Genomic DNA, 56680 nt, shown 5'->3' with positions numbered 1-56680 from the left:
CGCGGTCAAGGTCGTCCACCCCCACTTCGCCCTCGACGAGCAGTTCCGCGCGAGATTCCGGCGCGAGGTGGACGCCGCGCGGCGCCTCGGCGCGCAGTGGACGGCCCCGGTCCTGGACGCCGACCCGGACGCGGCCGTGCCGTGGGTGGCCACCGGTTACGTCGCAGGGCCCCCGCTCTCCGACGCGGTCACCCGCCACGGCCCGCTGCCCGAGTACGCGGTACGGACCCTGGGGGCCGGGCTCGGCGAGGCACTGGACGCCGTGCACGCGCACGGCCTCATCCACCGGGACGTCAAGCCGTCCAACGTCCTGCTCGCCCTGGACGGCCCCCGTCTGATCGACTTCGGTATCGCCCGGGCCCTCGGCGCCACCGTCTCCCTCACCTCCACCGGCGTCTCCGTCGGCTCGCCCGGCTACATGGCGCCCGAGCAGATCCGGGGGCTGGACCTCTCCGGCGCTGCCGACGTCTTCTCGCTCGGCGCGGTCCTCGCCTACGCGGCGACCGGCACCGCGCCCTTCCCGGGCGACTCCTCCGCGGTGCTGCTCTACAAGGTGGTCCACGAGGAACCCGAACTCGGCGACCTGGAGGGCGATCTGCGGGAGCTGGTGGCCGGATGCCTCGCCAAGGACCCCGCCGACCGGCCCGCACCCGCCGAACTCGCCCGCAGGCTCGCGCCCGGCGGGGCCGCCGCGCTGGTTGCCCCCGGCTGGCTGCCGGGCCCGCTGGTGCGCGAGGTCAGCCGGTCGGCCGTGGCCCTGCTGGACCTGGAGCCGCAGGACGCGCCCGTGCAGTCGGGCCCGGTGCCGTTCAGCAACGCCTCGCTGGGGGCCGCGCCGCTCGGTGCCTTCGGCCCGCCGCTGCCGGCCCCGCCCGACGGGCTCCCGGGCACCCCGGCGGAGCGGGGGCCCGGAGCCCGGGTCGCCGTCACCATGGACTCCCGCCCCGAGCCCGGCGGCCGCCGGGGGCGCCGGGTCAGCTGCACCGTCGCCCTGGCCGTCGCCGGCGCGCTGGCCGTCGTGACGATCGGCACCGGGATGCTGGGGGACCTGTTCGGGAGCGGCGACGAGGACCGGGGCAACGACACCGCACAGCCCCCCTCCTCCGGCGGGTCGCCGACCCCGCCCGACGCGGCGCAGCCCCAGCCGTCCGCGAGCTCCTCGGCCGCCTCCGCACCCGTCGGCGCGGTACCCGAGGCGTTCGCCGGCACCTGGAAGGGCCCCGCGACCGAGCGCAGCGGCCTGTCGCACGGCACGGTCACTGCCGTCTTCGTCGAGGGGAGGAAGGGCGACGAGGTAGTCCGGCTGTCGTACCGGTTCGACGCGCTCGGAACGACCGTCGTCTGCAAGGCCGTCGGGACGCTCACCTCGGGTACGGCCACCGAACTGAAGATCCGCGAACGCGCCGACCCCGATGCCCGCGGCGGCACCCTGTGCACCGGGGGAGAGGCCGACCTCGTCTTCACCCTCGGCGCCGGCGACACCCTGCTCTACGAGTCGCACGAGGAGGCCGCGGGCACGCCCAAGGGCACACTCACCCGGTCCGACGGCTGACCCCGACAGGGGCTGGCGTAGGCTGGATCGGTCCGTGGATCCGTAGAAAAACCGCCGAAAGGTGACAGCCCGGTGACCGAGAAGGCCGACCTTCAGCCCGTCCTCGACCGCGCCGCCGAAGGCGGGCGGATCACTCCGGAGGAGGCGCTCGACCTCTACAGGTCGGCACCGCTGCACGCGCTGGGGGCCGCCGCCGACGCCGTGCGCCGCCGCCGCTACGCCGGTACGGAGCACATCGCGACGTACATCATCGAGCGGAACATCAACTACACCAACGTCTGCGTCACGGCGTGCAAGTTCTGCGCGTTCTACGCGCCGCCCAAGGACGCTGCCAAGGGCTGGTCCCGCGACCTCGACGACATCCTGCGCCGCTGCGCGGAGACCGTCGAGCTCGGCGGCACCCAGATCATGTTCCAGGGCGGCCACCACCCGGACTACGGCGTCGAGTACTACGAGGAGCACTTCTCCGCGATCAAGAAGGCGTTCCCGCAGCTGGTCATCCACTCGCTCGGCGCCTCCGAGATCGAGCACATGGCCCGCATCTCGGGCGTCTCCGCGGAGGAGGCCGTCCAGCGCATCCACGCCGCCGGTCTCGACTCCTTCGCCGGCGCCGGCGCCGAACTGCTGCCCGCCCGGCCGCGTACGGCGATCGCCCCGCTCAAGGAGTCCGGCGAGCGCTGGCTGGAGATCATGGAGATCGCCCACGGCCTCGGCGTGGAGTCCACCTCCACGATGCTGATGGGCACCGGCGAGACCAACGCCGAGCGCATCGAGCACCTGCGGATGATCCGCGACGTCCAGGACCGCACGGGCGGCTTCCGCGCCTTCATCCCGTACACCTACCAGCCGGAGAACAACAAGCTGAAGGGGCAGACGCAGGCCACCCTCTTCGAGTACCTGCGGATGATCGCCATCGCCCGGCTCTTCCTCGACAACGTCGCCCACATCCAGGGCTCCTGGCTGACCACCGGCAAGGAGGTCGGCCAGCTGTCCCTGCACTACGGCGCGGACGACCTCGGCTCGATCATGCTGGAGGAGAACGTCGTCTCGTCGGCCGGTGCCAAGCACCGCTCGAACCGGCTCGAGATCATCGACCTCATCCGCAAGGCGGGCCGCGTCCCCGCCCAGCGCGCCACGACCTACGAGCACCTGGTCGTCCACGACGACCCGGCGAACGACCCGGTCGACGAGCGCGTCGTCTCGCACATCTCCTCGACCGCGATCGCGGGCGGCACGGCGCACCCGGAGCTGAAGCTCCTCGACGCCCACTGATCACCGCGTGCTGACCGTTCACGCCGCGCCCCTGGTCCTGCCGGTCGGCGCGGCGGCCGTCGCCGAGGGCGCGGTGGCCGTGGACGGCGACCGCATCGTGGCCCTCGGCCCGCTGGACGCGGTCGTGGCCGCGCACCCGGCGGCCCGGGTCCGGCGGTGGCCGGGCGTCCTCACGCCGGGCCTGCGCCAGTGGGACGGCCTCGCCCTGCTGACCCGCTGCTACCACCCCGACCCGCGCGAGGCCGACGAGCTCGGCGAACAGCCCCTGACCGGAGCCGAGTTCGAGCGGCTGGACGGGCAGATGGACGGGCCCCGCCGGGCGGGCAGCGTGCGCCGAGGACTGCAGCGCATGCTGCGCCACGGCACCACCCATGTCGCGGGCGGCTTCACCGACCCCGCCGTACGCACCGCCGTGGGCCGCGCCGGTCTGACCGTGGTCCGGCCGGGCGGGGTCCCGGCCGGCGAACCGGACCTGGACCCCTTCGCACGCGGACTTGACCTGGCCGGCACCGCGCACGGCCCGCTCGCCGTCGGCGGCCGCGCCGACCTGGCGGTCTTCGACGTGCCGGACGAAGCGGCGCTCTGCGCGGCGGGAGCGGCGAGCTGCGTGGCCACGGTCCTCGGCGGACGGCTGGTGCACCGGCGGCGGTGACGCCGCCGGCAACGGCCTCACGGCACGGAGGGCCCGCCCAGGTACCGCCCCTTCGCGTCGTACGGCCAGGCGTTGGAGACGCAGCCCTTCAGCCCCTTGATCTGCTGCATCATCGCGGGCGCGGGCTTCCCCGCGCCGGGGCAGGTCTCGTGCCCGTGGCCCAGCCAGTGGCCGACCTCGTGATTGACGATCAGGGCCCGGTACTCGGAGGCGGACCCGTCGAACGTCGGTGAACCCAGCTGCCAGCGGGCGAGGTTGACCATGACGTTCTTCCCGCCCCGACAGTTCACCTCACCCCTGGTGTTCAGCCCGTACTGCCCGCAGAGCCGGTCGGTGGTGCGCGGTGTCCCTATGCGGATCACCAGCCCGGCGCTGTCGTCGTCGACCTGCCGGAAGGTGCGGCTCCCGCCCTTGCTCCAGCCCCGGGGGTCGGCGAGTATCTCCGCGACGTCCTCGGCGGCCCTGTCCGGGTCCACCCCGATGCCGTCCTCCACCTCGACCCGGTAGCGGCTGCCCGCGCCGCCCGAGGAGGCGCCCTCGTGCGCCACCGTGAACGTGCCGGGACCCGAGACGGGCACGGAGTCCGGGTCCACGGGCTCCTCGGCGTCCGGCGAGGGATCGGCGGATCCGGAGGAGGCCGAGGGAGCGGGGCTCACCGGCACCTCCGGTGAGGCCGGCGCCTCGGGCGGGGCCGTGGCCGTCGGCGAGGCGCTGCGGCCGGGCTCCCGGCCGGCTGCCACCGCGTCGCCGCCGTCCTGCCAGGGCGGGGAGACGTGGAGGAAGGCGGCGACGGCCGCCGCCGCGACCACGGCCCCTGCGAGGACGGCGCGCCGTCTTCGTATCCGTCTTCGGCGGTCCAGGGACCGCTTCCGGGCCTGTGCGCGCGAAGGCCGTGTCCTCGGAGCTGATGTCCCGGCCCCCCGGCGGGCGCCCGCGGCGCTCCGCGGACGACGTGTGTCATCGATGTTCATCTTCTGGTTGCTGTCCGTGGTCTCGGAACGTCCGTCCAGGAAAGGGGGATTCACCCGCCCTGCACGCTGACCTCTCTCTGGAGCACCGGGTGCTCGTCCGCGTACCGCACGACGTCCAGCAGCCCGCTTCCCCTCACCCCGTCGAGGAGCTGCTGAACGGTCACCGGCGCGGAAACCCCTTTCCCCTCGTCCGGTGAGACGTCGATCAGGACCGTGCTGTTCCCGAATTCGAAGTCGATCGATGTGGATGTCGTTTCCAGGGAGTTGACGGCGGACCGCCGGAGCCGCGCCTCGCTGCCCTCGGCGAGCTCCGCCTTCACACAGGTCATCCGCTTCCGCGGGACGTCCCGGCACTCCTCGGGCGCCTTGCCGTCGGCCGGCCGGACCGTGAAGTGCACCGTGAAGACGTTCCCGTCCGCCTCCCCCTGGTAGCGCACGACGGTGGAGTCGACCGGCCGGATCGTGCCGACGGTGTCCGGAAGCGCCTCGTCCAGTGCCACGGCTGCGCGCTGCTGGAAGTTTTCCAGGCGCTGCCTCTCCCCGGCGGGCAGACCGGCGAGGCCGCCCTCCACCTGCTCCCCTGGGGAGGGTTCCACATGGACCGGTGTGCGGTACGGCGCAGGAGCCGCCGCCACTCCCGTGGCGGACGCGGGGCTCGGCCCGGAGTCGCCGCCCGACAGCACGGCCGCGCCGAGCACGCCCAGGGTGACCGCCCCGAAGGCGCTCGCCGTGAGCGCGAGGCGGGTCCTCGCCCGGCGACGCCTGCCCCGGGCGACGGCTTCGGGCACCAGATCGGGAAGCGGGCCCAGACCGTCGGCCGTGCGCTTCATGACGTTTTTGACGAGCAGGGCGTCCTGGTCCGTCACGTGGGCTCCTCAGTTCGGTGTGATGTAGACATGAGCCGGTCCCAGCCGCTCCCGCAGCCGGGCCAGGGAACGCGAGCACTGGCTCTTGACGGTGGACTCGCTGCATCGGAGCAGCTCGGCGACCGACTCCACGCTGAGGTCCTCCCAGTAGCGCAGAACCACCATCGCCCGGGCGCGTGGGGGCAGTTCCGCGAGTGCGGCCAGCAGGGTCACGGTCAGGTCGGGGCCCACGGCGGCCCGGGGCACCTCGATGGGGGTGTGGGCCAGGAGGTCGCGCAGCCGGCGCCGGCGCTCGGCGAGATACGTCCGCGTCAGCACCGTGCGCGCGTAGGCCTCGGGGCGGTCGGCCGCGCTCACCCGCCGCCAGTGCTGGAAGATCTTCGCCAGGGCCGTCTGGGTCAGGTCCCGGGCGCCCTCCCGGTCACCGCAGAGCAGGTACGCCGTGCGGTACAGACGCTGCTGGTTAGCCCGGGCGAAGTCCTCGAAGGAGTCCTCGAAACCGCTCGGGCCGGTGGAGCCCCTGTCGCGCAGGACGGGCATCCGCCCTCCTCTCACATTCTCCGGTGGTCTCACCCCTGTACGAGCGCTGCCGGCCCGGAAAGGTTGAAGCCCCTCCCACGCCGCCGCGAGGGAGCGGGGACGGGGCTGCTTGAATGGGAGGGTGACCCGAGCATCCCTGGACAAGCAGCCGCACGAAGTCGCCTCGATGTTCGACGACGTGGCGGCGAACTACGACCTCACCAACGACGTGCTGTCGCTCGGACAGGCGAGGCTCTGGCGCAAGGAGGTCGCCCGCGCCGTCGACGCCCGGCCTGCCCAGAAGATCCTCGACCTGGCGGCCGGCACGGCCACCTCCTCGCAGCCGTTCGCGCAGGCCGGCGCCTACGTGGTGCCCTGCGACTTCTCCATCGGCATGCTCAGGGTCGGCAAGCAGCGCCACCCGTGGATGCCCTTCACCGCGGGCGACGGCACGAAGCTCCCGTTCAAGGACGAGACCTTCGACGCGGTCACGATCTCCTTCGGCCTGCGCAACATCCAGGACACCGGCGCCGCGCTCGCCGAGCTGTACCGCGTCACCCGTCGAGGCGGCCGCGTGGTGATCTGCGAGTTCTCCCAGCCGACCTGGACGCCCTTCCGGACCGTCTACACCGAGTACCTGATGCGCGCGCTGCCGCCCGTCGCGCGGGCCGTCTCGTCCAACCCCGACGCCTACGTCTACCTCGCCGAGTCGATCCGCGCCTGGCCCGACCAGGCCGGCCTCGCGACCCTGATGCAGAAGGCCGGCTGGTCGAAGGTGGCCTGGCGCAATCTCACCGGGGGAGTGGTGGCCCTGCACCGGGGCGTCCGCGACTGACCGCCCCGGCGGCGGGCCTCCCACGGCCCCGGCCGGCGGCAGGCGGCGGGGGCTCGGAGCTCCGACCGGCCGGCGGGTGCTCGGGGCTCCGGCCGGCCGGCAGGCGGCGGAGGCTCAGAGCTCCAGCCGGAAGCAGTACGCCTCCTGCCCCGACACCGGGCTGACGTACGTCTCGGCCTGCCGCATGCCGAGACGTACGGCGACGGCGACCGAGCGCGCGTTGCGTGCGTTGATCATCGCCACCACCTCCCGCACCCCGCGTTCCCTCACGCGCTCCAGCGTCGCCCGCGCGGCGGCGGTCGCGTACCCGCGCCCCCATGCCGCCCGGCCCAGCCGCCAGCCGATCTCGACCTCGCCCACCGGGCCGAACGACGCGTGGGGCCACGGCTGGGCGCCCGTGAAGCCGAGCACCTCACCCGTGTCGTCGAGGACCGTCCACAGACAGTGGCCGAGCTCGGCGTCGTGGCGGCGCTGGCGGGCGGTCAGCTCCTCGTACACGGAGTACTCCGCGGGGCGGCCGCCGAGGAACTCCATCACCTCCGGGTCGGCGAACACCCGGTGCCAGGCCAGGGCGTCCTCGTCGGTGGGGACACGCAGATGGACGGGCGGAGTCTGGTCAGGCGCGTGCGGCATCGGGGAGCCCTTCGGGAGGTTGATCAGCAGGCACCCATAGACTGCACGCGACCTGTGCCGCGCGGCACGCGAATTCGAGTCTTCGGGAGATCCGACCGTGACCGAGCCCCTCTCCGAACACAGCGCGGACGTGATCGTCGTCGGAGCGGGCCCAGCCGGCTCCACGACCGCGTACTACCTCGCCAAGGCCGGACTCGACGTGCTCCTCCTGGAGAAGACCGCCTTCCCGCGGGAGAAGGTCTGCGGCGACGGTCTCACCCCGCGCGCCACCAAGCAGCTCGTCTCCATGGGCATCGACATCTCCGAAGAGGCCGGCTGGCTGCGCAACAAGGGCCTGCGCATCATCGGAGGCGGCGTCCGTCTCCAGCTGGACTGGCCGGACCTCGCCTCGTACCCGGACTACGGTCTCGTCCGCAAGCGCGACGACTTCGACGAACAGCTGGCCCGCCAGGCCCAGAAGGCGGGCGCGCGGCTCCACGAGCGGTGCAACGTCGGCGAGCCGGTCAAGGACGAGCGCACCGGCCGCATCATCGGCGTCCACGCCAAGCTCGGCGAGGAGAAGACCCCGGTCACCTTCCACGCCCCGCTCGTCGTCGCCGCCGACGGCAACTCCACCCGGCTCTCGCTCAACATGGGCCTGCACCGCCGCGAGGACCGCCCGATGGGCGTCGCGGTCCGTACGTACTTCACCTCGCCGCGCCACGACGACGACTACCTGGAGTCCTGGCTGGAGCTGTGGGACCGCCGCGGCGCCGAGGACCGCCTGCTGCCCGGCTACGGCTGGATCTTCGGCATGGGCGACGGCACGTCCAACGTCGGCCTCGGCATCCTCAACTCCTCCAAGGCCTTCCGCGAGCTCGACTGGCGCGAGGTGCTCAAGGCCTGGTGCGCCTCCATGCCGGAGGACTGGGGCTACACCCCCGAGAACATGACCATGCCCATCCGCGGCGCCGCGCTCCCCATGGCCTTCAACCGCCAGCCGCACTACACCAAGGGCCTGCTGCTCGTCGGCGACGCGGGCGGCCTCGTCAACCCCTTCAACGGCGAGGGCATCGCGTACGCCATGGAGTCGGGCCAGATCGCCGCGGACGTCATCGTCCAGGCGCACGCCCGCGCCACCCCGGCGCAGCGGGAACTGGCGCTCCAGCACTACCCGAAGATCCTCAAGGACACCTACGGCGGCTACTACACGCTGGGCCGCGCCTTCGTGAAGATGATCGGGAACCCGCACGTCATGAAGATCGCGACCCAACGCGGTCTGACCCACCCCCTGCTGATGAAGTTCACGCTGAAGATGCTCGCCAACCTCACCGACCCGACGGGCGGCGACGCGATGGACCGCATCATCAACGGCCTCTCGAAGGTCGCGCCGAAGGCCTGACCGCGATCCCCCGGGGCCCCGTCCCCGGCGCCCCGGCCTGCGATAGGTTCGGGGCCATGGGGGCATCTAGGGCATGGACCAGCCGGGGCTGCCGGTGGCTCGGCGCGGCCGGATCGCTGGGCGTCGCGTCGGGCGGCTGGGCCGTCGGCACACTGCCCGCCCGCGACCCGTGGGGCCTCTGGGTCCCCCACGGGGCCGCCGTCACCGCCGCCGGGTACGCGCTCGCGTACGGCGGACTGACCGCGCTCGTCGTCGCCTGGTGGCTGTACGGGCGGACGGGGGCCTCCGTACGCGGCACCCTCACCACCCTTGCGTGGTGGACCGCGCCGCTCGTGGTGGCACCACCCCTCTACAGCGCCGACGTCTACAGCTACATCGCGCAGGGCGCGATGGTCCTCGAAGGCCACGACGTCTACAGCGTCGGGCCGTCCGTCCTCGACCCCGGCGGGCCGGGCGGCGACGCGGCCGCGAGCGTCGGCGGCCACTGGACCGACACCCCGGCACCGTACGGCCCGTTCTTCCTGATCCTGGCGCGCGCCGTGACCTGGACGACCGGTGGCACGATCGTGCCCGCCGTCCTCGGGATGCGTCTCCTCGCCCTGGGCGCGCTGGTGCTGATCGTGTGGGCCCTGCGGAACCTGGCACGGGAGCACGGCCGCAGTGAGAGCGCCGCCCTGTGGCTGGGCGCGCTGAACCCGCTCCTGCTCATCCACGTCGTCGGAGGGGTCCACAACGACGGTCTGATGACCGGTCTCATGCTGGCGGGCGTGCTGCTCGCACTGCGCGGCAGGTGGATCACCGGCTCGGCGCTCCTCGGCCTCGCCGTGATGGTCAAGTCCCCGGCCGCGGTGGCGCTGCTGTTCGCCGGCGTCGTGGTGGGCCGGGCGTCGGCCGGACCGGCCGTGCGCCGGGTGGCGAAGGGGCTGCTGCCCGGGCTGGTCGCCGGGACCGTCGCGGCCGGGGTGAGCCTCGTCCCCGGCACGGGCTTCGGCTGGCTGGGGACCCAGAGCGTCGCGGGGCGCATCCACACCGCGCTGTCCCTCACCAGCGACCTCGGCCTGGGACTGGGGGAGCTCCTGCGGCTGCTGGCCGGGACGGACCCCGATCCGGTCAAGTCCTCCGTGCAGAACCTGGGCCTGCTGGTCGCGCTGGTCCTCATCGGCCGCCTGGCGTGGCGGGCGGCGACCGGGCGCACCGAACCCCTCCGCGCCCTTGGCCCGGCGCTGCTGGCCCTCGTCGTGCTCTCGCCGATGGTGCAGCCCTGGTACCTGCTGTGGGCGACGGCGGTGATCGCCGCGACCGCGAACGGCGGCCGGGCCCTCGGCGCGGTGACGGTGCTGTCGGCCGCGCTCGTCTACGAGACGCAGCCCTCGGGCTCGACCCCGCCGTACGGCTTCGTCCTGGCCGCTCTCGCCTGCGCGGCGGGCGTGGTGCTCCTGCGCCGGGAGCGGAGCGAGGGCGGACGGGCGCGCGTGCCGGGCCAGCGTCCGCCGGCGGAGGCCGCCGTGGAGGCCGACGCGCCCACGGCACGATGACGGGCCGTCACTCCGGATGGTGGAGGGACGGCCCGTGATCGTGCCGAGGCGTGCGGAGCTTGTGAATCAGAGAACGCGGACGGCGCCCGACGGCGGGTCGTAGTCCAGGGACTTCTGCACGACGCCGGTGCTGGAGTTCTGCGCACCGACGAACTGGCCGCCGCCCACATAGATCCCGACGTGGTACGCGCTGCCCGCGCCACCCCAGTACAGGATGTCGCCGGGCTGGAGGTTGTCGAGCGAGACCTGGGTGCCGGCCGTCGACTGGTCCTGCGAGACGCGCGGCAGGTCGATGCCGACCGAGCCGAAGGCAGCCTGGACCAGACCCGAGCAGTCCCACGAGTTCGGGCCGGTGCCGCCGGAGACGTACGCGTCGCCGACCTGGGACTGCGCGAACGCGATGACGGACGCGGCGGACCCGGTGGCGCTCGAGGACGACGAGGAGGACGAGCCGGAGGATGCGGTGGAGGCGCTGAGCGTGGTGCGCTCGGCCGAGCGGGAAGCGCGCTCGGCGGCCTCGGCCTTCTTCTCGGCCTCCGCCTCCGCCTTCTTCTTGGCCTCGGCCTTGCGGACCGCCTCGGCCTTGGCCTTCTTGGCGGTCTTCGCCGCGGTGGCGGCTGCGGCGTCCTCGTGAGCCTGCGTCTCGAGGTCGAGAGCGACAGCCTGGGTCGCCTGCGCGGACGCGGCGACGGAGGTGGAGAGCCCGGCGGTGATGGTGGGCATCTCGATGGTCTGGGTCACCGGCTCGGCCTGAGCCGGCCCGGCGGCACCCGCGACCGCGATGGTGCTGAGGACGCCACCGGCAACTCCTGCCCGCAGTGCCGTCTTCGAGGCACGCTGGCGGGGCTTCCGGTGGCTGGGTATGTGAGCGGTGTGGGACATGAGTACTAGCGCTATCAGGGCTGTAGGGGTCCCATCAAGAAACGTGTGTTGCGACACAGTTACGTTCGGAATCCGTGAATCCGCTTGTTACGGGCCCTTATTGACGCCCTAACGGGCAAAACGGGCATGCGTGTACACCGCTGTGATCACGGCGTTCTTTCAATACGCCCGAATTGCCCGTCGCTTACCATCCGTTCACACGGTTGGCCAAGCCCGCTTGTCTTGAAGCATGCATGGAGTGGCGCAGGTCACAGCATGACTCTTCCGTGAGAGGCAACCGCGCGGCCGCGCGCCGCGTGGGGAGCGGGGCCGGCGGCGGTGTGGCCCATAGGTGAGTCATGTCCGTTCTCCGGGCCGTCCGCCCCGGGTTCGTCGACGACCCTCCGGCCGCCCGCAGGGGGGCGTCGGTGCCCCTCCGGCCGCCCGGCGGGGTCCGGAGGGGTCCGAGCCGGCCGCCCGCCGGGGTCCGGAGGGGTCCGAACCGGTCGCCCGCCGGGGTCCGGAGCGGGGTCCGGCGGCCGGCTCGCCGGCGACCCTCCCGGGAGGGCGGTGGGTGATCCGCTCGGGAGGGGCTGCCGGTCGTCCGCGGACCGCACCCCGGACGCGATCCGCGCCCTGCCCGGTTCGCATCCGCGAGCCGTGCTCCGGGCCGCCCTCCGGGGCGGGTTCGGAGTCGCTCCCGGGCTGCGCCCGGAACTTCGTGAATGCGTGCGCAATGTCCACATCGGTACCGGAAGCCCCTCGTCCGGGTGGAGGTGCCCTGCGGCGGATTCCTATATCACCCGATCGGTGTCCATCGCCAATTTGCTTGTAGTGGCTGTCCATTGATAGAGCCACGCCCTTCTGACCAGCGGTAACGCCGCAAGATGTCACGTCTCGTAACCGCCCGGCCGCTTCGCGTACGAAGATCACCGCTCATCCGACTTCATGATCGTTCGTCAGGTGGTGGAGATCACAAAGACGTTGCTGTACCCCGTGTCGCAGATCACAGGACGGCAGGCATAGGATGCGGGGCAGTCGGGCTTGTGAACTGCCTCACATGTGCACGATCTTGATGAGGTGGCGAGCCGAATCGCCCGATGCGGTCCAACGGTCAAGGACGACTGGAAGGAGCGAGGAGCGTGAATGCCTACGCGCCCATCCTCGTGCTCGGCGCCCTCGGGGCAGGGTTTGCGATCTTCTCCGTGGTCATGGCCACGCTTATCGGCCCGAAGCGGTACAACCGAGCAAAGCTCGAAGCGTACGAGTGCGGCATCGAACCCACCCCCACTCCAGCCGGAGGCGGCCGTTTCCCCATCAAGTACTACCTGACGGCGATGCTGTTCATCGTCTTCGACATCGAGATCGTCTTCCTCTATCCCTGGGCGGTCACCTTCGACGCCCTGGGGATCTTCGGGCTCGTGGAGATGCTGCTCTTCGTGCTCACCGTCTTCGTCGCCTACGCGTATGTGTGGCGCCGGGGCGGCCTGGAATGGGACTGAGGGGCTGAGGGGCACACCATGGGACTCGAAGAGAAGCTGCCGAGCGGCTTCGTGCTGACCACTGTCGAGCAGGCCGCCGGCTGGGTACGGAAGTCCTCCGTCTTCCCCGCCACCTTCGGCCTCGCCTGCTGCGCCATCGAGATGATGACGACCGGCGCGGGGCGGTACGACCTGGCCCGGTTCGGGATGGAGGTCTTCCGCGGTTCGCCGCGGCAGGCGGACCTGATGATCGTCGCGGGGCGGGTCAGCCAGAAGATGGCGCCCGTCCTGCGGCAGGTCTACGACCAGATGCCGAGCCCCAAGTGGGTCATCTCCATGGGGGTTTGCGCATCATCGGGTGGAATGTTCAATAACTACGCCATTGTTCAGGGTGTTGATCATATTGTCCCGGTCGACATCTATCTGCCGGGATGCCCGCCGCGTCCCGAGATGCTGATCGACGCCATCCTCAAGCTCCACCAGAAGATCCAGGGCACCAAGCTCGGGGTCAACGCGGAGGAGGCCGCCCGCGAGGCGGAGGAGGCGGCCCTCAAGGCACTCCCCCTGATCGAGATGAAGGGGCTGCTGCGGTGAGCGAGGAACAGAACGGCACGGCGGTGCCCACGCCCCGCGACGACTCCGGTGAGGTCATCGGCGTACGCAAGGGGATGTTCGGCGCCAACAACGGCGGAGACACTTCCGGCTACGGCGGACTCGTCCGCACGGTGGCCCTGCCGGGCGCGGCCTCCCGGCCGTACGGCGGCTGGTTCGACGAAGTGGCCGACGAGCTCGAGGGGGCCCTGGAGGAACAGGACCTGCTCCCCGGCGAGGCCATCGGCAAGACGGTCGTCGACCGGGGCGAACTCACCTTCTTCGTCGCCCGCGAGCACCTGGTCCAGGTCGCCCGCACCCTGCGCGACGACCCCGCCCTGCGCTTCGAGCTCTGCACGGGCGTCAGCGGTGTCCACTACCTGGGGGACAAGGGGCGCGAGCTGCACGCGGTCTACCACCTGCGCTCGCTCACCCACGGGCGGCTGATCCGCCTGGAGGTGTCCGCGCCCGACAGCGACCCGCACATCCCGTCGCTCGTCGGCGTCTACCCGGCCAACGACTGGCACGAGCGCGAGACCTACGACTTCTTCGGCCTGGTCTTCGACGGGCACCCCGCCCTGACCCGGATCATGATGCCGGACGACTGGCAGGGCTTCCCGCAGCGCAAGGACTACCCGCTCGGCGGCATCGCCGTCGAGTACAAGGGCGCCCAGATCCCGGCTCCGGACCAGCGGAGGTCGTACAGCTGATGACCACTCCCCACGCAACTCCCCGCGCCACGACCGAGGGGACTGTATATACAGTCACCGGCGGCGACTGGGACGAGGTCGTCGAGTCCGCGGCGAAGTCGGACGACGAACGCATCATCGTCAACATGGGGCCGCAGCACCCGTCCACGCACGGTGTGCTGAGACTGATCCTGGAGATCGACGGCGAGACCGTCACCGAGGCCCGCTGCGGCATCGGCTACCTCCACACCGGCATCGAGAAGAACCTCGAATTCCGGAACTGGACGCAGGGCACCACCTTCGTCACGCGCATGGACTACCTCACCCCGTTCTTCAACGAGGCGGCGTACTGCCTCGGGGTCGAGAAGCTCCTCGGCATCGAGGACCAGATCCCCGACCGGGCCACCGTCCTGCGGGTGCTCCTGATGGAGCTCAACCGGATCTCCTCGCACCTGGTGTGCATCGCCACCGGCGGCATGGAACTCGGTGCCACGACGATCATGATCTACGGCTTCCGCGATCGTGAACTCGTTCTCGACATCTTCGAGCTCATCACCGGTCTGCGGATGAACCACGCGTTCATCCGCCCCGGCGGGCTGGCCCAGGACCTGCCGATGGGCGCCGTCGACCGGCTCCGCGAGTTCGTCAGGACCATGAAGAAGAACCTGCCGGAGTACGACAAGCTCGCGACCGGCAACCCCATCTTCAAGGCACGCATGCAGGACGTCGGCTACCTCGACCTGACCGGCTGCATGGCGCTCGGCGCCACCGGCCCGATCCTCAGGTCCGCCGGACTCCCGCACGACCTGCGCAAGTCCGATCCGTACTGCGGATACGAGACCTACGAGTTCGACGTGCCCACCGCGGACACCTGCGACGCCTACGGCCGCTTCCTCATCCGTCTCGAGGAGATGCGCCAGTCGCTCAGGATCGTCGAGCAGTGCCTGGACCGGCTGGAGCCGGGCCCGGTCATGGTCGCCGACAAGAAGATCGCCTGGCCCGCGCAGCTCGCGCTGGGACCCGACGGACTCGGCAACTCGCTCGACCACATCAAGAAGATCATGGGTACCTCCATGGAGGCCCTGATCCACCACTTCAAGCTGGTGACCGAGGGCTTCCGGGTCCCGGCCGGGCAGGCGTACACCGCCATCGAGTCGCCCAAGGGCGAACTCGGCGTGCACGTCGTCTCGGACGGCGGAACGCGCCCCTTCCGGGTCCACTTCCGCGACCCGTCCTTCACCAACCTGCAGGCCATGGCGGCGATGTGCGAGGGCGGCCAGGTCGCCGACGTCATCGTCGCCGTCGCGTCCATCGACCCCGTGATGGGAGGCGTCGACCGGTGACCGCATCCAACCAAGAAGTCAGCCTGGGGATGCCGCAGCTCCCCGCCCCGCCCTACCCGGCCGACGTGCTGAACCGGCTCGAAGCGGACGCGAAGGAGGTGATCGCCCGCTACCCCGGCAGCCGCTCCGCGCTGCTGCCGCTGCTGCACCTGGTGCAGGCCGAGGAGGGTTTCGTCTCCCGCACGGGCGTGGCCTTCTGCGCGGACCGGCTCGGCCTCACCACCGCCGAGGTCACGGCGGTCTCCACCTTCTACTCGATGTACCGGCGCCGGCCGAGCGGTGACTACCAGGTCGGGGTCTGCACCAACACCCTGTGCGCGGTCATGGGCGGCGACGCCATCTTCGACCAGTTGAAGGAGCACCTGGGCGTCGGCAACGAGGGGACGACGGAGGACGGCAAGGTCACCCTCGAACACATCGAGTGCAACGCTGCCTGCGACTTCGCACCCGTCGTGATGGTCAACTGGGAGTTCTTCGACAACCAGACGCCCGAGAGCGCGACACGACTCGTCGACGACCTGCTCGCCGACCGCACCGTGGAGCCCACCCGGGGCGCGCCGCTCTGCACCTACAAGGAGACGTCCCGGATCCTGGCCGGCTTCCCCGACCCGCGCCCCGGCGCCGTCGAGGCGAGCGGCGGGGCGGGGGCCGCCTCCCTGATCGGGCTGAAGCTCGCCAAGGGGGAGGCCGCGCCGCACGCGCGCGTGGTCGGGCAGCGTGGAGAGGCCCCGAGCGACCAGCCGCAGAAGGGCGCCGAGCACCTCAGCTCCCACGACGCGCCGCAGCAGACATCGGCCTCCGACCCGGACAACCCGGCCGGGCCCGCAGCCGAGGAGGGGGAGTGATGACCGTGGCCACCGAGATCGACAAGAACGGGACCAGCCCGGAGAAGCTCCTTTCCCCGGTCCTCTCCTCCTTCTGGGACGAGCCCGAGTCCTGGACGCTGGACACCTACCACCGCCACGACGGCTACGAGGGGCTGCGCAAGGCCCTGGCGATGGCGCCCGACGACCTCATCGCGTACGTCAAGGACTCCGGTCTGCGCGGACGCGGGGGCGCCGGCTTCCCCACGGGGATGAAATGGCAGTTCATCCCGCAGGGGGACGGCAAGCCGCACTACCTCGTGGTCAACGCCGACGAGTCGGAGCCGGGGACCTGCAAGGACATCCCGCTCCTCTTCGCCAACCCGCACAGCCTCATCGAGGGCATCGTGATCGCCTGTTACGCGATCCGCTCCTCGCACGCCTTCATCTATCTGCGCGGTGAGGTCGTCCCCGTACTGCGGCGGCTGCACGAGGCCGTGCGTGAGGCGTACGCGGCGGGCTATCTGGGGACGGACATCCTCGGTTCGGGGCTCGACCTGGAACTCACGGTGCACGCGGGTGCCGGTGCGTACATCTGCGGAGAGGAAACCGCGCTGCTCGACTCGCTCGAAGGACGGCGCGGCCAGCCACGGCTGCGTCCCCCCTTCCCCGCGGTCGCCGGTCTGTACGCCTGTCCTACTGTCGTGAACAACGTCGAGTCCATCGCCTCGGTTCCCGCGATTCTGCACAGGGGCAAGGACTGGTTCAAGTCGATGGGCAGCGAGAAGTCCCCGGGCTTCACGCTGTACTCGCTCAGCGGGCACGTCACCAGCCCCGGCCAGTACGAGGCGCCGCTCGGCATCACCCTGCGCCAGCTGCTCGACATGAGCGGCGGCATCCGGGAAGGGCACCGCCTGAAGTTCTGGACACCCGGCGGCTCCTCCACCCCGATGTTCACCGACGAACACCTCGACGTCCCCCTGGACTACGAGGGGGTCGGCGCCGCCGGGTCCATGCTCGGCACCAAGGCGCTCCAGTGCTTCGACGAGACCACGTGCGTGGTGCGTGCCGTCACCCGCTGGACCGAGTTCTACGCCCACGAGTCCTGCGGCAAGTGCACGCCGTGCCGCGAGGGCACCTACTGGCTGGTCCAGCTGCTCCGCGACATCGAGGCCGGCAAGGGACAGATGGCCGACCTCGACAAGCTGAACGACATCGCCGACAACATCAACGGCAAGTCGTTCTGCGCCCTCGGCGACGGCGCCGCCTCGCCGATCTTCTCCTCGCTGAAGTACTTCCGTGAGGAGTACGAGCAGCACATCACCGGCAAGGGCTGCCCCTTCGACCCGGCCCGGTCGACCCTCTGGGCCGACGACAAGGACGACAAGAACGCTCACCGGGGGGTGAACGCATGACAGTCACCACGAGTGCGCCCTCCGGGGGCGGCGAGGCGGCCGTTCCGCCCGAGGACCTCGTCACGCTCACGATCGACGGCATCGAGATCAGTGTGCCCAAGGGCACCCTCGTCATCCGCGCCGCCGAGCTCCTGGGCATCGAGATCCCGCGCTTCTGCGACCACCCGCTCCTCGACCCGGCCGGCGCCTGCCGCCAGTGCATCGTCGAGGTCGAGGGCCAGCGCAAGCCGATGGCCTCCTGCACCATCACCTGCACCGACGGCATGGTCGTGAAGTCGCAGATCACCTCGCCGGTCGCGGAGAAGGCCCAGAAGGGGGTGATGGAGCTCCTGCTCATCAACCACCCGCTGGACTGCCCGGTCTGCGACAAGGGCGGCGAGTGCCCCCTGCAGAACCAGGCGATGTCGCACGGCGGCGCCGACTCCCGCTTCGACGGGAAGAAGCGCACCTTCGAGAAGCCCGTCCCCATCTCCACCCAGGTGCTGCTGGACCGTGAGCGGTGCGTGCTCTGCGCGCGGTGCACCCGGTTCTCCAACCAGGTGGCGGGCGACCCGATGATCGAGCTGATCGAGCGCGGTGCGCTCCAGCAGGTCGGTACCGGCGAGGGCGACCCCTTCGAGTCGTACTTCTCCGGCAACACCATCCAGATCTGCCCGGTCGGGGCGCTGACCTCGGCGGCGTACCGCTTCCGCTCCCGGCCCTTCGACCTGGTGTCGACGCCCTCGGTGTGCGAGCACTGCGCCGGCGGCTGCGCCACCCGGACCGACCACCGGCGCGGCAAGGTCATGCGGCGGCTCGCCGCCAACGACCCCGAGGTCAACGAGGAGTGGCTCTGCGACAAGGGCCGCTTCGGCTTCCGCTACGCCCAGCAGCGCGACCGGCTCACCACGCCGCTCGTGCGCAACGCGGACGGCGTGCTGGAGCCGGCGAGCTGGCCCGAGGCGCTGGAAGCCGCGGCGGCCGGCCTCTCGGCGGCGCGCGGCAGGACCGGGGTCCTCACCGGAGGCCGGCTGACCGTCGAGGACGCCTACGCCTACAGCAAGTTCGCGCGGATCGCCCTCGACACCAACGACATCGACTTCCGGGCCCGCGTCCACAGCGGGGAGGAAGCCGACTTCCTCGCCGCGCGGGTGGCCGGGCGCGGACGCGACCTCGACGGCAGCGGCGTCACGTACACCGCGCTGGAGAAGGCACCGGCCGTCCTGCTGGCCGGCTTCGAGTCCGAGGAGGAGGCGCCCGGCGTCTTCCTCCGGCTCCGCAAGGCCCACCGCAAGCACGGGCAGCGGACGTTCGCGCTCGCCTCGCACGCCAGCCGGGGCCTGGAGAAGGCGGGCGGGACGCTCCTGCCTGCCGCGCCCGGGACCGAGACCGAATGGCTGGACGCCCTCGCGGGCGGGGTCGGCCTGGAGGCCGACGGCGCCGCGGCGGCCGAGGCACTGCGCGGCGAAGGCGCCGTGATCGTGGTGGGCGAGCGGCTCGCCGGGGTGCCCGGCGGGCTCACCGCCGCCCTGCGCACCGCCGCCGCGACCGGTGCCGCACTGGTGTGGATCCCGCGCCGGGCCGGCGAACGCGGCGCACTGGAGGCGGGCGCGCTCCCGTCGCTGCTGCCCGGCGGCCGCCCCGCCACGGACCCGCGGGCCAGGGAGGAGGTGGCGTCCGTCTGGGGCGTCGCCGAACTCCCCGCCGCTTTCGGCCGCGACACCGGCCAGATCGTGGAGGCCGCGGCCACCGGCGAACTGGCCGCGCTGCTGGTCGCGGGGGTCGACCCCGAGGACCTGCCCGACCCCGCGGGGGCGCTGCGGGCGCTGGACCAGGTCGGGTTCCTGGTCTCGCTGGAGCTCCGCCCCGGCGCGGTCACCGAACGCGCCGACGTGGTCCTTCCCGTCGCGGCCGTCGCGGAGAAGCCCGGCACCTTCCTCAACTGGGAGGGCAGGGCGCGGATGTTCGAGGCCGCGCTGAAGCCCGAGCAGATGCCGAGGACGCTCTGCCCGACCGACGCGCGGGTGCTGCACATGCTGGCGGACGCGCTCGACGTCCACCTGGCACTGCCCGATCTGCGGGCGGCCCGCCGTGAGCTCGACCGCCTCGGCGGCTGGCAGGGCGGCCACGCCGACGACCCGCGGGCGACGTCCCGCCCGGTGCCCCGGCCCGGCGACGGCGAGGCGGTCCTCGCGGGCCACCGGATGCTGCTCGACCGGGGCAGGCTCCAGGAGGGCGACGAGGCGCTGGCCGGCACCCGGCACGCGGCCGTCGCCCGGCTCTCCCCGGTCACCGCGGCCGAGTCGGGGGTGAAGGACGGCGACCTGCTCGCCGTCACCGGCCCCGCCGGCACCACCGAGCTCCCGCTGGCGGTCACCGAGATGCCGGACCGGGTCGTGTGGGTGCCACTGGACTCCGTCGGCCGGGGCGTCCCCGCCGACACCGGCGCCCAGCCGGGCGGACTGGTCCGGATCGGTCCCGCCGCCCCGGGCTCCCACGTCGTGACAACGGAGGTAGGAGAGTGACCGCCCTCGACCGACTCGCCACGGCACCGCGGGGGACCGTCCTCGCGGCCGAGGACCTCTCGATGTTCGGCACGGACCCCTGGTGGCTCGTCGTCGTCAAGGCGGTGTTCTGCTTCGCGTTCCTGATGGTGACCGTGCTCTTCTCCATCGTGTGGGAGCGCAAGGTCGTCGCCTGGATGCAGCTGCGCATCGGCCCCAACCGGCACGGCCCCTGGGGCATGCTCCAGTCGCTCGCCGACGGCATCAAGCTGATGCTGAAGGAAGACGTCGTCGTCAAGCGCGCCGACAAGGTCGTCTACATCCTGGCCCCGATCGTGGCCGCCGCACCGGCGTTCATGGCGATCGCCGTGATCCCGTTCGGCCCGTCGGGCAACGAGGTTTCGGTCTTCGGCCACCGCACGACGATGCAGCTGACGGACCTGCCGATCGCGATGCTCTACATCCTCGCGGTCGCCTCCGTCGGCATCTACGGCATCGTGCTGGCCGGCTGGTCCTCCGGATCGACGTACCCGCTGCTCGGCGGTCTGCGCTCCTGCGCCCAGATGATCAGCTACGAGATCGCGATGGGCGCCGCGTTCGCCTCGGTGTTCCTCTACTCGGGGTCGATGTCGACCTCGGAGATCGTGGCGGCACAGGAGGACCGCTGGTTCGTCCTGCTGCTGCCGGTCTCCTTCATCATCTACATCATCACGATGGTCGGTGAGACCAACCGGGCCCCGTTCGACATGCCCGAGTCCGAGGGCGACCTGGTCGGCGGCTTCAACACCGAGTACTCCTCGATCAAGTTCGCGATGTTCATGCTCGCCGAGTACGTCAACATGGTCACCGTCTCCGCGGTCTCCGTGACCCTGTTCCTCGGCGGCTGGCGGGCTCCGTACCCGGTCAGCACCTTCTGGGAGGGCGCGAACCACGGCTGGTGGCCGATGCTCTGGTTCGTCGTCAAGGTGCAGCTGCTCCTCTTCTTCTTCATCTGGCTGCGCGGCACCCTGCCCCGTGTCCGCTACGACCAGCTGATGAAGCTCGGCTGGAAGGTCCTGATCCCGGTCTCCGTCGTCTGGCTGATGCTGGTCGCGACCGTCAGGGCGATGAACAACGAGGGATACGACTACTCGAAGATCCTGCTCTACGTGGCCGGGGCCGTCATCGCGGTCCTGCTGATCTCCTTCGTCGCCGACATCTTCCGCGACCGGAGGACCAAGGCCGCAGAGGAGGCGGCCGGACCGGAGCCGGCGTTCGACCCGATGGCCGGCGGATATCCGGTGCCCCCGCTGCCGGGCCAGTCCCTGCCGCCGGTACCGCGCCGCACGCCCCGACGCGAGCGGGAGCTCGTCGTCAGCGGCGGGCCGGACACGCGGAGCGACGACCTGGCGAGTGACGGAAGTGCGAGTGACGGAAGGGAGGCCGACGGTGTCTGAGTCATCGGAACCCTCAGGGGAGAAGTTCCAGAATCCGGTGGCCGGCTTCGGCGTGACCTTCAAGGCCATGTTCAAGAAGCGGCTGACGGAGCAGTACCCGGAGACGCAGAAGGTGACCGCGCCGCGCTTCCACGGGCGCCACCAGCTCAACCGCCATCCGGACGGGCTGGAGAAGTGCGTCGGCTGCGAGCTCTGCGCCTGGGCGTGCCCGGCCGACGCGATCTACGTCGAGGGCGCGGACAACACGGACGAGGAGCGCTACTCCCCGGGCGAGCGCTACGGCCGCGTCTACCAGATCAACTACGCACGCTGCATCCTGTGCGGACTCTGCATCGAGGCGTGCCCCACCCGGGCACTGACCATGACCAACGAGTTCGAGCTCGCCAACACCACCCGCGAGAGCCTCATCTACACCAAGGACGAGCTGCTCGCGGGCCTGGAGGAAGGCATGGTCGACAGCCCGCACGCGATCTTCCCGGGCATGGACGAACAGGACTACTACCGCGGTCTGGTGACCGAGGCGGCTCCCGGCACGGAGCGCCAGATCGCCGTCTCCAAGGGAGAAGCGGACAAGGAGGTGGACGCATGACCGCCACCCTGGCGGCGGCCACCGCCACCTCGACCGGTGAGGCCGTCCAGTTCTGGATCCTCGGCACCGTCGCCGTCGTCGGCGCGCTCTCGACCGTCCTGATGAAGAAGGCGGTGCACAGCGCGCTGTCGCTCGCCGGCACCATGATCGTGCTGGCGGTCTTCTACCTCGCCAACGGCGCCTACTTCCTGGGCATCGTCCAGGTCGTCGTCTACACCGGCGCGATCATGATGCTCTTCCTCTTCGTGGTCATGCTCGTCGGCGTCACGGCGGCGGACTCGCTGAAGGAGACCCTCAAGGGGCAGCGGTGGCTGGCCGCCGCCTGCGGACTGGGCTTCGGCATCCTGCTGATCGCCGGCATCGGGCAGGCGTCCCTCTCCACCTTCAACGGCCTGGGAACGGCGAACGCCCAGCACGGCGGCAACGTCGAGGGCCTCGCCAACCTCATCTTCACCAAGTACGTCTTCGCGTTCGAGATCACCGGCGCCCTGCTGATCACGGCGACCGTCGGGGCGATGCTGCTCACGCACCGCGAGCGCACCGAGCGCGCGAAGACGCAGCGGGAGCTCTCCCAGGAGCGGGTGCGCAGCAGCCACCTCCCGCCGCTGCCCGCCCCCGGCGTCTACGCCCGGCACAACGCCGTGGACATCGCGGGACTCCTGCCGGACGGCACCCCGTCCGAGCTCACCGTCATGCAGACGCTGCGGCAGCGCGGTCAGATCCGCGACGTGTCCAGCGAATCGCTCGCCGACCTCAAGGCGCTGGAACAGCGCTCGGGGGAGCGGCTCGGACGTGACCGCGGGCCGGCCCGTGACCACGCGGAAGAAGAGGAGGAGGTCGCCAAGTGAATCCGGTCAACTACCTCTACCTCGCGGCCCTTTTGTTCACGATCGGCGCCTCCGGCGTCCTGATCAGGCGGAACGCGATCGTGGTGTTCATGTGCATCGAGCTGATGCTCAACGCCTGCAACCTCACGCTCGTCGCGTTCTCCCGGATGCACGGCAACCTCGACGGCCAGATCATCGCCTTCTTCACGATGGTCGTCGCCGCCGCGGAGGTCGTCATCGGGCTCGCGATCATCGTGTCGCTGTTCCGCTCCCGCCACTCGGCCTCGGTCGACGACGCCAGCCTGATGAAGCTGTAAGGGGTCGGAATCGTGGAAAACCTGATTGCGCTGCTGGTCGCGGCGCCCCTGCTCGGAGCGGCGGTCCTGCTCTGCGGAGGCCGCCGGCTCGACCGGGCCGGACACTGGATCGGCACGGTGCTCGCCGCCGCGTCGTTCGTCGTCGGCGCCGTGCTGTTCACCGACATGCTGGGCAGGAGCGCCGAGGACCGCGCCCTCCACCAGCATCTGTTCAGCTGGATCCCCGTCGAGGGGTTCCAGGCCGATGTGGCCTTCCAGCTGGACCAGTTGTCGATGACGTTCGTCCTGCTGATCACGGGTGTGGGCACGCTGATCCACATCTACTCCGTCGGCTACATGGAGCACGACGAGCGCCGCCGCCGCTTCTTCGGCTACCTGAACCTCTTCCTCGCGGCGATGCTCATCCTGGTCATCGCCGACAACTACCTTCTGCTGTACGTCGGGTGGGAGGGCGTCGGCCTCGCCTCGTACCTGCTCATCGGCTTCTGGCAGCACAAGCCCAGCGCGGCCACCGCCGCCAAGAAGGCCTTCCTGGTCAACCGGGTCGGCGACATGGGCCTGTCCATCGCGATCATGCTGATGTTCACCACCTTCGGCACCTTCGCCTTCGGGCCGGTGCTGGAGGCGACCGGGGACACGAGCGAGGGCAAGCTCACCGCGATCGGCCTCATGCTGCTCCTCGCGGCCTGCGGCAAGTCGGCCCAGGTGCCGCTGCAGTCCTGGCTGGGTGACGCGATGGAGGGCCCGACCCCGGTCTCGGCCCTCATCCACGCGGCCACCATGGTGACCGCGGGCGTGTACCTGATCGTCCGCTCCGGAGCGATCTTCAACGGGGCCCCCGACGCCCAGCTGGTCGTCGTGGTCGTGGGTGCCGTCACGCTGATCTTCGGTGCGATCGTCGGTTGCGCCAAGGACGACATCAAGAAGGCCCTCGCCGGGTCGACGATGTCGCAGATCGGGTACATGATCCTCGCCGCGGGCCTCGGCCCCATCGGCTACGTCTTCGCGATCATGCACCTGGTGACGCACGGCTTCTTCAAGGCCGGTCTCTTCCTCGGCGCCGGTTCGGTCATGCACGGCATGAACGACGAGGTCGACATGAGGAGGTACGGCGGTCTGCGCACGTACATGCCGGTCACCTTCGTCACCTTCGGCCTCGGGTACCTCGCGATCATCGGTTTCCCGGGCCTGTCCGGCTTCTTCTCCAAGGACAAGATCATCGAGGCGGCCTTCGCCAAGGGCGGTACCGAGGGCTGGATCCTCGGCTCCGTCGCCCTGCTGGGCGCCGCAATCACCGCCTTCTACATGACGCGCGTGATGCTGATGACCTTCTTCGGCGAGAAGCGCTGGCAGCCGGACGCGGAGGGACACGAGCCGCACCCGCACGAGTCACCGAAGTCCATGACCGTCCCGATGATCGTGCTGGCCTTCGGGTCGGTCTTCGCCGGTGGCTTCTTCTCCATCGGCGACCGCTTCCTGCACTGGCTGGAGCCGGTCACCGGGCACGACCACGGACATGCCCCGGTCAGCGCGACCACCGTCACCGCCGCCACGATGGTGGTGCTCGTCGTCGGTGTCGCCATCGCCTGGGCCATGTACGGGCGCAGGCCCGTCCCGGCCGTCGCCCCGCGCGGCTCCCTGCTCACCAGGGCGGCCCGCCGGGACCTCCTCCAGGACGACTTCAACCACGTGGTCCTGGTGCGCGGCGGCGAGCACCTCACCCGCTCCCTGGTCTATGTCGACCACACCCTGGTCGACGGCGTCGTCAACGGCACGGCCGCCACGATGGGCGGGCTCTCCGGCCGGCTGCGCAAGCTGCAGAACGGCTACGCCCGCTCCTACGCGGTCTCGATGTTCGGCGGTGCGGCGGTCCTCATCGCCGCGACCCTGCTGATGAGGGCGGTCTGATCCCATGTCCTTTCCCCTCCTGACAGCGACGGCGGCACTCCCGGCGATCGGCGCGATCGCCACCGCCGCCGTCCCGGCCGCCCGGCGCACCGCGGCCAAGTGGTTCGCGCTGGTCGTCTCCCTGGCCACGCTCGTCCTGGCCGGCATCGTCTTCGCCCGCTTCGAACCGGGCGGCGACCGCTACCAGCTCACCGAGTCGCACGCCTGGATCAAGGACTTCGGCGTCCGCTACGAACTGGGCGTCGACGGCATCGGGGTGGCGCTCCTCGCGCTCACCGCGCTGCTGATCCCCTTCGTGATCCTGGCGGGCTGGCACGACGCCGATCCCCTGGAGACCAACTCCAGCCGGTGGCGCCCGACCCAGGGCTTCTTCGCGCTGATCCTCATGGTCGAGGCGATGGTGATCCTGTCCTTCGTGGCCACCGACGTCTTCCTCTTCTACATCCTCTTCGAAGCCATGCTCATCCCGATGTACTTCCTCATCGGCGGCTTCGGGGACCGGGCCCACGCGGGCAGCGACGAGAACGCGGCGGCGCAGCGCAGCTACGCCGCGGTGAAGTTCCTCCTCTACAACCTGGCCGGCGGGCTCATCATGCTGGCCGCCGTCATCGGGCTCTACGTCGTCGCCGGGAGCTTCTCGCTCTCCGAGATCGCCGAGGCGCGGGCCAACGGCTCGCTGGACATGGCGACCTCCACCGAGCGGTGGCTGTTCCTCGGCTTCTTCTTCGCCTTCGCGGTGAAGGCCCCCCTCTGGCCGCTGCACACCTGGCTGCCCAACGCCATGGGGGAGGCGACCACCCCGGTGGCCGTCCTGATCACCGCGGTCGTCGACAAGGTCGGCACCTTCGCGATGCTCCGCTTCTGCCTCCAGCTCTTCCCGGAGGCCAGCAAGTGGGCGACGCCGGTGATCCTCGTCCTGGCCCTGATCTCCATCGTCTACGGCGCGCTGCTCGCCGTCGGCCAACGCGACATCAAGCGGCTCATCGCCTACGCGTCGATCTCCCACTTCGGGTTCATCGTGCTCGGCATCTTCGCGATGACCAGCCAGGGCCAGTCGGGCGCCACGCTCTACATGGTCAACCACGGGATCTCGACGGCCGCGCTGATGCTGGTCGCCGGATTCCTGATCACCCGGCGCGGCTCGCGGCTCATCGCGGACTACGGCGGGGTGCAGAAGGTGGCGCCCGTCCTGGCGGGGACCTTCCTCATCGGCGGTCTGGCCACCCTCTCACTGCCCGGTCTCGCCCCGTTCGTCAGCGAGTTCCTGGTCCTGGTCGGCGCGTTCAGCGCGTACCCGGTGGCGGGCGTCATCGCCACCGTCGGCATCGTGCTCGCCGCGCTCTACGTCCTCGTCCTCTACCAGCGGACGATGACGGGGCCGGTCAGGGAGGGGATCGGGTCCATGCCCGACCTCAAGGTCCGTGAGCTGGCGGTGGCCCTCCCGCTGATCGCCCTGCTGATCTTCCTCGGCGTCTTCCCGAAGCCGCTCACCGAGGTCGTCAACCCGGCGGTGCAGCACACCATGCACGACGTACAGAAGAAGGACCCCCAGCCCGAGGTGGAGGCCGCCAAGTGAGCGCAACAGCTGTCCACAGCCTGTGGACGACGGCGGGCGGGGTGACGACGGCCGCACCGGGCGACAAGTTCACCGCTCCGACCATCGAGTACGCCCAACTGGCGCCCGTCCTCATCGTGATCGGGGCCGCCGTCCTCGGGATCCTGGTCGAGGCCTTCGTCCCGCGACGGGCGCGCTACACCACCCAGGTGTTCCTCACGGTCGTCGCCATCGCCGCCGCGTTCGCCGCGGTGGTGGGGCTCGCCGCAGACGGGTACGCCTCGAAGAACGCGCACATCGCCGCGATGGGCGCGGTCGCCGTCGACGGACCCGCCCTGTTCCTCCAGGGCACCATCCTGCTCGTCTCGATGGTCTCCGTCTTCACGTTCGCCGAGCGGCGCCTCGACCCGGCCGCACACGGCAACCGCGTGGACTCCTTCGCCGCCCAGGCCGGGTCGGTGCCCGGCAGCGAGGGCGAGAAGGCGGCGGTCAAGGCAGGGTTCACCACCACCGAGGTCTTCCCGCTGGCCCTCTTCTCCGTCGCGGGCATGCTGGTCTTCCCCGCGGCCAACGACCTCCTGACGCTCTTCGTCGCCCTCGAGGTCTTCTCCCTCCCGCTGTACCTCCTCTGCGCCGTCGCCCGCCGCAAGCGGCTGATGTCGCAGGAAGCCGCCGTGAAGTACTTCCTGCTCGGCGCCTTCTCCTCGGCCTTCCTGCTCTTCGGGATCGCCCTGCTCTACGGGTACGCGGGCACCGTCTCGTACGCCGGCATCGCGAACGTCGTCGACGGCAGCGTCCAGCAGATCGACCCGGCGCTCGCCGACACCATGGGCAACGACGCGCTGCTGCTCATCGGCGGCGCCATGATCCTCATGGGCCTGCTCTTCAAGGTCGGGGCCGTCCCCTTCCACATGTGGACCCCTGACGTCTACCAGGGCGCCCCGACCCCGGTCACCGGCTTCATGGCCGCGGCCACGAAGGTCGCCGCCTTCGGTGCCCTGCTGCGCCTGCTGTACGTGGTGCTGCCCGGCCTCACCTGGGACCTGCGCCCCGTCATGTGGGGCGTCGCGATCGTCACGATGCTGGGCGGCGCGGTCGTCGCGATCACCCAGACCGACATCAAGCGGCTCCTGGCCTACTCCTCGATCGCCCATGCGGGCTTCATCCTCGCCGGTGTCATCGCGGCGAGCCCGGAGGGCATCTCGTCCGTCCTCTTCTACCTGGGCGTCTACTCCTTCGTGACCGTCGGTGCCTTCGCCGTCGTCACCCTGGTGCGCGACGCGGGCGGCGAGGCGACCCACCTGTCGAAGTGGGCCGGTCTCGGGCGGCGCTCCCCGCTGACCGCGGCGGTCTTCGCGGTCTTCCTGCTCTCCTTCGCCGGCATCCCGCTCACCTCCGGGTTCTCCGGCAAGTTCGCCGTCTTCAAGGCGGCGGCGGACGGCGGCGCGAGCGGTCTCGTCGTGGTCGGTGTGATCTCGTCGGCGATCGCCGCGTTCTTCTACATCCGGGTCATCGTCCTGATGTTCTTCAGCGAGCCGAAGGCGGACGGCCCGACGGTCGCCGTCCCGTCCCCGCTGACGATGACCACCATCGCGGTCGGGGTGGCCGTGACGCTGGTGCTGGGCCTGGCCCCGCAGTACTTCCTCGACCTGGCGAGCCAGGCGGGAGTCTTCGTGCGGTGACGCACCGCGGTACCGCGACGACGCCGGACGGGCCTGGAAAGTCAAGCCCGTCCGGCGTTGTCACATGCGGCGCCTATGGTTGCTGTGGACGGGTGAAGACGGACGGACGGGCGCGACCATGAGTGTGACGACCGAGAGCGCTGCGCAGCAGACGCTGCACCGGGTGTTCGGGTACGAGGCGTTCCGCGGCGAGCAGGGCGCCGTGATCGAGCATGTCGTCGAGGGCGGCGACGCGGTCGTGCTCATGCCCACCGGCGGCGGCAAGTCCCTCTGCTACCAGATCCCCGCCCTGGTCAGGCCGGGTACCGGCATCGTGATCTCCCCGCTGATCGCCCTCATGCAGGACCAGGTGGACGCCCTGCGCGCGCTCGGGGTGCGCGCGGGCTTCATGAACTCCACGCAGGACTTCGACGAGCGCCGCTCGATGGAGGCCCAGTTCCTCGCCGGTGAGCTCGACGTGCTGTACCTGGCCCCCGAGCGGCTGCGCCTCGACTCGACGCTCGCCCTCCTGGCCCGCGGCGAGATCTCCGTCTTCGCCATCGACGAGGCGCACTGCGTCGCCCAGTGGGGCCACGACTTCCGCCCGGACTACCTGGCCCTCTCCGTGCTGGGGGAGCGCTGGCCCGACGTGCCCCGCATCGCGCTGACGGCGACGGCGACCGACGCCACGCACCGGGAGATCACCCAGCGCCTGGGCATGCCCGACGCCAGGCACTTCGTGGCCAGTTTCGACCGGCCCAACATCCAGTACCGCATCGTGGGGAAGTCCGACCCGAAGAAGCAGCTGCTCACCTTCCTCAAGGAGGAGCACGCGGGGGACGCGGGCATCGTCTACTGCCTCTCGCGCAACTCGACGGAGAAGACCGCCGAGTACCTCAGCCGCAACGGCATCGAGGCCGTGCCCTACCACGCCGGCCTGGACGCGGCGACGCGCGCCGCCCACCAGTCGCGCTTCCTGCGCGAGGAGGGTCTGGTCGTCGTCGCGACCATCGCGTTCGGGATGGGCATCGACAAGCCGGACGTCCGCTTCGTCGCCCACCTCGACCTGCCCAAGTCCGTCGAGGGGTACTACCAGGAGACCGGCCGTGCGGGGCGTGACGGGGCACCGTCCACGGCCTGGATGGCCTACGGCCTCCAGGACGTCGTCCAGCAGCGCAAGCTGATCCAGGGCGGCGAGGGCGACGAGGCGTTCCGGCGCCGCGCCGCCTCGCACCTCGACTCGATGCTGGCGCTCTGCGAGACCGTGCAGTGCCGCCGGGCCCAGCTCCTGACCTACTTCGGCCAGGAGCCCGGCGAGGAGACCTGCGGCAACTGCGACACGTGCCTCACCCCGCCCGAGACCTGGGACGGCACGGTGGTCTCCCAGAAGCTGCTGTCGACCGTGGTCCGGCTGAAGCGGGAGCGGAACCAGAAGTTCGGCGCCGGCCAGATCATCGACATCCTGCTGGGCCGCAAGACGGCGAAGACCATCCAGTTCGACCACGACCAGCTCTCGGTCTTCGGTATCGGCGAGGAGCTGGCCGAGGCGGAGTGGCGGGGCGTCGTGCGCCAGCTGCTGGCGCAGGGGCTGCTGGCGGTCGAGGGGGAGTACGGCACGCTGGTGCTGACCGAGGCGAGCGGCTCCGTGCTCGGGCGGGAGCGCGAGGTGATGCTCCGCAAGGAGCCGAAGCGGCCCACGACGCGGTCGTCGTCCGGTGGCGAGCGCAAGGCCAAGTCCGCGGCCGCGGTGGCCGACCTCCCTGCCGAGGCCGTCCCGGTCTTCGAGGCGCTGCGCGCCTGGCGCGGGGCGACGGCCAAGGAGCTGGGCCTCCCGGCGTACGTGATCTTCCACGACGCGACCCTGAGGGAGATCGCGGCCCTGCGTCCCGGTTCGCTCGCGGAGCTGGCCGGGGTCAGCGGCCTCGGCGAGAAGAAGCTCGCGACGTACGGCGAGGGAGTGCTGGAGGTGCTGGCCGGACTGGGAGAAGGCGGCCCCGCCGCAGCACCGGAGACGGCTCCCGCAGCGGTCCGGCCCCCGGAGCCGAAGGCGCCGCCGACCGCCCCGCACGCCGACCCGGAGTTCGGCTGGGACGAGGAGCCCCCGGAGTTCGAGTGAGCCGGGGCCGGGTCTACTCCGGCTTCGCCGCCCGGCGGCGCGAGACGATCGCGGTCAGGTCGAGATCGACGGCGAAGGGAGTGGACACCTTCATCCGGTCGTGGAAGATCCCCGTGGAGGTGTACGCGCCGGTCGCGGGCTCCAGCTCGAAGACGTACACGGCCGCCCGGCCGTCCTGGTTCTCCACCCGCCAGTAGTGCGGGATCTTCGCGCGGGCGTACTTCACGGGCTTGGTCTCCCGGTCACGGGTGACGGACTCGTCGGACACGACCTCGATCGCGAGCAGCACACTGCTCGCGGGGAACCGTGTCTGCCGCAGACTCTCGACCGCGTCCGCGCGCACGACGACGACATCGGGTTCGGGCCGGTTCTGGAAGTCGACATCGATGGTGAATTCGCGGAAGACCTCGAGATCGAGCGGTGCGAGTGACTGCAACTGCCACTTCAGGTAGTCGATCGCGCGCTCGTGGAAAACGGTCTGCGGACTCACGAAGACCAGGCTCCCGTCGATCAGCTCCGTGTGCGGAGGCAGATTCGGGAGTGTGTCCAGGTCATCGGCGGTCCAGCCGCCCACGGGCGGAACCGCCCACCGCGGCTCGGGGGCCTCGGGTCCGACGCTCATCAGTGCTCCCATGGGACGAAGTCTCGCGGGTCCGTTCAGCGTATCCGGCGAGGACAGACCAGGGCCGCCCACACGTGTGAGCGACTTACGCGTCGTTGACCAACGCCCCTCTGGCCGCATACGCGCGCACGTCCGCGTCCGGGTCCGTGAGCACCCCGGCCAGAGCCTCCCGGGCCGCGTCGTGGGACGTGTGGTTCAGCAGCGCCAGCACCGCCGCCTTCCGGACATCGGCGTTCGGGTCACCCAGCGCCCCCGCCAGTGCCGCGACCGCCGGAACAGGACCGGCGGAGGAGAGCGCCGTCGCCGCCCCCGCCCTGACCTGCCAGGCCGGGTCCGTCAGCGCCTCGGTGGCCCGGGCCGCGTACGGCTCCGGGCACCCCGTCGCCGCGAGCGCCCCCAGGGCCGCCGCCCGCACCAGCAGGTCCGGGTCGGACAGCAGTGGAGCCAGCGGTTCCGGGCCGGGGGAGCGGGTGGCCGCCAGACCCTTCGCGACGGCCACCCGGACCTCCCGGGACGGGTCGGTCACCGCTCCGGCGAGCAGCCCGGCCGCGTCCACCGAGACCAGGGCGCTCACCGTGTGGACGCGTACGTCGATGTCGGAGTCGCCGAGCGTGCCGGCGTACAGCTCCGCGTCCCCCAGCCGCAGCGCCCTCAGGGTGTCCAGCGCCGTGGCCCGTACGACGGGGTCCCCGGAGCCGAGGGCCTCCACCAGCGGTGCGCGCAGCGCCGGTTCGGCCGGGAGCAGCTCGACCAGCTCCCGCAGGGAGGCGGCGGCCGCCGCCCGCACGGACGGCACCGGGTCCGCGAGCGTCGCCGCCAGCGCGGGCCCCGCACCCTCAGGCGTCGACTCGGTCAGCGCGGCCACCGCTGCCCGCCGGACCGCCGGGTCGGAATCGTCCAGATACGGGGCCAGGTCCGCCAGCTCCGGCTGGTCCTCCGCCAGCGCGAGGAGTTCGAGAATGCGGGGGGAGCGGCCGGACGAGGCGGATGCGGAGGTTCGGGAGCGCACGGGCAATGCGGACCCGGCAGGGGCCGATTCCCGCGCCCCGGCCGTCGCGACCTGCATCGCCTCGATCTCGCCGAGCTCCCGCGAGGCCCCGCCCACGGCGTCGAACCCTTCCACCGGCACGAGGTACGGTGCCACCGGCCGGGCCGTGAACTCCATCGCTCCCGCCGCCGACTTGCGCAGGTCGAGGTGGTGGAACCAGTCGGTGTCGTCGCGCTCCGGATGGTCCGTGCGCTCGTGGTAGAGGCCCCAGCGGGACTCCGTCCTGGCCAGCGAGGAACGCGCGGCCATCTCCGCGCAGTCCCGGATGAAACTCACCTCCGCACACCGCATCAGCTCGTGCGCGGTGGTCGCCCCCATCTCCGCGATGTCGTTGCGCATCCGCTCGAAGTGCTCCAGCGCGAGCGAGAGCCGGGCCCCCGACTTCGGCGGAGCCACGTAGTCGTTCACGAAGCGGCGCAGCTTGTACTCGACCTGGGTCTGCGGGGGCCCCTCCGGATTCCGCAGCGGCCGGTAGACCAGCTCGTGGGCCGCTTTCAGCTGCTCCTCGGGCAGCTCGCCCTCGTACGCCGTGTACTGCGCGGCGTCGGCGCCGGCGAGATCGCCGTAGACGAACGCTCCGATCATGTAGTTGTGCGGGACGCAGGCCAGGTCCCCGGCCGCGTAGAGGCGGGGCACCGTCGTGCGGGCGTGGTCGTCGACGCGGACCCCGGATGCCGAGTGCCCGCCGCACAGGCCGATCTCGGAGATGTGCATCTCGATGTCGTGGGTGCGGTAGTCGTGGCCCCGGTTCGCGTGGAACGTGCCACGGGTCGGCCGCTCCGTGGAGTGCAGGATGCCCTCCAGCGCGCTGACGGACTCCTCGGGCAGATGGCTCAGCTTCAGATACACCGGCCCGCGGTCCGAGGCGACCTCCGCCGCGAACTCGGACATCATCTGCCCGGACCAGTAGTCGGAGTCGACGAACCGCTCGCCGTGCCGGTTCACCTGGTAGCCGCCGAAGGGATTGGCGACGTAGGCGCAGGCGGGCCCGTTGTAGTCCTTGATCAGCGGGTTGATCTGGAAGCACTCGATGCCGGTCAGTTCGGCACCCGCGTGGTAGGCCATGGCATAGCCGTCGCCCGCGTTGGTGGGGTTCTCGTACGTCCCGTAGAGGTACCCGGATGCGGGCAGGCCCAGCCGTCCGCAGGGGCCGGTGGCCAGGACGACGGCCCCCGCGCGCACGGTGACGAACGCGCCGGTACGGGTGTTGAACGCAGCCGCGCCGATCGCCCGGCCGTCGTCGCCGGTGAGGATCCGGACCGGCATCACCCGGTTCTCGATCCGGATCCTCTCCCGCATCTCCCGGCGCCGCAGCTGCCGGTAGAGGACCTTCTTGACGTCCTTGCCCTCGGGCATCGGCAGCACGTACGAGCCGGAGCGGTGCACCTGGCGTACGGCGTACTCCCCGTGCTCGTCCTTCTCGAACTTCACCCCGTACGACTCCAGCCTCCGCACCATCCCGTATCCGCGCACCGCGGTCTGGCGGACGGTGGACTGGTCGACGATGCCGTCGTTGGCCCGGGTGATCTCCGCGACGTAGTCGTCGGGTTCGGCCCGGCCCGGGATCACGGCGTTGTTCACGCCGTCCATGCCCATGGCGAGGGCGCCCGAGTGGCGGACGTGCGCCTTCTCCAGCAGCAGGACGGAGGAACCGTGCTCGGCGGCGGTGAGCGCTGCCATGGTGCCGGCCGTGCCGCCCCCCACGACCAGCACGTCGCAGGAGAGTTCCTCGGCGTCGGCGAGGGCGGGGATCTGCACGGTCATGCCTTTCCACGGTCGGGGGTGAGCGATGCGAGGACCTCGCGGCGCAGCGCGACGGTCGCCGGATCGGTGTGCGCGGCGCGTTCCCGCGGGCGGGGCACGTCCAGGACGCGTCCGGTGGGCAGCAGTGCCACCCGGTCGCCCAGGAACAGGGCCTCGTCCACGTCGTGCGTGACGAAGACGACCGTGGCGCCCGTGCCCCCGAGGACATCGACGAGCAACTGCTGCATCCCGGCCCTGGTCTGGGCGTCCAGCGCGCCGAACGGCTCGTCCATCAGGACCGCGCGCGGCTCTGCCGCCAGGGCGCGGGCCAGCTGGACGCGCTGGCGCTGGCCGCCCGAGATCCGGTGCGGGAACTTCGCGCCGTGGCCGTCCAGGCCGACCCGGGCCAGCCAGGACTCGGCGCGCGCCCTCCGCTCCGCCCGGGGGACGCCCCGGACGGCCAGGGGCAGTTCGACGTTGGCGCGCACCGTGCGCCAGGGCAGCAGGGCGTCGTCCTGGAAGACGAGGGCCCGCTCGGCCCGGGGCGCGGTGATCGCCTCGCCGTCCTGGGTGACCTCACCGCCGAGGGCGGGCAGCAGTCCGGCCAGGGTGCGCAGGAGCGTGGACTTGCCGCAGCCCGACGGCCCGACGACGGCCAGGATCTCGCCGGGGACGACGTCGAGGTCGACGCCGTCCAGCACCGGGTCCCCGGCCCGGCCGAGCACGGCGCCGCGCAGCGTCAGCCGGACTCCCTGGGGAGTGGTCGTGGTGGTCATGGGTGCACCCGCTCCTTCGCCAGGGGGACCGGTGCCACCACCGGGGGGACGGCCCGCTTCCGGTGCCGCACGGGGGCCGGAGGGCGGCTGCCCTCCGTGCGCGGCAGCCACCGGGTGAGCCGGCGGCCCAGCAGCTCCACGGCTGTCGAGGTGATCCACCCCAGCAGTCCGATCGTGGCCATGCCGACGAAGACGCCGGGGTAGTCGACGACGGTGTAGTCCTGCCAGGTGCGGTAGCCGACCCCGTACTCACCGGAGATCATCTCGGCGGAGATCACACAGATCCACGACACCCCGATGCCGACGGAGAGCCCGCCGAGGATGCCGGGGAGCGCGCCGGGCAGGACGACGGAGCCGAGGATCCTCCACCGGCCGCCGCCCATCGTCAGGACGGCCTCCTCCCACACCGGGGTGAGCGCACGCACCGCGTGCCGCGTGGAGACCATGACGGGGAAGAACGCCGCGGTGCAGGTGATGAAGACGATGCCCTGCTCGTTGCTGGGGAAGAGCAGGATGGCCACGGGTACCAGGGCGATCGCCGGCACCGGGCGTATCACCTCCAGGACGGGGCCCAGCAGGTCCGAGACCAGCCGGGAGCGGGCGATCGCCGTGCCCGCCGTGATGCCGAGGACGGCGGCCAGGGCGAAGCCGGTGACGATCCGGGTCAGGCTGTCGGTGAGGTCCTGCCAGTACGCGCCGCTGCCCAGCCGGTCGCCGAACGCCCGGGCCACATCGGTCACCGTGGGGAACTGCTCGAAGCGCAGCCACAGGTTGACGTCGTAGGAGGTCAGCGCCTGCCAGACACCCAGGGCGGCCACCAGCGACAGCACCCGCAGCACCACCGACCACCGCTGTCCCCTCATGAGGCGCGGGCCAGACCGAGAGCGGTGGCGTACGGGACGGTCCGGGCGCCGGGGTGCGCCGCGACGTCCGCGCGGGCGGCCGACTCCGTGACGTACGGCCTCAGTTCCCCGCCGTCCTCCACCCACACCGCACGGTTCGCGAACCACAGGGTGCCGGTTCCCGCGTCCGGGACGTACGCGGCGCGGACCCTGCCCTCGTGCCCGGCGGCGTACCGCAGGACCTCGGCGGGCGTCGCGAACGCCGACGTGGTGTCCTCGCCCTTCAGCCAGACCTCGCCGCCGCGCGCCGCCGGCGGACCGGCGGCCCGTGCCTTCGCGTAGGCGGAGCCGTACACCCGCTTCACATGCGTCTCGTCGACGAAGTCGTCGACGTCCACGTCCCCGACGAGCTTCGCCGAACGAAGGACCGGGACGTCCTTCCTGAGCGCGGCGACCAGGGCGGGCTTCACCGTCGTGTCGAACGTCGCGATGCCCTGGGCGCCGTTGTAGAGGTGGACGACCTCGGCCGGCAGGCCCGTCGCCCCGGCCACCGACTCGGAGGCCGCCACCGGGTGCTCGTGCAGGTAGTCCGTGGCCCGGCCCTGCGCCCGGAGGAAGTCCTCCAGCACGCCGGGCCGCTTCTTCGCGAAGTCCTCGACGACGGTGACCCCGTGGAACGTCGGAAGATTCAGCTCCGCCCCGTCGTAGAGCGCCTTCGCCCGGCCCTGGAACGCCAGCAGTCCGGGCCACGCCACGAACTGCGACAGGGCGTCCGCGCTGCCGGCCTGGAGCGCCGAAGCGCCCACCGCGGGCTGCTGGTTGAGCTTGCGGATGTCCTTCTCCGGGTCGAGCCCGGCCTGCTGGAGCGCCCGTACGAGCGTCCCGTCCGCGGCCGAGCCCACACTTGTGGAGACCTTCCTGCCGCGCAGGTCCTCCAGGGAGCGGAGCTTCGCACCGGGCGCGGTCACCACGGTGTTGAGGCCGCCACGCAGGTTGTATCCGGTGACCGAGACCAGCTTGGTCGGGCGGCCCAGCTGCCTGCCCCGCGCGGCGTTGATCAGCAGCGGGTAGTCACCCATCGAGCCGATGTCGACCTTCCCCGCGGTCATCTGGGCGGTGATCGGGGCGCCGGTCGCGTAGTCCTGCCACTTCACCTCGTAGGTGACGCCGTCCCGCTCGCCCCGCGCCCGCAGTTCGTCCTCGAAGTAGCCCAGCGAGCGCAGCAGGGTGCCCGCCGTGACGGTGTTGATGGTCCTGGACTGGTAGCCGACGGTCACCGTGACCGTGTCGGCGCCACCCGCGCTCGCCTCGCCGCCGCAGCCCGCGGTGAGCGGGACGAGCAGCGCGGAGGCCAGCAGGGCGCCGGCCGTTCGGATTGCCGTGCGTCGCATGGGAGGAGGGGCCTTTCACCGGAGGAGGTAGGGCATGTTGACCGTGACCGCGCCGGTGGGACACCTGGCGGCGCACGGGCCGCAGTACCAGCACTCGTCGACATGCATGTACGCCTTGCCGCTGTCCGGGTTGACGGCCAGCGAGTCGAGCGGGCACATGTCGACGCAGAGGGTGCAGCCGTCGATGCACTTGGACTCGTCGATGGTCACGGGCACGTCGGCCCGCTGGGGCGTCAGAGGCATGGCGGTCTCCAGGGAAGAGGAAGAGGGCGGGGGAGGGGGCTCAGGCGGACCGGTGCAGCAGTCCGCTCATGCTGATGCGGTCGCCCCGGAAGCGGATGAACTCCAGGTCCACGGGGCGTCCGTCACCGAGGTGGGTGAGCCGTTCCAGCATCAGGACGGCGGATCCCTGCGGGGTCTCCAGGACGGCGGCGGAGTGCGCGTCGGCGTTGACCGCCTCCATGGTGATCTCGGCGCTGCCGAGCGGTTGCCCGGTGAGGCTCTCCAGCAGCCGGAAGACGTCGGTGTTCTCCAGGTCGCAGCCGAGGAGTCCGGCTCCGATGTCCATGGGGACGTAGGTGAGATCGAGGGAGAGCGGCAGCCCGTTCAGCAGCCTGCGCCGCTCGATGTAGAGCACGTCGGTGTGCTCCGCGACCCGCAGCCGCCGTGCGACGGGGCCCGGCGCGGGCACGGGGCCGACCGTACGGACCTCGTTGGTGACCCGGCCGTGTTCGCGGAGGGTCTCGGCCAGCCCCTGGAGCCGGTCCAGGCGGTGCGGGTACCTCTCGCTGACGACGACGGTGCCCACTCCCGGCTGACGCTCCACCAGGCCCTCCGCGCGCAGCAGGTCCAGGGCCTGGCGGACGGTGTTGCGCGAGACGCGGTAATCACTGCCGATCGCGTCCTCGAAGGGCAGCACCCCGCCCGGGAAGCCGCCGGTCCGCACCTGGTGGCGCAGCAGGTCGGCGAGCAGCCGCGCATGGTCCGCGCGCAGCCGGCGCCGACGGGCGGCGGCGACGGGCACGGTGTGCTCACGGGTGCGTTCGGCTGGCATGCGCTGGACCATACCGACGGGGTCCACGCGATGGTGTTGCGACAGTGTTGCGCCACCCCGGGCCGCCGGGCGTACCGCTGTGACCAGCTGTGTTCCGCTCGCCCGGGCAAGATCTGCCACCCGGACGACCACTCCTCGGACACCGGGGCCGCCCCGGCGCCGTCAGTCGCCGTCGCCGCTGCCGCCGCCTCCGCCGGCCCCGCCACCGGCCTGGGACGCCTTGTCCTGGCGCACATTGCGGTGCACGGCCAGGGCCGGCCACTCCTCGCGGGCCAGGGCCCGCGCCACCCCGCGCGTGCGGCGGTCACCCTGCCGCACCACCGACGGCAGCCCGACCGCCGCGGCCAGGCCGGCGAGCAGCCGGCTCCTGCGGTCCGGGTACCCGGCCGCACGGGACTCCTCGAAGCGCTGCCGCACCTGCTCCGCCGGGGAGGCGGGGCCCGCCGGATGGCGGTGGTACGGCAGCAGGCCGAGGAAGCGGCGCGTCTCCCTGCGCAGGACGCCGCGCTCCACCAGGGCGTCCAGGTACAGCCCGCCGGCCCGCCGGCCCGCCTTCCGCACCCAGCCCTTCGCGGACACCCCCGAGCCGGACCGGCTCTTGCCGGGGGGCGGGAGGCTCCGCAGGAACACCGCGAGCAGGGCGTCCGGCGGGTCCAGCGGGTTCACGACCACCACCCGCCCGCGCTCGTGCGTCGTCCGGCCCTGGAGCTCCAGCTCCGCCAGGGCGGCGCCGGCGATCCCGTACTCCAGGAACCGGCCGCGGCAGTACGGCTTGCCGCGGACGGGGTCCAGGGCGAGCAGCAGCAGCTCCTCGGGGAGCGTGAGCGCGGCGTCGTCGTTCACGCCGAGGCCGTGATCCGTCCGGTGACCTCGCCGAGCCCGACACGGGTGCCGTGCGGTCCGGGGGCCCAGGCGGTCAGGGTGACCGTGTCGCCGTCCTCCAGGAACGTCCGCTTGCCCTCGGCCAGGTCCAGCGGGTCGCGGCCGTTCCAGGTGAGTTCGAGCAGCGAGCCGCGCTGGGCGGGCTCCGCGCCGCTGACCGTCCCGGAGCCGTACAGGTCGCCGGTGCGCAGCGAGGCGCCGTTCACCGTCATCTGGGCGAGCTGCTGGGCGGCCGTCCAGTACATGGTCGAGAACGGGGGCTCGGAGACGGTCTGCCCGTTGATCTCCACCGAGATCCGGATGTCGAAGCCGCCCAGCTCCTCGTCGTCCGCGTCCTCCAGGTAGGGGAGCAGGGCGACGTCACGCTCGGGGGCCGTGCGGGCCGAGTCCAGGGCCTCCAGCGGGGTCACCCAGGCGGACACGGAGGTGGCGAAGGACTTGCCGAGGAAGGGGCCCAGCGGCACGTACTCCCAGGCCTGGATGTCCCGCGCCGACCAGTCGTTGAGCAGGGAGAGTCCGAAGACGTGCTCGCGGAATTCGGAGAGCGGCACCGGGGAGCCCTGTGCGGAGGGGACACCCACGACGAACCCGACCTCGGCCTCGATGTCCAGCTTCACCGAGGGCCCGAAGACGGGGGCCGGGTCGGACGGCGCCTTGCGCTGCCCGGAGGGGCGCACCACGTCCGTGCCGGAGACGACGACCGTGCCGGCCCGCCCGTGGTAACCGATCGGCAGGTGCTTCCAGTTGGGGGTGAGCGCCGCCCCGTCGGGCCGGAAGATCCTCCCCACGTTGGTGGCGTGGTGCTCGCTGGCGTAGAAGTCGACGTAGTCCGCGACCTCGTACGGCAGGTGGAGGGCCACCGAGTCGAGCGGGTGCAGCAGCGGCTCCAGGTCCGCGCGGTGCGACGGCACCGTGACCCATGCCGTCAGCGCCCTGCGTACATCCCGCCAGGCGGTGCGCCCCGCCGCCAGCAGCGGCATCAGGCTCGGCTGCGCCAGCAGTCTGGCGTACGGCGAACCGAGTGCGTGCGCCGCCGCTCCGGCGTCCAGCACGTGTCCGCCGATGCGGACTCCGACCCTTCGGTCCTCGGGGTGCTCCGGGGTGGAGAACACGCCGTACGGAAGGTTGTGCGGACCGAAGGGATCGCCCTCGGCCAGGTCGAGCGGGCTGCTCTGCTCGGGCATCTGTCGCTGCCCCTTTCCAGTCGCTTGAGGAACACGGTACGTCGGCGTCGCCGGTCGGCGGCAGTGTCTCAAGTAGGCGTGATGCCCGGAAAGTTACGTGATAACCCTGCTCGACCCGCCGTGCGGGCCAGGTCAGCCCGCGGTGCGCGGGATGCGCTTCTCCCAGGTCCGGTGGAAGACGACCTCGTCGCCGTCCTTGCAGACGACCTCGTTGGACGTGATGAAGTCGTCCGCGTCCGCACTCGTCTCGGAACGCGTCTCGATCCGCACGTCCCAGGACATCTCCGGCCGGTGCAGCCTGATCGTCCAGTCGGACCGGGCCCTCGCCGACAGCGGGTCGTCCTGCTGGATCGTGTACGTCTCCAGCGCGTCCTCGGTGAACTCCAGCCCGTCCGGGTAGACCCGCGTGCCGCCGTAGCGGGGGTCTACCTCCAGGCGCCATTCGCCCTTGGCGACGTCACGGACCACGAGACGTTCCGGACGCTGCTCGTCGAGGGTGGCCGGGAAGACGACCCCGAGCGGCTCCGCCTGCTCCGGCTCGCCGAAGGTGATCGCCGGGTCCTCGGTGTGCCGGCGCACCGGGAGTTCCACGAGGCTGCCCTCCGCCTCCAGTGTGAAGCCCGCCGAGCCCGCCTGGGGCCAGATCCACGGCCAGTACGAGGAGGAGACGGCGACCCTGATCCGGTGGCCGGGCGGGAAGGTGTGCCCGATGCCGTTCAGGTCGAAGTTCACGTATTCGGCCTTCCCGACGGGCCAGTCCTCCGCGCGGTCGCGCCCGTGACGGGTGGCCAGGTTGAGGGCCCCACGGGTCACCAGGGTGGAGGACCCGTCCGGGGCCACGTCGCAGAGCCGGGCGATCACCTGGCCGCGCGGTACGTCCATCCGGAGCAGGAGCGTCAGCCGGGGGCGGCCGAGGATCTCGATCGGGGCGTCCTCGACGGGGAACTCGAAGCACACCGACTTGGCGTCCTCGTCGCGCTGGTCGGGCGGCAGGTCGGCGTCGTTGCCGAACGGGAAGAAGCGTCCGGCGTCCATCCCGGTCTGTTGCGGCGAACGGACGATCTGCGACCCGCCGCCCAGGGCGTACGTGACCGCGGCGACGTTCTCGGACGGCCAGGACGCGTCGCCGACCCAGCGTCCCGGAAGCGTCTCGTAGACCGTGGCGGGGCGGTGCGAGCCGCTGATCCAGGACCGCAGCAGCGGCTCGTTCATCACCCCCGTGTCCTTGTCCTTGAGGTGCTGGTCCCACCAGCGCAGCGTCTCCTGGAGGAAGCCGATCGCGGGGCCCGGGGGGAGTCCGCGGTCCGGGTACTGGTGCGACCAGGGGCCGATCAGCCCGCGTACCTGCCCGGGGTCCAGGTGCTCGACGAGCCGCAGGACGGTGTCGCGGTACGGGTCGTGCCAGCCGCCCACCGCCATGACCTTCGCCTCGATCGCGCCGTAGTCCTCGCAGACGCTGCCGTGCTTCCAGTAGTCGTCGCGGGTCTGGTGGGCCAGCCACGTGTGGATGAAGGGCTCCACCTTCTCCAGGCGCCGCAGCCACATGTCCCGCCAGTCGTCCCCCACGTCGGCCGGGTCCGGCGGGCGCGAGACGAAGGCCAGCATGGTGGAGGCCCAGGCGTGCATGTCCACCCCGAGGACGGAGCCGCCCATGTAGTGGACGTCGTTGTCGTAGCGGTCGTCGGCCGAGCAGACGGTGACGACCGCCTTCAGGGGCTCCGGTGCGAGCGCCGCGATCTGGAGCGAGTTGAAGCCGCCCCAGGAGATGCCGAACATCCCGACCCGGCCGGAGCACCACTCCTGCTGCGCGAGCCAGTGCACGACGGCGACCCCGTCGGCGAGCTCCGTCGCGTCGTACTCGTCACCCGGCATGCCCTCGCTGTTGCCGTGCCCGCGGACGTCGACGCGCACGGAGGCGTAGCCGTGGCCCGCGTACCAGGGGTGGCGCTGCCAGTCGCGCGGGGCCGTCCAGTCGCTGAGCCGGTAGGGCAGGTACTCCAGGAGCGCGGGCACCGGTTCGTCGGTGACCGGCCGCCAGATCCGGGCGTACAGCTCGGTGCCGTCCGCCAGCGGGATGTAGAGGTCCTCGTGGGTGGTCTCGTACGGGAAATCGGTGCGGATGTGCATGGCGGTACCTCAGTGGACGGGGTGCATGGTGCGCTTGAGCCAGGGAGCGGCGGCGATGACGGCCACACCGGCCGCCACCGCGATAGCGCCATTGACACCGAAGTAGGCGGGGTTGGACACCTCGCCGTACAGCTTCACGATCTGTGACTGGATGCCGTTGGCGAGGGCCAGCGACAGGAACCACAGGGCCATCGTCTGGCTGGCGAACGCCTTGGGCGCGAGCTTCGTGGTGGCGGACATGCCGGAGGTCTCCACGAGGATGTCGCCGAGCCCGAGCAGCAGGTAGGAGCCGACGATCCACCAGGCGGCCATCTTGTACGTGTCGTCGGCGTGGCCGGAGGTCGGCAGGACCATCAGGATGAACGACAGGCCGCCGAGGATCACCCCGATCGCGATCTTGTTGGAGGCGTGCGGCTGGCGCGGGCCCATCCGGGCCCACACGGCGGCCACGACGGGGGCCAGCGCCACCTCGAACGCGCCCAGCGCCGACGCGTACCAGCTCGCCGGGAAGTGGAAGCCGAAGATCTCGGTGCGCGCGTTCGTCGAGGCGAGCAGGATCATCGTCGAGTACGCCTGGAAGAGGATGAAGTTGAAGACCACGGACGCCAGGAACAGCACGACGTACGGGCGCAGCCTGCCGCGCTCCTCCGCGGTCACCCGGGGGGAGCGGAACATGACCACGAAGTAGACGACGGGTGCGATCACCGAGACGACGGTGAGCACGTCGACGAAACGGTCCATCGTGAGCCAGCCGGCGAGGGCCAGAGCCGTCGCCACGGCCGCGACCACGACGGCGCCCACGACCATCAGCCGCACCGCCCTGCGCATCGGCCCGGGGGCCAGCGCGTACTCGGCGCCGTGCCTTCGCCCGGCCAGGTGACGCCGGCCCAGGACGTACTGGATCAGGCCGAGCGTCATGCCGAAGGCGGCGGCCGAGAAACCCCAGTGCCAGCTCGCGTGTTCCCCGAGCCAGCCGGTGATCAGCGGGCCGGCGAAGGCGCCGATGTTGATGCCCATGTAGTAGAGGGCGAAGCCGGCGTCGCGGCGCTGGTCCTCGGTGCCGTAGAGCTTGCCGACCATGGAGGCCACATTGGGCTTGAGCAGACCCGTGCCGGCGCTGATCAGCCCGAGGCCCACCCAGGTCATCGTGGCGGTCGGGACCGCCATGGCGTAGTGGCCGCACGCGATGAGGATGCCGCCGTACAGGACCGCGCGGTACGAGCCGAGGATGCGGTCGGCGAGCCAGCCGCCGGCGACCGAGACGAGGTAGACCAGCGTGCCGTAGGCGGCCGAGACCGAGGCGGCGGTGCCGGGGTCCATGCCCAGGCCGCCGTCGGAGACCTTGTCCGCGAAGTAGAGGACCAGGATGGCCTGCATCCCGAGGAACGAGAAGCGCTCCCAGACCTCCAGCCCCGACAGCGTCAAGAGCCCCCGCGGCTGGCCGAAGAAGGCGGTGTCGTCTCCGGGCGGTGGCTGTGTCGGTTCGGTACCGGCCGTGGTGTGGGACAAAGCGATAACTCCTGATCGTATGAGCTGATCCCGAACATACCGGCGGTGGCGGGAAGGCGCCCACGGTGATCCAAACGGGACCGGATACGCTGAGTTGAGTGAGGACAGCGACACATCGACATTCCGTGTGATCGTCAGCAGACAGGAGATCCCCTCGTGACCGTCGTCGGGCCGTTCGGACTGAGCGTGCGGGACCAGGCTCTTGAGGCCGATGTCCAGGCCGGTTTGGCCGCTGTCGAGGCGGGGCTGCTGGATGCCACCAAAAGTGAGGTCCCCTTCATCACGGAGGCGGCGCAGCACCTCGTCAGCGCGGGGGGCAAGCGGTTCCGGCCGTTGCTGGTGATGCTCGCGTCCCAGTTCGGCGACCCGGACGCCCCGGGAGTCGTCCCCTCGGCCGTCGTCGTCGAGCTCACGCACCTGGCGACGCTGTACCACGACGACGTGATGGACGAGGCGGACGTGCGCCGCGGGGTGGACAGCGCCAACACCCGCTGGGGCAATTCCGTCGCCGTCCTGACGGGCGACTTCCTCTTCGCCCGGGCGTCGCACATCCTGGCCGACCTCGGCCCGGAGGCCGTACGCATCCAGGCGGAGGCCTTCGAGCGCCTCGTCACCGGCCAGATCCTGGAGACCGCCGGCCCGCGCGACGGACGCGACCCCGTCGACCACTACATGGACGTGCTCAGCGGCAAGACCGGCTCGCTGGTCGCCGTCTCCGGCCGGTTCGGCGCCCTGATGGCGGGGGCCGACGACGCGGTCGTCGACATCCTCACCCAGTACGGCGAACGCCTCGGCATCGCGTTCCAGCTCGCCGACGACGTCCTGGACATCGCCTCCGACTCCCACGAGTCGGGGAAGACGCCCGGCACCGACCTGCGCGAGGGCATCCCCACCCTCCCGGTGCTCCTCCTGCGGGCACGGGCGGAGGCCGAGGGCCGTCCGGAGGACAAGGAGCTCGTGGCCCTGCTGGAGGGCGACCTCGCGGACGACGCCCTGCTCGCCGAGGCGCTGCGCAGGCTCCGCGCCCACCCGGCGCTCGAACAGGCACGGCGCGACACCGTCCGCTACGCCCAGGAGGCACGGGCGACGCTGGCGCCGCTGCCCGAGTGCTACGCCAAGGCCGCGCTCGAAGAGCTGTGCGACGCCGTGGTGCACCGCGCGGGCTGACCCGTCCGTGCCCCGTTCGACCCCTAAGGGCTCGGGGGACGGTGCGTCCCGCGTGTCATCCCGGAGAGGTACGTCCAGTTGCTCCCGGGGGCTGACGCTTGTCCTCGCCCGATTTGGTCAGATGGTTAAGAACCACTCCTGACCACATCGGGTGAGAATGGCGGCGGGGAGTGGACACGCTCAACGGGATGGCAGCCGCCGACCACGGAGGTAGAGCAGACATGGCACCGAACGACAGCGCGGAGACCAACGGCGAGGCCACGGGCACTGTCGTGGGCCGCCGGAAGGCGGCGCGCTACATCGTCCCGTTCGCGGTGGCGGGAGTGGCGGCGGCGACGATCGGGCTCGTCCCGGCACTGGCGGACTCCGGCGACCCGGATCTGCCCGACATCACCGCGCAGGAACTCATCGAGAAGATCGCCGCGTCGGACGAGGAGCAGCTCTCCGGCACGGTGAAGGTCAGCACCGACCTCGGCATCCCCTCGCTCGGAGGGCTCGCGGGCTCCTTCGCGCCCGACTCCGGTTCCCAGGGGTCGAACGCGTCCCCCGACGCCAAGCTGATGGAGCTCGCCTCCGGGACGCACACGCTCCGGGTCGCGGCCGACGGCCCGGACAAGCAGCGCCTCTCCATCCTCGGCGAGGGCTCCGAGTACAGCCTCGTCCACCACGGGGACGACGTCTGGGGATACGACAGCGAGAGCAACGAGGTCTACCACGCGTCCGGCGGGGACACGGGCGGCAAGGCCGAGGGGCACAAGGCGCCGAAGGGGGTGCCGGCCACTCCCGGCGAGCTCGCCGAGGAGGCGCTCGCCGCCGCCGACGACACCACGTCCGTCACCGTCGACGGCACCGCGCAGGTCGCGGGGCGCGACGCCTACAAGCTGCTGATCAAGCCCAGGCAGTCCGGCTCGACGATCGGCTCCGTCACGGTCGCCGTCGACGCCGCGACCGGCGTGCCCCTGAAGTTCACGCTGGCCCCCAGCGGCGGCGGCAAGGCCGCAGTGGACGCCGGCTTCACCCAGGTCGACTTCGCGAAGCCCGCCGCCTCCTCCTTCTCCTTCACCCCGCCCGAGGGCGCGAAGGTGACCGAGGCCGACGAGCTGAAGGCCGGGGCCGAGGAGAAGGGCGCCGCGGACAAGGCACGGAAGGAGCTGGGCGCGCTGGAGGGCTTCAAGGGCCTGAACGTCATCGGCGAGGGCTGGAACGCCGTCGCCGAGATCGAGGTCCCGGGCGGGGCGGGCATGCCCGCGCAGGGCTCCGGCGACGTCCCGGCGCAGGCGCAGCAGTTCCTGGACGCCCTCGGCGACAAGGTCACCGGTGACTTCGGCTCGGGCACGGTCTTCTCGACGCGCCTGGTCAACGCGCTGCTGACGGACGACGGCAAGGTCTACGTCGGCGCGGTCACCAAGGACGCCCTGGTGAAGGCGGCCGACACCGCCCGGTAGGACGCACCGTACGCCCCGCCCCGTCGTACGCTCCGTACGGCGGGGCGGCTCGTGCGACGGGGAGGTCCGCACAGGGGGGCCGGCCCGTGCGGCGGGGCGGCCCTGTGCGGCGGGGCCGACGGACACGGCGGGACAGGACCGGGAGTGCGGATGACCGAGACAGCTGCCGCGACGGCGCGGCCGGGCACGTGGCCGGGGACCGGCACCGTGATCGAGACGCGCGGGCTCACCAAGCGCTACCGGGGCGGACCGCCGGCTGTCGACGGGCTCGACCTCGCGGTCCCCGCCGGCAGCGTCTTCGGATTCCTCGGGCCCAACGGCTCGGGGAAGACGACCACGATCCGGATGCTCATGGGGCTCATCACTCCGACCTCCGGCACCGCCCACGTCCTGGGCCTCCCCATGCCGGCCGCCTCGCGGACGGTGCTCCCGCAGGTCGGCGCGCTCATCGAAGGGCCCGCGCTGTACGGGTTCCTGACGGGCCGGGGCAACCTCGTACGGTTCGACTCGGCCGACCCCGCCGCCGATCCGCGCACCCGGCGCGCACGGGTGGAGAGCGCCCTGGAGCGGGTCGGTCTCGCCGCCGCTGCCGGCAAGAAGGCCAAGGCCTACTCGCTCGGCATGAAGCAGCGCCTCGGGCTCGCCGCGGCCCTGCTCCAGCCGCGCGGACTGCTCGTCCTGGACGAACCGACCAACGGCCTCGACCCGCAGGGCATGCGCGAGATCCGCTCCCTGGTCCGGGAGCTGGCGGCCGAGGGCACCACGGTCTTCCTCTCCTCCCATCTGCTCGACGAGATCGAACAGGTCTGCACCCACGCCGCGGTGATGGCCCGTGGCCGGCTCCTCGTCCAGGGACCGGTCGCCGAGCTCGCCGCGGGCGCACGGGGCCGGCTCGCCGTCACCACCCCCGACCCCGGTGACGCCGCCCGCGTCCTCGCGGCGCACGGGGCGACGGGCCTCGTGTGCGACGGGGACCGGGTGAGCACGGACGCGCCCGCCGGGGACGTGGAGCTCGCGGACATCAACGCCGCCCTGGTGGGCGCCGGGGTCCGGGTACGCGCCTTCGGTATCGAGCGGGCCTCGCTGGAGGACGCCTTCGTCGCACTCACCGGAGAGGGATTCGATGTCGCAGGCTGAACGCACGGCCGTCGCCGTGCCCCGTGCGCCGCGCCGGGCGGTGTGGACCCTCGGGATCCTCCGCTCCGAGCTGGCCACCCTGCTCCGGCGGTGGCGCACCCTGGCCCTGCTCGGGGTGCTGGCCGCGGTGCCCGTCCTCATCGGGATCGCCGTACGCATCGAGACGGGCGACGGAGCGCGCGGCGGACCGGGCGGCGGAGGGGGCGGACCCGCCTTCCTCGCCCAGGTCACCCACAACGGCCTCTTCCTGGTCTTCGCCGCGCTCTCCGCGACGCTGCCCGTCTTCCTCCCGATGGCCGTCGGCGTCGTCGCGGGGGACTCCGTGGCGGGCGAGGCGAGCGGCGGCACGCTGCGCTACCTGCTGGTCGCCCCGGCGGGCCGCACCCGTCTGCTGCTCGCGAAGTACGCCTCGGTGCTGGTCTTCTGCCTGGTCGCCACCCTGGTCGTCGCGGCGTCGGCGCTCATGACCGGTGCGCTGCTCTTCCCCGTCGGCGAGGTCACGACGATCTCGGGGACCCGGATCGGGTTCGGTGAAGGTCTCCTGCGGGCCGGGCTGATCGCCGTCGTGGTGGCGGCGTCGCTCGTCGGGTTCGCGGCGCTGGGCCTGTTCGTCTCGACCCTCACCAACAGCGGGATCGCGGCGATGGCGGCCACGGTCGGCGTGCTCGTCATCACCCAGATCCTGGACACCATGCCGCAGCTGGACGGGATCCACCCGTATCTCTTCCCGCACTACTGGCTGTCCTTCACGGACCTGCTGCGCGATCCGGTCTACTGGGACGAGATCGTCAGGAACCTGGGTCTGCAGGGGCTGTACGCGGCGGTGTTCGGCTCGGCGGCCTGGGCGCGGTTCTCGGCGAAGGACATCAGCGTCTGAGGGACCGGCGGGGGTCCGCCCGTACCGTCGGCCGGTCGAGCCGTCCCCCGATCGGCTCGTCGCGGCACGAACGGCACGAACGGTCTGCTGCACGGAACGTCACGACACGGTACGTTCCGTTTCCAGCCTGGTCATTGTTCGACTTCTGGCGACGACCTGTCAACAAGCGGTGGGCGGAATCCCCCTATGCTCACCGAATGATCACATCGCCGAGTTCCCTGCGCCGCAGCGAGAGGTCGCGGCGGGCGACGCTGGACGCCGCTCTGGAGCTGTGTACGGAGAAGGGGTACGGGCGGGTGACCGTCGAGGCCATCGCGGCCCGCGCCGGGGTGAGCAAGAAGACGATCTACCGCTGGTGGCCGTCGAAGGGCGCGGTGGTGCTGGAGGCGTTCGCCGGCATGCTCGTCGGCGCCACGCCGTTCGTCGACACCGGTGTCATCGAGGCGGATCTGCGGACCCACATCGGCAGTCTGGTGCGGCTGATATCCACGCCGCCCTACGGCCCGGCCTACGCGGGGATCCTGTCGGAGCTGCACCACGACGAGGACCTGGCGCGCGCCGTCCGCGAGCAGCTCGTCGGCCCCCGGGTCGACGCGGCCGTGGAACGGCTGCGCCGAGCGCAGGAGCAGGGGCAGATCCCGGCGGGCGCGGACCTCCCCCTCGCGGTGGAGATGCTCTACGGGCCCGTCTACTACCGCCATGTGCTGCGCAAGCCGGCCCAGGACGAGGCGACGGTCGCCGCCCTCGTCTCCCACGTCCTGCGGTCCCTGGCCGCCGGCGGTGGCCAGGGACCCGGGCGCCTCAGCTGAAGAAGGTCTTCGCCCGGGCGGTGGCGCCGGTGTCCGACAGCACGTCGCCGGGCTTGCTGCCGCTGCCCAGCAGCACCCCGCCCCACCGCATCCCCAGGTACTTCGCCGAGATGCGCAGGGTGCCCGCCAGCGGCTCGGCGACCGCGGGGTCGCTGTCCGCGAGGGCCGTGACCCCCCAGAGGGTCTTGCCTGCCATCGTCCTTCTGAAGTCGATCCCCGGCGTCTCCAGCCAGCCCGACCAGTGGTCCAGGTACTGCTTGGTGGACGAGGAGACCGAGTACCAGTAGAGCGGTGAGGCGATCACCACGTCGGTGGCGTCCAGTGTGGCCCGGAGCAGGGTCCCGGCGTTGCCGGTGGGCGGGGTGTGGCGGCGTTCGGGATGGCGCGCGTCCTCGAATGCGGGCAGCGGGAGCTCGCGCAGGCTCAGCCAGCGCTGCCGGGTGTCCGGGGGGAGCTGCTCGGCGGCGATCCGCGCGAGCGTCTCGGTGTTGCCGCCGGGCCGGCTGCTGCCGAGTACGAAGAGGAAACTGCGTGCCGCCATGACCACTCCCATTGCCCGCGTGCGACGATTGCTTGCGTACGCAGCATATCGGCGCACGAGGGGTTCATGGGAGTGGCTTTCAGCCGAACATGCGCTCCAGCACCGAGGCCACCCCGTCCTCCTCGTTGGACCCGGTGATCTCGTCCGCCTCCGCCCGGAGTGCGGCATGGGCGTTGCCCATCGCCACGGTGTGGCCGCAGAGCCGGAACATCGGCAGGTCGTTGGGCATGTCGCCGAACGCCACCGCCCCGGCCGGGTCGTGGCCCGTCAGCTCCGCCGCCAGGGAGATCCCGGTGCCCTTGTCCACGCCGTACGGCGCCAGCTCCACCGTGCCCGGACCCGCCATCGTCACGGACGCCAGATCACCCACCGCCCCGCGGGCGGCCGCGGCCAGTTCGTCGTCCGTCAGTTCCGGGTGGCGTATCAGGACCTTGATCACCGGGGCTGCCCACAGCTCCGCGCGGAGCGCGGCCCGCTGCGCGGGGAGCGAGGGGTGCGGCATGAGGTAGCCCGGCTCGGTCAGGGTCAGGCCGTCGGTGCCGTCCTGGTCCACCGCGGCGAACACCGGCCCCACCTCGGCCTCGATCTTGCCGAGCGCCGTGTCGGCCAGCTCCCGGTCCAGCGTCACCGAGCGCAGCAGGCGGGCCGAGCCCGCGTCGTACACCTGGGCGCCCTGGCCGCAGACCACCAGGCCGTCGTAGCCGAGGTCCGCGAGCAGGGTCCGTATCCCGGGCACCGGGCGGCCCGTGACGATCAGGTGCCGCGCGCCGGCCGCCCTGGCGCGGGCGAGGGCGGCGCGGGAGCGGGGGCTCACGGTGTCGTCGGAACGCAGCAGCGTGCCGTCCAGATCCGTGGCGACGAGGGTGTGTGCGGCGGGTGGGATGACCATGAGGTCAGCCTAGAGAGATCGCTTTCCCGTCGTACGCCGCCGGCCTGCGCGGACGGTCGGCCCGCTCACTGGACGCAGAACTCGTTGCCCTCCGGGTCCAGGAGCACCTGCCACGTCCCCCCGGGCTCCTCGACGAGCCGCAGCACGCTGGCGCCCAGCCCCACCAGCCGTTCCGTCTCGGCCTCGCGCCGGCCGGGGGCCGCGTGGACGTCGATGTGGAGGCGGTTCTTGACCGTCTTGGCCTCCGGCACCCGCTGGAAGAGCAGCCGGCGGCCGAGCCCCGCGCCGCTCTTCTCGTCGTACGGGTCGTCGGGATGCCGTGCGGCGGCGAGGTCGCGCCAGGCGTGACGGCCGTGCGGCTCGGCCGTGTCGGCCTCGGACACGACGCCGGCGGCCAGCAGCTCGTCGATGAGGACGCTGTTGTCCTCCACGAGGTAGCCGAGGGCCTCCGCCCAGAAGTCGGCCTGGGCGTGCGGGTCGGTGGCGTCGATGACGAGCTTCCAGTGCAGAGTCATGGAAACCGTTTATACTGGTTACATGAATGGTGCGGCAACGGGCACGCCGGAACCGGGGCTGATTCTTCGTACGCCCCGCGGCCGTGCGTTCCGCTTCGATCCGGGCGCCCTCTGCCTGGAGTTGCTGCTCACCAGCGATCCGGGCGGACTGCCCTGGAGCTACGAGACCCTGGGCGTCCCCGCCGATCTGGTGCGCTGGGCGCAGGAGAGCCGGCTGCCCGACGGGCTGCGGCTCGTCGTCGATGCGGCCGAGCTCGACCGCGCGCGTGAACTGCGGGGCGCGCTCTGGCGGATGACCATCGCCCGGGCCCGGGGCGACGGCCTCGCCCCCGACGACACGGACGTGGTGAACACCGCCGCGGCCCGTTCCCCGCTGGTGGCCGCCATGACACCCGGCGGTCTACGCACCTGGCCGGTCCGGGCGAGCGGCACGGAGCTGCTGTCGACGGTCGCCCGTGACGCCGTGGACCTGTTCACCGGCCCGTACGCCCACCGGATCCGTGTGTGCGAGGCCCACGACTGCGCACTGCACTTCGTCGACACCTCCCGGCCCGGCAGGCGCCGCTGGTGCGCGATGGGCCGGTGCGGAAACCTCAGCAAGGTGCGGGCGCACCGCGCCCGCCACCCCGCACCCGGCGACGCCGGGGAGTGAAGGGAGAGCCGCGATGCCGACCGGACTCACGCAGGACGCGGGATGGGAGATCGGTGTCTCCCGGACCCTGCCCCTGCCCGTGGACGCACTCTGGGAGTTCGTCGCCGGGGAGGAGGGGGTGGCCCTCTGGCTCGGACCCGGGGCGGAGCTGCCCACCGAGAAGGGCGCCGCCTACCGCACGGCCGACGGGGTCGAGGGCGAGATCCGCAGCTACCGCCCGGGAGACCGGGTCCGCCTCACCCACGGGCCGACGACGGTGCAGGTGGCCGTGGCCCCCGGCGGTTCGGCCGGCAGGTCCGTCCTCCGCTTCCACCAGGAGCACCTGGCGAGCGCGGAGGAGCGCGAGGAGCGGCGCGCCCACTGGCAGGGCGTGATGGACCGGGTCGAGGCCGCGCTCGGCTGACCGCGGATCAGCGCGGCGGGCAGGTCCCGCAGGCGTGTCCGCCGAGGGCCGCCAGCAGCACCCCTGCCGCGGCGCTCACCGCCGGGTCGCCGTCCGCCGCCAGCCGCTCGGCCGTCGGCCGGCCGGCCAGCACCGCAAGATGCGCGTCCCGGGTCCACTCCGGGTGGTGCGCGTGGCCACGGGCGAGGATCGTCCCCAGCAGCCCGAGCACCCCGGCGCGGTCCTTCACGGTCTCCATGGCGGCCAGCTCCCAGAGGAAGGGCACCGCGGCGACGGTCGCGTCGAAGACGGCCATGGCGCCGATCCACCGCCCCAGGTCGCTCAGCGCGTCCTCGGCCGATTCGCTGTCGCCCCAGGCGATCCGCGACAGCATCCCGGGGACCTGGGAGGCGGAGCCCTGGGCGTGGCGCAGTTCATGCCACTGGACGTGCCGCATGTCCTTCAGGATGGTCCCCATCCGGGCACTCAATCAGCCTTTGCCGGTGCCGTCCACCATGCCTGCCACACTCGTCGGATCCGGCCCCCGCGCCCCGTCCAGCACCTCCAGATACCGGTGCACCGCGTCGAAGCCGCCGGTGTGCGAGACCAGCCCCACGTGGTTGTCGGGCCGGATCACGACGACGGTGTCCCGGCCGGCGCCGTACGCCGCGGAGGCGAGTCCCTCCCGGTCGTGCAGGGAGTCCGGGAGGGCCGCGCCCGTCCCCGGCTCCGGGTCACCGGCGCCGTACACCCGCACGGCGCGCACCGCGTCGCCGTGGGCCGCGGCGGCGTCCCGCAGCGCCCGTTCGGTGCCGGCGCCGAAGCCCAGCACGGTGAGATGCGGCCCGGCCAGGATGCGGAAGAGGCGGGTGGGCTCACCGGTCGCCGCGACGGCGCAGGGGGCGTCCGGGGCGCGGTCCCCGGACCGCAGGGCGCCGTCGCCCCCGGGGCGGGCGAGCGAGCTCCACCGGTAGTCGCGGCCGGGCCCGCCCGTCGAGGACGTGATCGCGCTGTCCAGGCCGCCGCCCGGCTTCCTGATCGCCTCCAGCGTGGCCCGCAGCCGCTCCGACGTGAACTCCAGCGTCCAGGCGGCGACCGGGAGCCGTTCCTCCTCGTAGGTGTCCAGCAGGTCCGTACCCGCCCGCCCCCGCACCACCTGGGCGAGCTTCCAGCCGAGGTTGAAGGCGTCCTGGATGCCGGTGTTCATGCCCAGCCCGCCCGCGATCGCGTGCACATGGGCGGCGTCCCCGGCCAGGAGGACCCTGCCCACCCGGTAGCGGTCCACCATGCGCACGTTGACGCGGTACGTCGAGAGCAGGGTGGCCTCGGTGAGGCGGGCGGCCGGCAGCCGGGTGTGCCGGGCGAAGAGCCGCCGGAAGCCGTCGGCCGAGGGGGCGAGGGGCCGGCCGTCGGCGTCCCGTTCGGGGCTCGCCTGGAACCACCATCCCGTCGGGGTCCCCGGAACGGGGCAGAGCATCACCGCCCCGTCCTCGTCGAACCACTGGTGCCAGAGGCCCCGGTCCAGCACGCCCGGATCGATCTCGACGTCGCCGCAGACCATCACCTGGTCCTCGGCCGTCCCACCCTCGAAGGGGACGCCCAGCAGTTTCCGTACGCGGCTGCGGGCACCGTCGCAGCCCACCACGTAGCGGGCCCGGACGTCCGGGCCGTCGGCGAGGGCGACGGTCACCGCGGTGCCGTCGTCGGTGAGACCCACGACCTCGGTGCCCGTCTCCACGGCCATCCCGTACCCGGCGAGGCGGTCGCGCAGGATCTCCTCCAGCCGCCACTGCGCGATCAGCCGGCCCCGGTCGTAGGGTGCGTCCGGCGTCGGCGCGGAGCCCGCGTACGGGTCGGCGTCGGCGACGGGCACGCCGTCGCGGTACTTGCGCATCGGGAGGGGCGCCGAGCCCGCCGCCAGCACCGCCTCCACGACGCCCAGGTCCTCCAGCACCTCCAGGGTGCGGGGGTCGGGACCCTTGGCCCGCGAACTGCGCGGGTGGCCGGGCGACTTGTCCACGATCCGTACGGCGAGGCCGCGCCGGGCGAGATCGCACGCCAGGGTCAGTCCGGTCGGGCCCGCGCCCACGATCAGTACATCGGTCATGCCTGCTCCTCGGTCCACTCGTCCCGGAGGACAGAGAACCGTAACCAGGTAAGAAAAGCAACCGAGTAACTATTTCATGGCGGGAGTGTCCGTGTCCGGCGTGGAGGCGGAGGCCGTGCCGACGGGTGCCGTCGCCTCCGCGGCCCGTACGGCCAGGCGCAGGGCCTCCGCTCTCGTGCGCCGCGACGTCCGCAGTGCGTCCCAGGTCAGCAGCATCAGCGCCACCCAGACCAGTGCGAAGCCGGCCCACCGCTCGGGCGGCATCTCCTCGTGGAAGTACAGGATGCCGAGCGCGAACTGGAAGACGGGCGCCAGGTACTGCAGCAGGCCCAGGACGGAGAGCGGTACCCGGATCGCCGCTGCGCCGAAGGAGACGAGCGGGATCGCCGTGACGAGCCCCGTCGCGGCGAGGAGGGCGCCGTGCCCCGCACCCCCGGCGAGGAACGTCGCGTCACCCCTCGCCCCGAGCCACAGCAGGAAGCCGAGCGCGGGCACGAACAGGACGGCGGTCTCGGCGGCGAGGGACTCCAGTCCGCCCATGCCGACCTTCTTCTTCATCAGGCCGTACGTCGCGAACGAGAACGCCAGCACCAGCGAGATCCACGGCGGCTGCCCGTAGCCGATCGCCAGCACCAGCACCGCCGCGAAGCCGGTCGCCACCGCGGTCCACTGCACCGGGCGCAGCCGCTCACCGAGCAGCAGCACGCCCATGGCGATCGTGACCAGCGGATTGATGAAGTAGCCCAGCGACGCCTCGACGACGTGACCGTTGTTGACGGACCAGATGTACAGGCCCCAGTTGACGGAGATCACCGTCGCGGCGAGCGTGATGAGCCCCACCCGCCGCGGTTGCCGTATCAGCTCGCCGATCCACGCCCAGCGGCGCAGGAACAGCAGGGCGACACCGACGACACCCAGCGACCAGACCATCCGGTGGGCGAGGATCTCCACCGCCCCCGACGGTTCCAGCAGCGGCCAGAAGAGGGGGACGAGGCCCCACATCCCGTACGCAGCGATTCCGTACAGCAGGCCAGCCCGCTGCTCGTTCTTCCCCTTCACGGGCCCTCCCGGCACTCCTGTGTCGGCGGTCGGCCGACTGCACGACGGTAGCGCCGGAAGAGCCCTCTGTCATTGCCGTCTCATGGGAACGGTCGTGACCGGGGCGGGAGTGCTCAGACGGCGAGTGCCGCGGCCACCGTCTCGGCCAGGGGGGTGGTCGGGCGGCCGATCAGGCGGGACAGGTCGCCGCTCGTCCCGGCGAGCAGCCCGCGCGCGATGGCCTCGTCCACGTCGACGAGGATCGCGGCGAAGGACTCGGGCAGTCCGGCCTCGACGAGGATCTCCTGGTGCACGGCGGCCGGCACCTCGGTGTACACGATCTCCTTGCCGGTCGCCGCGGCCACCACGGCGGCGTACTCGGACAGCGACCAGGCGACGTCGCCGCTCAGCTCGTACGCCGCGCCGATGTGCCCCTCACCGGTCAGCACGGCGGCGGCGGCGTCCGCGTAGTCGGCCCGGGTGGCGGAGGCGACACGGCCCTCGCCCGCGTTGGCGACGACGGCGCCGTGCTCCAGGACGGCCGCCAGGTTCGCCGTGTAGTTCTCGGTGTACCAGCCGTTGCGCAGGAAGGTGTGGGGAACCCCGGAGTCCAGGATCAGTTGCTCGGTCACCTTGTGCTCGGCCGCCAGCAGGAAGTCCGCGTCGGGACCGCCCAGCACCCCGGTGTAGGCGAGCTGCGCGACGCCTGCCGCCTTCGCCGCCTCGATCACGGCGGTGTGCTGCGGTACGCGCCTGCCGGCCTCGCTGCCGGAGACGAACAGCACGCGGTCGCCCGCCCGGAACGCACCGGTGAGCGTCTCGGGCCGGTCGTAGTCGGCGACGCGGATCTCCACGCCGAGGCCGGCGAGCGCCGCCGCCTTCTCCTTGTCGCGGACGACCGCGGCGACCGATTCCGCCGGGACGGTGGCGAGCAGCCGCTCGATGACGAGACGGCCGAGCTGTCCGGTCGCTCCGGTGACGACGATGCTCATGAGGTTCCTCCTGGATGCGCTGATCCTTGTATGCGTGCTTTCTCCCACTCACCATAGAGCTGGCACTAACCAAAGGAAAGTACCAACTTTGAAGTAAGGTACTGATATGAACGTAAGCCCGGTGAGGTCCTCCGACGTCAATCAGCCGATGTGCCCCTCCCGGCTGGTGCTGGAGCACGTCACCAGCCGCTGGGGGGTGCTGGTTCTGGCCGGGCTGCTGGAGCGTTCGTACCGCTTCAGCGAGCTGCGCCGCGCGGTCGGCGGCGTGAGCGAGAAGATGCTGGCCCAGACCCTCCAGACACTGGAGCGCGACGGCTTCGTGCACCGGGACGCCAAGCCGGTGATCCCGCCGAGGGTGGACTACTCGCTGACCCCGCTCGGCAGGGAGGCCGCCGAGCAGGTCTGGGGACTGGCCCGGTGGGCGGAGCGCCGGCTGGACGCGGTGGAGACGGCCCGCGCGGCGTACGACGAAGCCCGGCCCTGATCGTCCGGGGCCGGGCTTCGGGGGTGCGGTGGCGCGTCAGCCGACGACGGTCCAGGTGTCGCTGCCGGCCAGCAGGGCGCTCAGGTCGCCCTTGCCGTGCTGCTCGATCGCGGTGTCGAGCTGGTCGGACATGAGTACGTCGTAGACCGGGCGCTCCACACTGCGCAGGACGCCGA

At 71.7% G+C, this 56680-nt stretch carries 52 protein-coding genes and 1 pseudogene (1 of these 53 cut by a window edge); 29 read left to right on the top strand and 24 right to left on the bottom strand.

All coding sequences use genetic code 11. The annotated features are described in order from the left end of the window. The 3 genes from ACFC51_RS31920 to ACFC51_RS31910 form a co-directional block, all read left to right on the top strand. A protein-coding gene (locus ACFC51_RS31920) for a protein kinase (RefSeq protein ID WP_376374601.1) crosses the window boundary here: on the top strand, positions 1–1552 show its 3' portion. The gene continues 119 nt to the left of window position 1, outside the view; 1552 of the gene's 1671 nt are visible here — the last part of the coding sequence; the start codon falls outside the window, past its left edge; the stop codon is at positions 1550–1552. Between the two features lie 72 nt (positions 1553–1624). After that, positions 1625–2824 (top strand): cyclic dehypoxanthinyl futalosine synthase, encoded by a 1200-nt coding sequence (gene mqnC, locus ACFC51_RS31915; RefSeq protein ID WP_376374604.1) that lies wholly within the window; start codon positions 1625–1627, stop codon positions 2822–2824. A 7-nt stretch (positions 2825–2831) separates the two neighbouring features. Next, positions 2832–3476, top strand: coding sequence for a hypothetical protein (locus ACFC51_RS31910; RefSeq protein ID WP_376374607.1), 645 nt, complete (start codon positions 2832–2834; stop codon positions 3474–3476). Positions 3477–3493: 17 nt separating this feature from the next. On the opposite strand, the gene ACFC51_RS31905 is transcribed toward ACFC51_RS31910, so the two are convergent. The 3 genes from ACFC51_RS31905 to ACFC51_RS31895 are packed head-to-tail and all read right to left on the bottom strand — an operon-like array spanning position 3494 to position 5853. Further along, the gene (locus ACFC51_RS31905; RefSeq protein WP_376374609.1) at positions 3494–4447 is read right to left on the bottom strand and encodes a DUF3152 domain-containing protein; all 954 of its coding nucleotides are present in this window, start codon (positions 4445–4447) and stop codon (positions 3494–3496) included. A gap of 50 nt (positions 4448–4497) precedes the next feature. Continuing rightward, positions 4498–5313: a hypothetical protein gene (locus tag ACFC51_RS31900; RefSeq protein ID WP_376532118.1), complete on the bottom strand. Its 816-nt coding sequence runs from the start codon at positions 5311–5313 to the stop codon at positions 4498–4500. A gap of 9 nt (positions 5314–5322) precedes the next feature. Continuing rightward, positions 5323–5853: a SigE family RNA polymerase sigma factor gene (locus ACFC51_RS31895; protein WP_376374615.1), complete on the bottom strand. Its 531-nt coding sequence runs from the start codon at positions 5851–5853 to the stop codon at positions 5323–5325. Positions 5854–5974: 121 nt separating this feature from the next. On the opposite strand from ACFC51_RS31895, the gene ACFC51_RS31890 reads away from it, so the two are divergent. Next, the gene (locus tag ACFC51_RS31890) at positions 5975–6667 is read left to right on the top strand and encodes a demethylmenaquinone methyltransferase (protein WP_376374618.1); all 693 of its coding nucleotides are present in this window, start codon (positions 5975–5977) and stop codon (positions 6665–6667) included. Positions 6668–6781: 114 nt separating this feature from the next. Here the strand turns inward: ACFC51_RS31890 and ACFC51_RS31885 are convergent, their stop codons facing one another. After that, positions 6782–7300 (bottom strand): GNAT family N-acetyltransferase, encoded by a 519-nt coding sequence (locus ACFC51_RS31885; protein WP_376374621.1) that lies wholly within the window; start codon positions 7298–7300, stop codon positions 6782–6784. A gap of 97 nt (positions 7301–7397) precedes the next feature. On the opposite strand from ACFC51_RS31885, the gene ACFC51_RS31880 reads away from it, so the two are divergent. Together ACFC51_RS31880 and mptB are read left to right on the top strand one after the other, a co-directional pair. Then, complete coding sequence (locus tag ACFC51_RS31880) at positions 7398–8681, top strand: geranylgeranyl reductase family protein (protein WP_376374623.1); 1284 nt, start codon at positions 7398–7400, stop codon at positions 8679–8681. Positions 8682–8737: 56 nt separating this feature from the next. Further along, positions 8738–10216: a polyprenol phosphomannose-dependent alpha 1,6 mannosyltransferase MptB gene (gene mptB, locus ACFC51_RS31875; protein WP_376532116.1), complete on the top strand. Its 1479-nt coding sequence runs from the start codon at positions 8738–8740 to the stop codon at positions 10214–10216. Positions 10217–10282: 66 nt separating this feature from the next. Here mptB and ACFC51_RS31870 read toward each other — a convergent pair whose 3' ends face one another. After that, the gene (locus tag ACFC51_RS31870; protein ID WP_376374629.1) at positions 10283–11098 is read right to left on the bottom strand and encodes a C40 family peptidase; all 816 of its coding nucleotides are present in this window, start codon (positions 11096–11098) and stop codon (positions 10283–10285) included. Positions 11099–12219: 1121 nt separating this feature from the next. On the opposite strand from ACFC51_RS31870, the gene ACFC51_RS31865 reads away from it, so the two are divergent. The 15 genes from ACFC51_RS31865 (at position 12220) to recQ (ending at position 30291) form a co-directional block, all read left to right on the top strand. After that, positions 12220–12579: an NADH-quinone oxidoreductase subunit A gene (locus tag ACFC51_RS31865; protein ID WP_003992243.1), complete on the top strand. Its 360-nt coding sequence runs from the start codon at positions 12220–12222 to the stop codon at positions 12577–12579. Positions 12580–12597: 18 nt separating this feature from the next. Beyond that, positions 12598–13152 carry an NADH-quinone oxidoreductase subunit B family protein gene (locus ACFC51_RS31860; protein WP_145804190.1) on the top strand — a complete coding sequence of 185 codons (555 nt, stop codon included), beginning with the start codon at positions 12598–12600 and terminating at the stop codon, positions 13150–13152. Beyond that, the gene (locus tag ACFC51_RS31855; protein WP_376374632.1) at positions 13149–13859 is read left to right on the top strand and encodes an NADH-quinone oxidoreductase subunit C; all 711 of its coding nucleotides are present in this window, start codon (positions 13149–13151) and stop codon (positions 13857–13859) included. Before ACFC51_RS31860 ends, ACFC51_RS31855 begins: the two co-directional genes overlap by 4 nt. Further along, positions 13859–15181, top strand: a complete 1323-nt coding sequence (locus tag ACFC51_RS31850; protein ID WP_376374635.1) for an NADH-quinone oxidoreductase subunit D — start codon at positions 13859–13861, stop codon at positions 15179–15181. The genes ACFC51_RS31855 and ACFC51_RS31850 overlap by 1 nt, the downstream gene beginning before the upstream one ends. A 29-nt stretch (positions 15182–15210) precedes the next feature. Next, positions 15211–16026: an NADH-quinone oxidoreductase subunit NuoE gene (gene nuoE / locus ACFC51_RS31845; RefSeq protein ID WP_376374730.1), complete on the top strand. Its 816-nt coding sequence runs from the start codon at positions 15211–15213 to the stop codon at positions 16024–16026. Further along, entirely contained in the window at positions 16026–17399 is a 1374-nt protein-coding gene (nuoF, locus tag ACFC51_RS31840; protein WP_376374638.1) for an NADH-quinone oxidoreductase subunit NuoF, read from the top strand. Before nuoE ends, nuoF begins: the two co-directional genes overlap by 1 nt. Beyond that, positions 17396–19903 carry an NADH-quinone oxidoreductase subunit G gene (locus tag ACFC51_RS31835; RefSeq protein WP_376374640.1) on the top strand — a complete coding sequence of 836 codons (2508 nt, stop codon included), beginning with the start codon at positions 17396–17398 and terminating at the stop codon, positions 19901–19903. Before nuoF ends, ACFC51_RS31835 begins: the two co-directional genes overlap by 4 nt. Further along, positions 19900–21318, top strand: a complete 1419-nt coding sequence (gene nuoH / locus ACFC51_RS31830; RefSeq protein WP_376374643.1) for an NADH-quinone oxidoreductase subunit NuoH — start codon at positions 19900–19902, stop codon at positions 21316–21318. The genes ACFC51_RS31835 and nuoH overlap by 4 nt, the downstream gene beginning before the upstream one ends. Further along, on the top strand, positions 21311–21907 hold the full coding sequence (gene nuoI / locus ACFC51_RS31825; protein WP_376374646.1) for an NADH-quinone oxidoreductase subunit NuoI: 597 nt from the start codon (positions 21311–21313) through the stop codon (positions 21905–21907). Before nuoH ends, nuoI begins: the two co-directional genes overlap by 8 nt. Further along, positions 21904–22755, top strand: a complete 852-nt coding sequence (locus ACFC51_RS31820) for an NADH-quinone oxidoreductase subunit J (protein ID WP_376374648.1) — start codon at positions 21904–21906, stop codon at positions 22753–22755. The genes nuoI and ACFC51_RS31820 overlap by 4 nt, the downstream gene beginning before the upstream one ends. Continuing rightward, positions 22752–23051 carry an NADH-quinone oxidoreductase subunit NuoK gene (gene nuoK / locus ACFC51_RS31815; RefSeq protein ID WP_099173920.1) on the top strand — a complete coding sequence of 100 codons (300 nt, stop codon included), beginning with the start codon at positions 22752–22754 and terminating at the stop codon, positions 23049–23051. The genes ACFC51_RS31820 and nuoK overlap by 4 nt, the downstream gene beginning before the upstream one ends. A gap of 12 nt (positions 23052–23063) precedes the next feature. Beyond that, complete coding sequence (gene nuoL, locus ACFC51_RS31810; RefSeq protein WP_376532114.1) at positions 23064–24959, top strand: NADH-quinone oxidoreductase subunit L; 1896 nt, start codon at positions 23064–23066, stop codon at positions 24957–24959. A gap of 4 nt (positions 24960–24963) precedes the next feature. After that, positions 24964–26535 (top strand): NADH-quinone oxidoreductase subunit M, encoded by a 1572-nt coding sequence (locus tag ACFC51_RS31805; RefSeq protein ID WP_376374654.1) that lies wholly within the window; start codon positions 24964–24966, stop codon positions 26533–26535. Continuing rightward, on the top strand, positions 26532–28196 hold the full coding sequence (nuoN, locus tag ACFC51_RS31800) for an NADH-quinone oxidoreductase subunit NuoN (RefSeq protein WP_376374657.1): 1665 nt from the start codon (positions 26532–26534) through the stop codon (positions 28194–28196). The genes ACFC51_RS31805 and nuoN overlap by 4 nt, the downstream gene beginning before the upstream one ends. A gap of 118 nt (positions 28197–28314) precedes the next feature. Then, positions 28315–30291, top strand: a complete 1977-nt coding sequence (gene recQ, locus ACFC51_RS31795) for a DNA helicase RecQ (protein WP_376532112.1) — start codon at positions 28315–28317, stop codon at positions 30289–30291. Between the two features lie 13 nt (positions 30292–30304). Here the strand turns inward: recQ and ACFC51_RS31790 are convergent, their stop codons facing one another. From ACFC51_RS31790 to ACFC51_RS31740, 11 genes are all read right to left on the bottom strand, one after another. Continuing rightward, positions 30305–30913, bottom strand: coding sequence for a Uma2 family endonuclease (locus tag ACFC51_RS31790; RefSeq protein ID WP_376374732.1), 609 nt, complete (start codon positions 30911–30913; stop codon positions 30305–30307). Positions 30914–30998: 85 nt separating this feature from the next. Next, positions 30999–33725: a fumarate reductase/succinate dehydrogenase flavoprotein subunit gene (locus ACFC51_RS31785; RefSeq protein WP_376532110.1), complete on the bottom strand. Its 2727-nt coding sequence runs from the start codon at positions 33723–33725 to the stop codon at positions 30999–31001. After that, positions 33722–34480: an ABC transporter ATP-binding protein gene (locus tag ACFC51_RS31780; protein WP_376374666.1), complete on the bottom strand. Its 759-nt coding sequence runs from the start codon at positions 34478–34480 to the stop codon at positions 33722–33724. Before ACFC51_RS31780 ends, ACFC51_RS31785 begins: the two co-directional genes overlap by 4 nt. Continuing rightward, positions 34477–35343 carry an ABC transporter permease gene (locus tag ACFC51_RS31775; protein WP_376374668.1) on the bottom strand — a complete coding sequence of 289 codons (867 nt, stop codon included), beginning with the start codon at positions 35341–35343 and terminating at the stop codon, positions 34477–34479. Before ACFC51_RS31775 ends, ACFC51_RS31780 begins: the two co-directional genes overlap by 4 nt. Continuing rightward, entirely contained in the window at positions 35340–36713 is a 1374-nt protein-coding gene (locus ACFC51_RS31770; RefSeq protein WP_376374670.1) for an ABC transporter substrate-binding protein, read from the bottom strand. Before ACFC51_RS31770 ends, ACFC51_RS31775 begins: the two co-directional genes overlap by 4 nt. 15 nt (positions 36714–36728) lie before the next feature. After that, positions 36729–36956, bottom strand: a complete 228-nt coding sequence (locus ACFC51_RS31765) for a ferredoxin family protein (RefSeq protein ID WP_376374673.1) — start codon at positions 36954–36956, stop codon at positions 36729–36731. A gap of 40 nt (positions 36957–36996) precedes the next feature. Next, on the bottom strand, positions 36997–37767 hold the full coding sequence (locus ACFC51_RS31760) for a GntR family transcriptional regulator (RefSeq protein ID WP_376374676.1): 771 nt from the start codon (positions 37765–37767) through the stop codon (positions 36997–36999). Positions 37768–37929: 162 nt separating this feature from the next. Then, a complete protein-coding gene (locus ACFC51_RS31755) occupies positions 37930–38610 on the bottom strand; it encodes a GPP34 family phosphoprotein (protein WP_376374679.1) in 681 nt (226 codons plus the stop codon). Beyond that, positions 38607–39833, bottom strand: a complete 1227-nt coding sequence (gene fahA, locus ACFC51_RS31750) for a fumarylacetoacetase (RefSeq protein ID WP_376374682.1) — start codon at positions 39831–39833, stop codon at positions 38607–38609. Before fahA ends, ACFC51_RS31755 begins: the two co-directional genes overlap by 4 nt. Positions 39834–39965: 132 nt before the next feature. Next, positions 39966–41960: a CocE/NonD family hydrolase gene (locus ACFC51_RS31745; RefSeq protein WP_376374685.1), complete on the bottom strand. Its 1995-nt coding sequence runs from the start codon at positions 41958–41960 to the stop codon at positions 39966–39968. A gap of 9 nt (positions 41961–41969) precedes the next feature. Further along, entirely contained in the window at positions 41970–43469 is a 1500-nt protein-coding gene (locus ACFC51_RS31740) for a peptide MFS transporter (RefSeq protein ID WP_376532108.1), read from the bottom strand. Positions 43470–43625: 156 nt separating this feature from the next. Here ACFC51_RS31740 and ACFC51_RS31735 point away from each other — a divergent pair, with 156 nt between their 5' ends. From ACFC51_RS31735 to ACFC51_RS31715, 5 genes are all read left to right on the top strand, one after another. Beyond that, positions 43626–44636: a polyprenyl synthetase family protein gene (locus tag ACFC51_RS31735; RefSeq protein ID WP_376374690.1), complete on the top strand. Its 1011-nt coding sequence runs from the start codon at positions 43626–43628 to the stop codon at positions 44634–44636. 221 nt (positions 44637–44857) lie between these two features. Next, on the top strand, positions 44858–46081 hold the full coding sequence (locus ACFC51_RS31730) for an outer membrane lipoprotein carrier protein LolA (RefSeq protein ID WP_376532106.1): 1224 nt from the start codon (positions 44858–44860) through the stop codon (positions 46079–46081). A 150-nt stretch (positions 46082–46231) separates the two neighbouring features. Further along, positions 46232–47218, top strand: a complete 987-nt coding sequence (locus tag ACFC51_RS31725; RefSeq protein WP_376374696.1) for an ABC transporter ATP-binding protein — start codon at positions 46232–46234, stop codon at positions 47216–47218. Continuing rightward, on the top strand, positions 47205–48095 hold the full coding sequence (locus ACFC51_RS31720) for an ABC transporter permease (protein ID WP_376532104.1): 891 nt from the start codon (positions 47205–47207) through the stop codon (positions 48093–48095). The genes ACFC51_RS31725 and ACFC51_RS31720 overlap by 14 nt, the downstream gene beginning before the upstream one ends. Before the next feature lie 197 nt (positions 48096–48292). After that, complete coding sequence (locus ACFC51_RS31715) at positions 48293–48904, top strand: TetR/AcrR family transcriptional regulator (protein ID WP_376374701.1); 612 nt, start codon at positions 48293–48295, stop codon at positions 48902–48904. Here the strand turns inward: ACFC51_RS31715 and ACFC51_RS31710 are convergent. The 3 genes from ACFC51_RS31710 to ACFC51_RS31700 form a co-directional block, all read right to left on the bottom strand. Next, positions 48897–49445 (bottom strand): flavodoxin family protein, encoded by a 549-nt coding sequence (locus ACFC51_RS31710; protein ID WP_376374703.1) that lies wholly within the window; start codon positions 49443–49445, stop codon positions 48897–48899. The two genes, ACFC51_RS31715 and ACFC51_RS31710, sit on opposite strands and share 8 nt — an antisense overlap. 79 nt (positions 49446–49524) lie before the next feature. Continuing rightward, on the bottom strand, positions 49525–50334 hold the full coding sequence (locus ACFC51_RS31705) for an HAD family hydrolase (RefSeq protein ID WP_376374706.1): 810 nt from the start codon (positions 50332–50334) through the stop codon (positions 49525–49527). 65 nt (positions 50335–50399) lie between these two features. After that, positions 50400–50849 carry a VOC family protein gene (locus ACFC51_RS31700; protein WP_376374708.1) on the bottom strand — a complete coding sequence of 150 codons (450 nt, stop codon included), beginning with the start codon at positions 50847–50849 and terminating at the stop codon, positions 50400–50402. Positions 50850–50871: 22 nt separating this feature from the next. Here ACFC51_RS31700 and ACFC51_RS31695 point away from each other — a divergent pair, with 22 nt between their 5' ends. Beyond that, positions 50872–51501, top strand: coding sequence for a CGNR zinc finger domain-containing protein (locus tag ACFC51_RS31695; RefSeq protein WP_376374711.1), 630 nt, complete (start codon positions 50872–50874; stop codon positions 51499–51501). A gap of 13 nt (positions 51502–51514) precedes the next feature. Then, positions 51515–51904, top strand: coding sequence for an SRPBCC domain-containing protein (locus tag ACFC51_RS31690; RefSeq protein WP_376374713.1), 390 nt, complete (start codon positions 51515–51517; stop codon positions 51902–51904). A gap of 7 nt (positions 51905–51911) precedes the next feature. On the opposite strand, the gene ACFC51_RS31685 is transcribed toward ACFC51_RS31690, so the two are convergent. The 4 genes from ACFC51_RS31685 to ACFC51_RS31670 all read right to left on the bottom strand — a co-directional run bounded on the left by ACFC51_RS31685 (position 51912) and on the right by ACFC51_RS31670 (position 56020). Further along, entirely contained in the window at positions 51912–52361 is a 450-nt protein-coding gene (locus ACFC51_RS31685) for a hypothetical protein (RefSeq protein WP_376374715.1), read from the bottom strand. Between the two features lie 12 nt (positions 52362–52373). Next, positions 52374–53990, bottom strand: coding sequence for an FAD-dependent oxidoreductase (locus ACFC51_RS31680; protein ID WP_376532102.1), 1617 nt, complete (start codon positions 53988–53990; stop codon positions 52374–52376). Positions 53991–54059: 69 nt separating this feature from the next. Further along, positions 54060–55049 carry an EamA family transporter RarD gene (gene rarD / locus ACFC51_RS31675; protein WP_376532100.1) on the bottom strand — a complete coding sequence of 330 codons (990 nt, stop codon included), beginning with the start codon at positions 55047–55049 and terminating at the stop codon, positions 54060–54062. Positions 55050–55162: 113 nt separating this feature from the next. Further along, positions 55163–56020, bottom strand: a complete 858-nt coding sequence (locus ACFC51_RS31670) for an SDR family oxidoreductase (protein WP_376374724.1) — start codon at positions 56018–56020, stop codon at positions 55163–55165. 106 nt (positions 56021–56126) lie between these two features. On the opposite strand from ACFC51_RS31670, the gene ACFC51_RS31665 reads away from it, so the two are divergent. Then, complete coding sequence (locus ACFC51_RS31665; protein ID WP_376374727.1) at positions 56127–56504, top strand: winged helix-turn-helix transcriptional regulator; 378 nt, start codon at positions 56127–56129, stop codon at positions 56502–56504. 36 nt (positions 56505–56540) lie between these two features. Here the strand turns inward: ACFC51_RS31665 and ACFC51_RS31660 are convergent. Next, positions 56541–56680: pseudogene (locus ACFC51_RS31660) on the bottom strand (2-oxoacid:ferredoxin oxidoreductase subunit beta); the annotation flags it as partial.

Origin of the sequence: Streptomyces sp. NPDC055962 (assembly GCF_042270185.1) — a bacterium.
GTDB lineage: Bacteria > Actinomycetota > Actinomycetes > Streptomycetales > Streptomycetaceae > Streptomyces.
The sequence above is the reverse complement of the archived record's forward strand: the minus strand, read 5'-3'. Positions and strand labels throughout refer to the sequence as shown.

Bases quoted from the DNA above. Each gene is read 5' to 3' on its own strand.
- ACFC51_RS31905 (WP_376374609.1), bottom strand. From the start codon at position 4,447: ATGAACATCGATGACACACGTCGTCCGCGGAGCGCCGCGGGCGCCCGC.
- ACFC51_RS31895 (WP_376374615.1), bottom strand. From the start codon at position 5,853: ATGCCCGTCCTGCGCGACAGGGGCTCCACCGGCCCGAGCGGTTTCGAG.
- ACFC51_RS31885 (WP_376374621.1), bottom strand. From the start codon at position 7,300: ATGCCGCACGCGCCTGACCAGACTCCGCCCGTCCATCTGCGTGTCCCC.
- mptB (WP_376532116.1), top strand. From the start codon at position 8,738: ATGGGGGCATCTAGGGCATGGACCAGCCGGGGCTGCCGGTGGCTCGGC.
- ACFC51_RS31870 (WP_376374629.1), bottom strand. From the start codon at position 11,098: ATGTCCCACACCGCTCACATACCCAGCCACCGGAAGCCCCGCCAGCGT.
- ACFC51_RS31860 (WP_145804190.1), top strand. From the start codon at position 12,598: ATGGGACTCGAAGAGAAGCTGCCGAGCGGCTTCGTGCTGACCACTGTC.
- ACFC51_RS31850 (WP_376374635.1), top strand. From the start codon at position 13,859: ATGACCACTCCCCACGCAACTCCCCGCGCCACGACCGAGGGGACTGTA.
- nuoE (WP_376374730.1), top strand. From the start codon at position 15,211: ATGCCGCAGCTCCCCGCCCCGCCCTACCCGGCCGACGTGCTGAACCGG.
- nuoF (WP_376374638.1), top strand. From the start codon at position 16,026: ATGACCGTGGCCACCGAGATCGACAAGAACGGGACCAGCCCGGAGAAG.
- ACFC51_RS31835 (WP_376374640.1), top strand. From the start codon at position 17,396: ATGACAGTCACCACGAGTGCGCCCTCCGGGGGCGGCGAGGCGGCCGTT.
- ACFC51_RS31820 (WP_376374648.1), top strand. From the start codon at position 21,904: ATGACCGCCACCCTGGCGGCGGCCACCGCCACCTCGACCGGTGAGGCC.
- ACFC51_RS31805 (WP_376374654.1), top strand. From the start codon at position 24,964: ATGTCCTTTCCCCTCCTGACAGCGACGGCGGCACTCCCGGCGATCGGC.
- recQ (WP_376532112.1), top strand. From the start codon at position 28,315: ATGAGTGTGACGACCGAGAGCGCTGCGCAGCAGACGCTGCACCGGGTG.
- ACFC51_RS31790 (WP_376374732.1), bottom strand. From the start codon at position 30,913: ATGAGCGTCGGACCCGAGGCCCCCGAGCCGCGGTGGGCGGTTCCGCCC.
- ACFC51_RS31785 (WP_376532110.1), bottom strand. From the start codon at position 33,725: ATGACCGTGCAGATCCCCGCCCTCGCCGACGCCGAGGAACTCTCCTGC.
- ACFC51_RS31780 (WP_376374666.1), bottom strand. From the start codon at position 34,480: ATGACCACCACGACCACTCCCCAGGGAGTCCGGCTGACGCTGCGCGGC.
- ACFC51_RS31775 (WP_376374668.1), bottom strand. From the start codon at position 35,343: ATGAGGGGACAGCGGTGGTCGGTGGTGCTGCGGGTGCTGTCGCTGGTG.
- ACFC51_RS31770 (WP_376374670.1), bottom strand. From the start codon at position 36,713: ATGCGACGCACGGCAATCCGAACGGCCGGCGCCCTGCTGGCCTCCGCG.
- ACFC51_RS31765 (WP_376374673.1), bottom strand. From the start codon at position 36,956: ATGCCTCTGACGCCCCAGCGGGCCGACGTGCCCGTGACCATCGACGAG.
- ACFC51_RS31760 (WP_376374676.1), bottom strand. From the start codon at position 37,767: ATGCCAGCCGAACGCACCCGTGAGCACACCGTGCCCGTCGCCGCCGCC.
- fahA (WP_376374682.1), bottom strand. From the start codon at position 39,833: ATGCCCGAGCAGAGCAGCCCGCTCGACCTGGCCGAGGGCGATCCCTTC.
- ACFC51_RS31745 (WP_376374685.1), bottom strand. From the start codon at position 41,960: ATGCACATCCGCACCGATTTCCCGTACGAGACCACCCACGAGGACCTC.
- ACFC51_RS31730 (WP_376532106.1), top strand. From the start codon at position 44,858: ATGGCACCGAACGACAGCGCGGAGACCAACGGCGAGGCCACGGGCACT.
- ACFC51_RS31725 (WP_376374696.1), top strand. From the start codon at position 46,232: ATGACCGAGACAGCTGCCGCGACGGCGCGGCCGGGCACGTGGCCGGGG.
- ACFC51_RS31720 (WP_376532104.1), top strand. From the start codon at position 47,205: ATGTCGCAGGCTGAACGCACGGCCGTCGCCGTGCCCCGTGCGCCGCGC.
- ACFC51_RS31715 (WP_376374701.1), top strand. From the start codon at position 48,293: ATGATCACATCGCCGAGTTCCCTGCGCCGCAGCGAGAGGTCGCGGCGG.
- ACFC51_RS31710 (WP_376374703.1), bottom strand. From the start codon at position 49,445: ATGGCGGCACGCAGTTTCCTCTTCGTACTCGGCAGCAGCCGGCCCGGC.
- ACFC51_RS31705 (WP_376374706.1), bottom strand. From the start codon at position 50,334: ATGGTCATCCCACCCGCCGCACACACCCTCGTCGCCACGGATCTGGAC.
- ACFC51_RS31700 (WP_376374708.1), bottom strand. From the start codon at position 50,849: ATGACTCTGCACTGGAAGCTCGTCATCGACGCCACCGACCCGCACGCC.
- ACFC51_RS31695 (WP_376374711.1), top strand. From the start codon at position 50,872: ATGAATGGTGCGGCAACGGGCACGCCGGAACCGGGGCTGATTCTTCGT.
- ACFC51_RS31690 (WP_376374713.1), top strand. From the start codon at position 51,515: ATGCCGACCGGACTCACGCAGGACGCGGGATGGGAGATCGGTGTCTCC.
- ACFC51_RS31685 (WP_376374715.1), bottom strand. From the start codon at position 52,361: ATGGGGACCATCCTGAAGGACATGCGGCACGTCCAGTGGCATGAACTG.
- ACFC51_RS31680 (WP_376532102.1), bottom strand. From the start codon at position 53,990: ATGACCGATGTACTGATCGTGGGCGCGGGCCCGACCGGACTGACCCTG.
- ACFC51_RS31670 (WP_376374724.1), bottom strand. From the start codon at position 56,020: ATGAGCATCGTCGTCACCGGAGCGACCGGACAGCTCGGCCGTCTCGTC.
- ACFC51_RS31665 (WP_376374727.1), top strand. From the start codon at position 56,127: ATGAACGTAAGCCCGGTGAGGTCCTCCGACGTCAATCAGCCGATGTGC.